The following is a 55,711-nucleotide window of genomic DNA, read 5'->3' as shown; positions in this document are numbered from 1 at the left end:
CAGGCCGCGCCGTTACCAGCGGTAGGCGCCGCCACGAATTCCTTATCCGGGCACAGCTGCTGCATCTTGTAGAAGATGCCGCGGTCGGTCGCGACGATAAAGGTCTTGTTCGGCATGCGCTGGGCGGCGGCGATCAGCTGGCTGGTCGAACCGACCGCATCAGCCAGATCGATCACCGCCGTCGGTGACTCGGGGTGCACCAACACCGCAGCCTCGGGGTACAGCGCCTTCATCTCTTCCAGCTGCCGCGCCTTGAACTCTTCGTGAACGATGCAGGCACCGTCCCAGAGCAGCATATCGGCGCCGGTCTTGTTCTGGATATATAGACCAAGGTGCTGATCCGGCGCCCAGATGATGCTCTCGCCGTTGTCCATCAGGTGCTCGACGATCTCCACAGCGCAACTGGATGTCACCACCCAGTCAGCACGCGCTTTCACGGCGGCCGAGGTATTGGCGTACACCACCACGGTGCGCTGCGGATGCTGATCACAGAACGTCGCGAACTCATCGACCGGGCAACCCAGATCCAGAGAGCAGGTCGCCTCCAGCGTCGGCATCAGCACACGCTTTTCCGGATTGAGGATCTTGGCGGTCTCGCCCATGAACTTGACGCCGGCGACCAGCACGGTCTGCGCCGAATGCTGATTGCCGAAGCGCGCCATCTCCAGAGAGTCGGACACGCAGCCGCCGGTTTCTTCGGCCAGCGCCTGCAGCACGGGGTCGCAGTAATAGTGGGCAACCAGAACGGCATTCTGGCGCTTCAGTTCTTTCGCAATCTCATCACGGTAGAACGCTTCCTGCTCAGCCGTCAGCGTCTCTGGCTGCTTGGCATCGAGGTGAGCCTGGACAAGAAGTCGTTCGGCAATCTGCGTCATGTCATCAGGCCCTATCGAGGTCTATCTGCACGGGACGAGGAGTATACCGCCAGACGCCCTGCGCCGGTCGGTCCTCGCACTGCCGCTGCGCGCCAAACGAAGGGCGGCGCGGGCTATGTGCGGGCGCGCATGGTAAGGGCATCAGCGAAGTTTTTTCAATCTCGCCCGCTTGCTGGCGCGACACCGGTTGATCGCAGCGATAATCCACCGCATCATCAGCGCCACGGATGCTGTCATCGGCCACCGATGAACAGCGCAGCCACCCTTTATTACCTGACATGCACAAGCGGCAATACGCCTGGGCATGAATGAAACGATCACCCTGAGAAATTAACGGACATACGCGCGCCCCGCAGTGGCCGTTCAGCGATTGAGGATGTCATGGCTTACGAAAACATCGAATGGGACAAGCTGGGTTTCGACTACATCAAGACCGACCAGCGTTACCTGTCGCACTGGCGCGACGGTGAGTGGGACCAGGGCAAGCTGACCGAAGACAACGTGCTGCACATCAGCGAAGGCTCGACTGCCCTGCACTACGGCCAGCAGTGCTTCGAAGGTCTCAAGGCCTACCGCTGCAAAGACGGCTCGATCAACCTGTTCCGCCCTGATCAGAACGCCCTGCGCATGCAGCGTAGCTGCGCACGCCTGCTGATGCCGGCGCCGTCGAACGAGCAGTTCATCGAAGCCTGCAAACAGGTGGTCAAGGCCAACGAACGCTTCATCCCGCCATATGGCTCGGGTGGCGCGCTGTATCTGCGCCCGTTCGTGATTGGCGTTGGTGACAACATCGGCGTGCGCACCGCACCCGAGTTCATCTTCTCGGTGTTCTGCATCCCGGTCGGCCCGTACTTCAAGGGCGGCATGAAGCCGAACAACTTCGTGATTTCCAGCTACGACCGCGCCGCACCTCAGGGCACCGGTGCAGCCAAGGTCGGTGGTAACTACGCAGCCAGCCTGATGCCTGGTTCGCAGGCCAAGAAGAACAACTTCGCCGACTGCATCTACCTCGATCCGCAGACCCACACCAAAATCGAGGAAGTGGGCTCGGCGAACTTCTTCGCCATTACCCATAACGACGAGTTCGTTACCCCTAAATCGCCATCGGTATTGCCGGGTATCACTCGCCTATCGCTGATCGAACTGGCCCAGCGCCGCCTCGGCCTGAAAGTCATCGAAGGCGATGTGCTCATCGATAACCTGAGCGACTTCAAGGAGGCCGGCGCCTGCGGCACCGCAGCAGTGATCACGCCGATCGGCGGCATCGAGTACAACGGCAAGCTGCATGTGTTCTACAGCGAGACCGAAGTAGGCCCGGTGGTCAGCCGCCTGTATGCCGAACTCACTGGCGTTCAGGCCGGTGACGTCGAGGCGCCGGAAGGCTGGATCGTCAAGGTGTAAATCAGCTTGCTGGCAGCTCTCAAGAGCTGCCAGCTCAGCCTTGCGACAACGGAAACTAAAAAGCCCGAACATCTCTAGAGATTCGGGCTTTTTAATGCGCCTTCGCCTGGAAGGCTTGATGTGGTGGGTCGTGTAGGATTCGAACCTACGACCAATTGGTTAAAAGCCAACTGCTCTACCAACTGAGCTAACGACCCGTGGTGCGAGCGGCATGATACTGATTTTATTCAGGAATTCAACACCCGCCAAAAAATTTTTTACTGATAGCGCGTTGGATCAGCCATACCAGCGGCGGCGAACCCGGCCGCCCGCAACCGGCAGCTGTCGCACTTGCCACAGGCTCGGCCATCAGCGTCCGCAAGGTAGCAGGACACGGTGAGCCCGTAATCCACACCCAGACGCGAACCTGCCTGCACGATCTCGGCCTTGCTCATCATCTGCAACGGAGCCTGGATGCGAAGGGACTGGCCTTCCACGCCCATCTTGGTGGCCAGGTTGGCCATGCGCTCAAAGGCCTCTACGAATTCTGGCCGGCAGTCCGGGTAACCCGAATAGTCGACAGCGTTGACGCCAATGAAGATGTCCTGCGCGCCCAGCACCTCGGCCCAACCCAGGGCCAGCGACAGAAACACGGTATTGCGAGCGGGCACGTAGGTAACCGGAATACCCGTGGTCGGAGCTTGCGGTACGTCGATGCTGTCGTCGGTCAACGCTGAGCCACCGATACCACCGAGGTTCATGCCAATGACCTTGTGCTCGACCACACCCAACTGACGCGCGACACGCTCGGCCGCCTGCAGCTCGGAGCGGTGCCGTTGCCCGTAGTCGAAACTCATGCTGTAGCAGCTGTAGCCCTGCTCTTTCGCCATCGCCACGACGGTGGCCGAATCGAGACCACCCGACAGCAGGATGACCGCTTTCTTTTCACTCATGTCAGTGCCCCGGCTCGTCGTTCCAAAGAATCTTGTGCAGCTGCAACTGCATGCGTACCGGCAGGTTGTCGGCAATCACCCACTCGGCCAACTGTCGGCCACTGACCTGCCCGTGACTGGGTGAGAACAATACCTCGTCCACACGCTCAGCCAGGCCGTACTGGATGACCTTGCTCACTGACCAGTCGTAATCTTCGCGCGAGCAGATCACGAACTTGACCTGATCATGCGGTTGCAGATGCTCGATATTCTCGTAGCGATTGCGCCCCATCTCGGCCGAGCCCGGTGTTTTCAGATCCACGACCTTGCTGACCCGCGGATCCACAGCCGAAACGTCAAGGGCACCACTGGTTTCCAGGGAAACCTCGTAGCCGGCGTCGCAAAGCTTTTCGAGCAAGGGGATGCAATTTGGCTGCGCCAGCGGCTCGCCGCCGGTGACGCAGATATACCGCGGCCGGTAGCTCGCTACTCGCTCGAGGATGGTCTCCAGGCTGAGCAACTCACCACCGCTGAATGCGTAGGCGGTATCGCAGTATTGACAGCGCAGGGGGCAGCCAGTCAGGCGTACGAATACCGTTGGCAAGCCAGCGGTACGCGCTTCCCCCTGCAGCGAGAAGAAAATCTCGGTAATGCGCAGGGTATCTTTCATATGGGCCACGGGCGTGACGGCGAAACAGGCCATCCGCCTCCGTTGCGAAAAAGGACGGCGATTCTAAACGAAAAGAATGCCGGGCAGGCATCTTTGGACTTAACGGCGACAGAACGCATAGCCCTCACAAATCGCAGACACAAAAAACCCGCGGCAAGCGCGGGTTTCTCTGACGAAGGCAAAACTAGCGGATACGTTGCAAATCGCGCTGCGCCAGCTGGGCTGCAGAGGTGCCTGGGTACTGCGCAATGACCTGCTGCAGAATACCTTTGGCCTTGTCGTTATTACCCATGCGAATTTCTACATCGGCCAGCTTGTACAGCGAATCCGGTACTTTGGAGTGCTGCGGGTAGGCCTGACTGACCTTGGCGAATGCCTGGCCAGCGCCTTGCAGATCGCCTTTGGCAAGGTTTACCTCACCCAACCAGTATTGAGCGTTACCCGCGTACTGGCTATTGGGATAACGACGCAGAAAGGCGGCAAAAGCCTGACTGGCTTTGTCGAAGTCCTTTGCTTTGATCAGATCGAAAGCTGCGTCGTAGAACAGCTTTTCCTTCGCAGGATCACCAGGCTCGCTGGAGGCTTGCGCCTGCCCTGCGTCACCTGAACCTGCGGATGCGCCACCGGCACCATTACTGGCACCCGCGGCTGAAGAATTCTGGGTGGCGGCTACGCCAGCGGCGGCCCCACTACTCAGACGTTTGTCGAGGTCCTGATAACGCTCCAGACCTTCCTGTTTCAAACGCTGAATATCGTTCTGCTGCTCTTCGAGCATGCCACGCAGTTGCGCAATTTCCTGCTGCATCTGCTGGAGCTGACTGAACAGCATGCCCTGCGCTGTAGATGGAGTTTGCACTCCACCTCCAGCGTAGGCGCCGGACGTGCCGCCACCGCCTGCCGGATAACCACTACCGTTGCCGGTACTGCCATCCTGAACGGGAACCTGAGCCCAAGCCGCAAGCGGCAGGCTCAGAGCCAAAACGGTTACTACACGTCGGCACGTTCGCATATCGAATTACTTACGCAGTTCGACGCGACGGTTCTGAGCCCAGGATTGCTCGTCGTTGCCAGTGGCAACAGGACGCTCTTCACCGTAGGAAACAACTTCCAGCTGAGCTGGGGAAACGCCCTGCAGAACCAGGTAGCGTTGAACGGCCTTGGCACGACGCTCGCCCAGAGCCATGTTGTATTCGCGGGTACCGCGCTCGTCAGCGTGGCCTTCCAGGACGACGCGAGCGCCATTGCCTTTCAGATCCTTGGCGTGAACGTCCAGAGCGCGCATGGCTTCCGGCTTCAGGTCAGAGCTGTCGTATTCGAAGTAGAAAGTGGTGATAGCGCGCAGAGCGGCTTCTTCACTCAGGCTACCGTCAACAGCGCCGGTGTTTGCACCGTAGCCAGCGTTCGGATCTACAGCGCCTTCGCCAGCGGTGTCACCGCCTTTGGAGGAACAGCCAACAGCCACGGCGAGAGCCAGGCTCAGTGCAGCAAACTTGCCAAATTTCAGCATTTCCATGTGTAACTCCTAATGAACCCCAGTGTGTTAAGCATCAAACAGGTAAAGCACCGCGCATCAGTTCAGGAAGGGGGACCAGGATGGCTCTCGAACTTCGCCTTGAGCGGTAGGTAGAGGGAGCCTAACGCGACCATTAGTGGACGCTAACATCAGGACTCCCCGCCCCTGCTGGCGGGTAGCGTAGATTACCATGGTGCCATTGGGCGCAACAGTAGGCGACTCATCCAAACTTGTGTCTGAAAGAATTCGCAGATTGCCCCGCTCAAGGTCCTGAGCCGCTACCTTGAACACGGTGTAACCATCCTGGCGATGAATCATTACCAGGGTTTTTTCGTCGGCGGACAATTTAGGGTTGGCATTGTAGTTACCGACGAAGGTCACTCGATCGACCGCACCAGAATTGATGTTGGTCTTATAAATCTGTGGTTTGCCGGAACGGTCGGAGGTGAAATAGATGGTTTGGCCATCCTTACCCCAGAACGGTTCGGTATCAATAGCCGAATGGTTGGTAATGCGGCGCAGGTTACGCGACCCCATATCCATTACATAGATTTCCGGGTTGCCATCACGCGACAGCGTGAAGGCGAGCTTGGTGCCATCCGGCGACCAGGCCGGAGCGCCGTTCAGGCCTTCGAAGTTGGTGACCTGTTCACGACGGCCAGTATCAATGTGCTGCACGAAGATACGTGGGCGCTTTTGCTCGAACGATACATAGGCGATGCGCTTGCCATCGGACGCGAAAGACGGCGACAGGATCGGCTCACGAGATTGCAGCAGGGTAACTGCGCGGGCGCCGTCATAGTCGGAGCGCTGCAGGGTGTAACGGGTGTTGTTTACACCGAAACGCTCTGCAGTGACGTACAACATACGAGTGGAGAACGCACCTTTGACGCCGGTGAGTTTCTCGAACGACTGGTCAGCGATGTGGTGAGCCATATCGCGCAACTGATCAGTACCGCCCCCCACAGTGCCGGTCAGCACTTGTTGTTCGGTTGCCACGTTGAACAGGGCGAACTGCACTTGCAGTCGCGCACCGTTGGGCACGATGTTACCGACCAGTACGTATTGTGCACCGAGCGCTTTCCAGTCGCGGTAGATCACTTCGCTGCCCTGAGTTGGCAGGCTGATCATGTTCTGGCGCGGGATCGGCTCGAATACGCCGGAGTTGCGCAGATCGTTACCGACTATGGTGGAAATGTCTTCCGGCAGCACATTGCCGCCCTGCCAGCCGAACGGCACCACGGCGATTGGAATCGCTCGATCAGCGCCGCTGCTAACCAGAATGTTCTTTTCCTGCGCGATCGCCACGGAGGCCACACAGAGGAGCATCAGTAGAGAGCTTCTAAGAATCTTGATCACAACGCTAAGTCCTCAGGGGTGAAGGTCATCTTGAATGAGCGATAAGGATTGAAGTCCGCAGCGCTCAGACCCTGCATTTCAACTAGACGACCAATATTCTTGACCGCCGCTACCGCCGAACTGTCAAATGGTCCGTTACCACTCGAGCTGGCAATGCTCACGTTGGTAATGGTGCCATCGGGCAACATATTTATCTGCAAAACGACCCGCATGCTGCTATTGGCACCTGGTGGTCGCGACCAACCCTCCGCAGCACGCATACGAATAAGGTCATCGAAGTTACCTGCCGTCTGATCACCCTGCGTTTCAGCCAGTGCCTGCTGACGCTCGGTATCGTCGGAAAGCAGCTCGGCCAATGCCGCCGCTTTCTTGTCCTCTACCGCTTTACGCTCTGCTGCCTGCGCTGCCTTTTTCTTGGCATCTTCGGCGGCTTTCTTTTTAGCGGCATCGGCTGCTGCTTTTTTCTTCGCCTCTTCGGCTGCCTTTTTCTTGGCGTCCTCAGCGGCTTTCTTCTTCGCCTCGGCTTCGGCGGCCTTCTTCTTGTCGGCCTCCAGCGCAGCTTTCGCCTTGGCTACATCAGCGAGCCTCTTCTGCTCGGCAGCCTTGGCTGCGGCATCTGCTTCGGCCTTCTTGGCTGCATCGGCTTTTTGAGCCTCTTCCGCTTTCTTTTGTTCCGCCGCTTTAGCAGCCTGCTGCTTCTGCGCTTCAGCCTTGGCCTGTGCTGCCGCCTCGGCCTTCTTCTGCTCGAGCTGCTCGGTCTCGTATTGCGGCGCAGCGGTCTTCTTGGCCTCGCCAGCAATCTTCTGATTGGTCTGGGTAGTGGCCTGACTCTGCGACTTCAGTTGGTACAGGGTAGCCTGCACAATCGGTTTTGCTGGCGGCAGGTCGGGCGCGAAGGCGAAGCTGACGAACAGCATGCCGAACATCAGCACGTGCAGCCCTACGGCCCAGACCACCGGCCAGAACAGGCTTTCCGAAGGTGAGCGTTCACGCTGCTGCATCAGGGCGCCTCGGTGATCAGGCCGACGTTACCAACGCCTGCCTGCTGCAGACCGCCCATGGCGGACATCACGGTGCCGTAGTCGACGGCCTTGTCGCCACGCACGAACACCTGTACCTGCTTACCCTGGCTACGTGTCTGGTTGATGATCGCAGTCACGGCGCGGGTCATCTCTTCCAGCGTCAGCGCGCGATCCTGAACGGTGTCGGTATCCACTTCGGTGCCCATGTTCCAGTAATAGGACTTATCGGACTTGATGGAGATCGTCAGCACCTTGGAGTCATTGTCCTGGGGCAGCACTTCACTGCTGACCTGCGGCAGGTCGACCTTGACCCCCTGGTTGAGCATCGGCGCCGTCACCATGAAGATGACCAGCAGCACCAACATCACGTCGATGTAGGGCACCACGTTCATCTCGGCGACGGGCTTGCGTCTGTTGCGAATTCTGGCTCTGGCCATGGTTTTAAAACCTGTATTGAGTGCGCCGGAAGCTTATTCTTCGCTGCTGTGTACTTTGCGGTGCAGGATCGCCTGGAATTCGTCGGCGAACATGTAGTAGCGCGAGATCAGCATTTCACCGCGGGCAGAGAAGCGGTTGTAGGCGATAACGGCAGGAATCGCCGCGAACAGGCCGATGGCTGTAGCGATCAGCGCCTCGGCAATGCCGGGAGCAACGGTCGCGAGCGTCGCCTGCTGCACCTGAGCCAGGCCGCGAAAGGAGTTCATGATCCCCCAAACGGTACCGAACAGGCCGATGTACGGACTGGTGGAGCCGACGGTGGCGAGGAACGGCAAGCTCTGCTCGAGCTTCTCTTCCTCACGGGAGATAGCAACTCGCATGGAGCGCGCCACGCCGTCCATCACGGCATCGGGATCCATACCCGGCTGCTGACGCAGACGAGAGAACTCCTTGAAACCGGCGCGAAAGATCTGCTCCAGGCCCGAATCAGGATCCGGGTTGCTGCCAGCCTGGCGATAGAGCTTGGACAGGTCGATACCCGACCAGAAACGCTCCTCGAAGTTATCCAGCGAGCGCTTGGCGCTGCGCAGGAAATTACTGCGCTGGAAAATCATCACCCACGACATGACCGATGCGGCCACCAGGGTGAGCATTACCAACTGCACCACCAGGCTGGCGTTGCTGATCAGACTCCACATCGACATGTGGTCAACGGCATTTGCGTTGGCTTCCACGCTTAATCTCCTGCAGTAGATGTACCGGCACCGCCCTGCTCGGCGAACGCTGTTCGCAGAGGCAAGGGCATGGCCCGGGGTTTGAAATTATCGGCGCGCACACAGGCCACCAGAAACTGCCCTTCACAGAGCAGCGCATTATCCGCAACCCGCCTCACCTGTTGACGAAAGCGTAGGCTGGCACGGTTCAACTCAAGCACTTCAGCACTGACAGACAACTCGTCATCCAATCGCGCCGGCGCGTGATAGCGCGCCTCGCTGGAATGGACAACGAACAACAGCCCCTCACCGGCCAGCGTCGACTGGGCAAAACCCAATTCGCGCAGCCTCTCGGTGCGAGCCCGCTCCATGAACTTGAGGTAGTTGACGTAATAAACGACTCCGCCAGCATCGGTATCTTCGTAATAGACACGACAGCGATGGGCGAACGGCTGAACTCCGTTTTGCGCGCGCATACTCTAGTGCCAGCCCCGTGTCTTGCCAATCAGGCAGGCAAGTATTTTTTTCATTGCCCTTCTCCATCGGTGAACAGGTCAAGCGTAGGTCGCTCGTCCATGCGTTTCGGTAGGTTGAGGCCGAAGTGCAAATAGGCATGCCGGGTAACCACACGGCCTCGCGGCGTGCGCATGATGTACCCCTGCTGAATAAGGTAGGGCTCGAGCACATCTTCGATGGTGTGGCGTTCTTCGCTAATGGCTGCAGCGAGGCTGTCAACGCCGACTGGGCCGCCATCGAATTTCTCGATCATGGTCAACAGCAGGCGGCGATCCTGATGATCGAAACCGCGCTCGTCGACATCCAGCAGGTTCAACGCCAAGTCGGCAATCTGCCGGGTGATATCGCCCTGCCCGCGTACTTCCGCGAAGTCGCGCACACGGCGCAGCAAGCGGTTGGCGATACGCGGCGTGCCGCGAGCCCGGCGAGCAATCTCGAACGCGCCCTCTGGCTCGATGGGTAAACCTAGGATGCCGGCCGCGCGCATGATAATGGTGGCCAGGTCTTCGGTGTTATAAAACTCAAGGCGCTGCACGATACCAAAGCGATCGCGCAGCGGATTGGTCAGCATGCCTGCTCGAGTGGTCGCGCCAACGAGGGTAAACGGCGGTAGGTCGAGCTTGATCGAGCGGGCGGCGGGCCCCTCGCCGATCATGATGTCGAGCTGAAAATCTTCCATCGCCGGATACAGCACTTCTTCCACTATGGGTGAAAGGCGGTGGATCTCGTCGATAAACAACACATCGCCAGGCTCAAGATTGGTTAGCAGCGCGGCCAGATCACCCGGCCGCTCGAGCACTGGACCCGAGGTACTCTTGATGGAAACGTTCATTTCCTGGGCGATGATATTGGCCAGGGTGGTTTTGCCCAGACCCGGCGGGCCGAAGATCAGCGTGTGATCGAGAGATTCCTTGCGGCCGCGGGCTGCCTGGATGAACAACTCCATCTGCTCGCGCACGACGGGCTGACCAATGTATTCGGCCAGTTTCAGCGGGCGAATGGCGCGGTCGACCTGCTCTTCGCGGTCGCGACCACTTGCCGTGACCAGCCTGTCTGCTTCGAGCATTTACAGCATTCCCTTCAGCGCGCGACGAATCATGTCTTCACTACTCAACCCATCTTCTTTGATCGCCGAAACGGCACGGCTGGCTTCCTGAGGTTTGTAACCCAGAGAGATAAGTGCGCTGACCGCATCATTCTCCGCGTTTGAGACTGCGCCCCCTGCGCGAGGTTCAACCACTAGTGGCGCCATGCCAGGTACCGCCTCCCAAGCTTTGAAACGATCCTTGAGCTCTACCAGCAGCCGCTCAGCGGTTTTCTTGCCAACACCTGGAATCTTCACCAACGCAGCCGTGTCCTGTACCTGCACGCAACGCACCAGTTCGTCCACTTCCAAGCCGGACATCAACGCCAGCGCCAACTTGGGCCCCACCCCATTGAGGCGAATCAACTCGCGAAATAGCTGACGCTCACGCTTCTCGAAAAAGCCATACAGCAGGTGAGCATCTTCACGCACCACCAGATGGGTATGCAGCGTCAGCGGCTCACCCACGGGGGGCAAACGGTACAACGTGGTCATGGGGACTTCCAGCTCATAGCCCAGACCATTCACATCCAGAATCAAATGTGGCGGCTGCTTTTCCGCCAGGGTGCCGCGTAAACGTCCGATCACCGGCGCATTCCTCAAGTAGAAGGTTCAATACTGTTCGGCGTCACGTGCGCAGCCATGCAAACAGCAGAGCGCATGACAGCTACTTATAAACGAAGCCGCCCACCACGCCGTTTGGCGCTGGCCAGCCCATGGGGAATCAGGCTCTGTCGATGATGGGCATGACACAGAGCGATACCCAGCGCATCCGAAGCGTCGATCTGCGGCTTCTGCACCAGCTTGAGCAGATGCATGACCATCATCTGCACCTGCTCTTTATCGGCACCGCCCGTGCCGACCACCGCCTGCTTGACCTGGGTTGCGGTGTACTCACTGATTTCCAGACCGGCTTCCATGGCAGCGACGATAGCGGCGCCGCGGGCCTGGCCGAGTTTCAGCGCCGAATCCGCGTTACGCGCCATAAAGACCTGCTCAATGCCCATGGTCACCGGCCCGAAGGTGCTGATCACCTCACTGACGCCGCGAAAGACGATCTGCAGGCGCTCCGGCAGCGGCCCGTTGCCCGTTCGAATACAGCCTGACGCCACATATTCACAGGTGCGCCCGGTATCGCGAATCACGCCGTAACCGGTAATGCGGGAGCCGGGGTCGATTCCCAGAATCAGCGTCATGCCTTTTATCCACCAGTGGCTTGCGTCGCCACACTGTCTATTTATCCAGGCGCGAGTATAGGGTCGTCAATGCCGCGCCGTCATCCTCGGGATTCCAGAGCAGGCTCACAGCGAGGCGTTTATGCGAACCCGTACGCTGGACATAAAAAAGCCGGAAGCGCCTCAAGCGACTTCCGGCTTCGGTACCTTTTATATGGATCAGCCGAGCTGTTCCATGATCTCGTCCGAGACTTCGGCGTTGTGGTAGACGTTCTGCACGTCGTCCAGGTCTTCGAGCATGTCGATGAGCTTGAAGACTTTTTGCGCGGTTTCCAGATCGGTAATCGGCGCAATGATCGAGGGGATCATGGCAATCTCCGCCTCCTCGGCCTTGAAACCGGCCGCAGCCAAGGCTTCGTTGACGGCGTGGAATTCGGTAAAGCTGGTCGACACTAAAGCGGCGCCCTCCTCGCCCATCTCCACATCATCGGCGCCTGCTTCCAGGGCCGCTTCCATCAGCGCATCCTCATCAACGGAGGCGAAGCTGATCTGCCCCTTGCGGTCGAACATATAGGCGACAGAGCCATCGGTGCCAAGGTTGCCACCGCACTTGGTGAACGCATGACGCACTTCGGCAGCGGTACGATTGCGGTTATCGGTCATCACCTCGACGATAATCGCCACGCCACTAGGCGCGTAACCTTCGTAACTGAACTCGACGACGTTATCGGCTTCGTTGTTGCCAGCACCACGGGCGATGGCGCGATCAATCACGTCGCGCGACATGTTGTTGGTCAGCGCTTTGTCGACAGCCAAACGCAGGCGCGGGTTGTCCGCCGGAATCGGCCCGCCGTGCTTGGCAGCGACGGTCAGCTCACGAATCAGCTTGGTGAAGATCTTGCCGCGCTTGGCGTCCTGGCGACCTTTGCGGTGCTTGATGTTGGCCCATTTGGAATGACCGGCCATATTCAACTCCAACTTTTTGCTTGGTTACGAAGGTGTGAGAGTTCGAGTCTCTCCGTCCAATAACGAAGAAGCCTGGATAACCAGGCTTCTTGTGTCGGCTTATTCGGCCTTGGGTTGCTCGCGCAGACGGATGTGCAATTCGCGCAGCGACTTGCCATCCACCACACCCGGCGCCTGAGTCATGACGCAGGCCGCGCTCTGGGTTTTCGGGAAGGCGATCACTTCACGAATCGAGCTGGCGCCGGTCATCAGCATTACCAGACGGTCAAGGCCGAAGGCCAGGCCACCATGGGGCGGCGCACCATACTTCAGCGCGTCGAGCAGGAAGCCGAACTTCTCCTGCTGCTCGTCTTCGCTAATGCCCAGCACACGGAATACGGTCTGCTGCATGGCCTTGTCGTGAATACGGATCGAACCACCACCCAGCTCAGTGCCGTTTAGCACCAGATCGTAGGCACGAGACAGGGCGTCGGCCGGGTTGGCTTCCAGCTCGGCCGGGCTGCACTTCGGCGAGGTGAACGGGTGGTGCATGGCGGTCAGGCTGCCATCGTCGTTCTCTTCGAACATCGGGAAGTCGACAACCCACAGCGGCGCCCACTCGGCAGTCAGCAGGTTCAGATCATGGCCGAGCTTGATGCGCAGCGCACCCAGGGCATCGTTAACGATCTTGGCCTTGTCGGCGCCGAAGAACACGATGTCACCGTCAACGGCGCCAACGCGGTCGAGGATGGTGTTGAGGTTCGGCTCGGCGATGTTCTTGACGATCGGCGACTGCAGACCTTCAACACCCTTGGCGCGCTCGTTGACCTTGATGTAGGCCAGGCCCTTGGCCCCGTAGTTGCCGACGAACTTGGTGTAGTCGTCGATCTGCTTGCGCGGCATGCTCGCCCCACCCGGAACGCGCAACGCAGCTACACGGCCTTTCGGGTCGTTGGCCGGGCCGGAGAAGACCTTGAAGTCGACATCCTTGAGCTGATCGGCCACGTCAACCAGCTCCATCGGAATACGCAGGTCCGGCTTGTCGGAGCCGAAACGACGCATGGCTTCGGCCAGGGTCATGTGCGGCAGCTCACCGAACTCGACGCCCAGCACTTCCTTGAACAGGTTGCGAATCATGGTCTCGGTGAGGTGCATGATTTCGGCTTCATCGAGGAAGCTGGTCTCGATGTCGATCTGGGTGAACTCCGGCTGACGGTCGGCGCGCAGATCTTCGTCGCGGAAGCACTTGGCAATCTGGTAGTAACGGTCGAAACCGGCAACCATCAGCAGTTGTTTGAACAGCTGCGGCGACTGCGGCAGCGCGAAGAAGCTACCCGCGTGGGTACGGCTCGGCACCAGATAGTCGCGCGCGCCTTCCGGCGTAGCGCGAGTGAGGATCGGCGTTTCCACGTCGAGGAAGCCGTTCTCGTCCAGATAGCGACGGATGCTCGAGGTGATGCGCGAACGCAGCTTGAGCTTCTCGGCCATTTCCGGACGGCGCAGGTCGATGAAGCGATAGCGCAGGCGAGTTTCTTCGCCGACGTCGGAGTATTCGTTGAGCGGGAACGGCGGGGTTTCCGCTTCGTTCAGCACTTCCAGCTCATAGCCCAGCACTTCGATGGCACCGCTGGCCATGTTGGCGTTGACCGCACCGGCCGGACGCAGGCGTACCTTGCCGGTGATCTTGACCACGTACTCGCTGCGCACACGGTCAGCCTTGGCGAAGGTATCGGCACGATCCGGGTCGAAGACCACCTGAGCCAGACCTTCACGGTCACGGATATCAAGGAAGATCACGCCACCGTGGTCACGGCGACGGTGAACCCATCCGCAAAGGGAGATTTCCTGGCCATCCAGGCTTTCGTTCAACTGGCCGCAATAGTGACTGCGCATCATGATCGGGTTCGCTTCTCTGATCGGTTCTGAATTCGTCGACATCGCCTGCCATTTAGGCAAAGCAGCTGAGCCGCACGCGTGAAAAGGGCGAAATTATATAGCCTTTATTGACAGGGTGCAGCACGTGATATGCGCCAGCGCCGCTGCAAAAGAGCGGAACAAGGCCGACAGTGATTGATTCCAAGCATGACCGTCATTGAGACGAACCCGGAGCATGTGACGAACGGCCATGATAGGATTTTCGTCATCGACTCTTAACCCATTGGCCAATCAGGAGAGTAACCATGGAAATCAATATCGGAATTGCCGAACAGGATCGCGCCTCCATCGCTGAAGGCCTGTCGCGCCTGCTCGCTGACACCTACACCCTGTATCTGAAGACCCATAACTTCCACTGGAACGTTACCGGGCCGATGTTCAACACCCTGCACCTGATGTTCGAAGGCCAATACACCGAACTTGCTCTGGCTGTCGATCAGATTGCCGAGCGCATTCGCGCCCTGGGCTTCCCGGCGCCAGGCACCTATGCGGCCTATGCTCGTCTTTCCTCAATCAAGGAAGAGGAAGGCATTCCAACTGCTGAAGAAATGATCAAGCTGCTGGTGCAAGGCCAGGAATCCGTGGTGCGTACCGCGCGTGGCATCTTCCCGTTGCTGGACAAAGTCAGCGACGAGCCGACTGCGGATCTGCTGACTCAGCGCATGCAGGTTCACGAAAAAACCGCGTGGATGCTGCGCAGCCTTCTGGCTGCCTGATCGCGCTGAAAAATGGCCGCCTGCAGGGCGGCCATTGTTTTTCTACACTACCAGCGTCATGCAAAAAACCTCCGCCACGCTGTTGATTTGAGATACCCCCTCCTTTGCTGTTAAATACGCCCCGTGCTGTCACCCAATTTCTTGGGCAGGCGCATAGGCTGGCCCTCCCGAACTTTCATCGCCCTTACGTCACGGCAAATCGCGTGGAGCCAGCTCTTCCTGGTGATCCTTTATCTAGTGAGTGCGTTGAATATGTTGAAAATCGTCCACCTGCTGGTGGGGCTCTCAGCCCTGCTGTTATCAGTAGCCCCCGGCCTGAGCGACGGCCTCCAGCCGTTCCTGCAATACCCTGATGCTCTAAGCTTGGCACTCTTTGGCTTTCTTAACCTGCTGCTGGCCACACAGTTCCCCCTGTGGCACAACAACGTGCGGCAGCACTTTCAGAACCTCGCGTGCGCACTGCTGATCCTCGGCACCTTGCTGCAAGCACTGATCCTGCTTGCTCCGCTGCCGTTGATCGCCGAGCAACCTGCCTTGCTGTTCAGCTTATCGATCATTGCCCTTGCAGTTGCCTTGCACCTGGCCACCAACCTGCGCTTCGACAGAAAGAAGGCGGCTGTCCAGCAGGACCTGGGTGATCGCGAGACCGGTACGGTCAAGTGGTTCAACACCTCCAAGGGCTTCGGCTTTATTTCCCGCGATGCTGGCGAAGATATTTTCGTGCACTTTCGCGCGATCCGCGGCGAAGGCCACCGCGTACTGGTCGAAGGCCAGCGCGTGGAGTTCTCCGTGATGCAGCGCGACAAGGGCCTGCAGGCTGAAGACGTGATCGCAGCATTGCCTACCCGACGCTGACAAATGTGCCAACAAAAAGCCCCGGTCAGTGCCGGGGCTTTTTTCTGCGCGCAATATCAGTAGTGAGGCGGCGGCGCCTCATCCTGACTAGAGCCGAATGGACTGACTTCTTCCTGACGTTTGGCCAGCGCCTGCATCTGTAATTGCAGGCGCTCGATCAGCTTCTGCTGCTGCACCAAGGCATCATTGAGCGCCTGAATGGTGTCATCCTGAAAAGCCTGACGACTTTCCAGCTCGACGATGCGCTCTTCAAGCTCCTTCATCTATATGTCTCCAACCCGAAACTGGCTCGGCATCACCGCGCCCAAGCGCTCACGAAGCGCAACTATCTGCGCTGGCTCATAGGGCTCCGCCGGATGACGCCCCCACACAGGGGCAGGCCAGGCATCATCTTCGCGATAACGCACGATCACATGCATATGCAGCTGACTAACGACGTTACCCAGTGTGGCGACGTTGATCTTGTCGGCCTTGAAGGCATCTTTGAGCACCTCAGCCAGCAGAGCCGTTTCCGCCCACAACGCCTGCTGATCCTCGGCATTGAGCTGGAACAACTCAATCACATCTTCACGCTTAGGCACCAGGATGAACCAAGGGTAGCGGGCGTCATTACTCAGTAGCACACGACTCAGGGGCAAATCGCCCATCACGGACGTGTCCTGCTGCAGACGCGAATCCAGAACGAACATTCAAAGCACCACCTGATAGCAATGAGTCATCCCGACTGGGATGGCTAGACTGAGCTGCAAGGATACCGGGCAAGCTTATGAAAATTAACCCCAAACGAGGAGCACCAAAAAGGTGCGAAGCACGTTTCGGATGCTCGGAATACGCACCATATTGTTTCCCGAAGTAAACATCACAAGTAGCGGGAAACAAGCAATTAGCATTCATTATCAACCGCACGAGCACATAGATAGCTAACTACTAAAAAGCCAACTAAGCAGCGCGCAGAAAAATAAATTATTAGGTCGACAATCTGTATTTTCTTTGCCCTCTCTTACCAAATCAGCCAGTTATTCTGCGCTGACGTGATTTTGAGCACGCCTTTTGCTTTAAAGCCGACAACGCTCCTTTACAGGGCTCCTGCGGTAACGCTTTGAGCCCCGATATAGAGCTGGAAATCGTTGGATGGCACTTTGCGAATGGGCTTTACCTGATAGCGACGCGCCTTTAGCGCTCAGCGACAGGTACGTCAGAAGAAACGAAATGGATAGATCGAAACTATCGCCATTACAAAGCGCCGTGCTATAAGTTCCATCCGACACAAAAAGAAATAGAGCTGCTCGCCATAACAACCTTATTGAGCAGCGGTAGTACTCTTCTAAACCAAAGGAGCAAATCACGATGCGAGTGATGAAGTGGAGCGTAATCGCCCTGGCAGTAGCCGCGGGCACCTCTCAAATGGCAGTGGCTTCGGAGCAGTCCGAATCCAAGGGTTTCGTTGAAGACAGCACCCTGTCGCTCCTGGCGCGCAGCATGTACTACAACCGTGATGCTCGTAACGGTGCCTCTCGTGGAGCCAAAGATAACGGGTATTCGGAAGAGTGGGGTGCCAGCGCACGCGCCATTTACGAATCTGGCTTTACTCAAGGCACTGTAGGTTTCGGCGTCAACGCTTATGCTGGAGCCCTTTGGCAGCTGGACACTGGCGGTGGCCGTCGCGGCCTTGGCATGTTCCCTGAGAACGAAGGCAAGGATCTGAGTATCGCCAATGCCGCAGTGAAAGCACGCTTCTCCAGCACCACTCTGACCTATGGCTCGCAAATGCCAGCCCTGCCGGTCCTCGCTTACGATGATGGCCGCCTGCTGCCAGAAACCTTCGAAGGCACCATGATCACCAGCAAAGAGATCGAAGGTCTCGAGCTGAACGCCGGTCGCTTCACTGCACAAAACGCGATGAACCAGTCCGGTCGTGACAGCTACAGCGATGGCGTTCTGAAATCCATCAATGTGGCAGGTGGTTCTTACGCCTTTACCAAGGACTTCAGCGCGGCTCTGTACTACAGCGACCTGGAAGACCATTACAAACGTAAATACGCAAACCTGAACTACAACCTGCCGCTCACTGAAGAACAAGCTCTGGGCTTCGACTTCAACATCTACAAAAGCGATTACGACAACAAGTTCAACGGCGGTGGTGACAACACCATTTGGAGCCTGCAGGCCAAGTACAGCGTTGGCGCACACGCCTTTATCCTGGCTCACCAGCGCAACACTGGTGACCGCGGCTTCGATTACGGCGTAGGTGATGGCGGCGGCGCGATCTTCGTGGCCAACAGCTTCCTGTCCGACTTCAACCAGGAAGATGAGCGCAGCTGGCAAGCCAGCTACGAGCTGGACTTCGCCACCTATGGCGTACCAGGCCTGAGCTTCAAAACCGCTTACATCTGGGCTGACAACATCAAAACAGGCGAAAGCAACGACGGTAAAGAACACGAGTTCTTTAACCAGGTTAAATATACCGTTCAAAACGGCCCGGCCAAGGATCTTTCCTTCCGCCTCCGCGGCTCGGTTCTGCGCGCCAACTCGGACGTCAACGACCAAAACGTCGCCGACACCAACGAAGTTCGCTTCTACGTGAACTACCCGCTCAGCGTTCTGTAATCGCGCGCAAGCCTGATAGCAGTTCAGAAAACCCGGCTTCGGCCGGGTTTTTTTATTGCGTACTGAAAAACCAGCCTGTGCCGCATTCACGCCGATAGATCACCGTGAAGTAGCCAATTAGAAAGACCTCCCCAACAGTATTCGCTCAACAATCGCAGCTCTCATCAGCTACAAGCATCTCGCATCCTGTACGCCACCAGCCACGCGCCGTACAATGCCAAGCCATAAAATCCCCTTTGCAACCGACAGAACGGCCCATCATGCGTACCAGTCAGTTCCTGCTTTCGACCCTCAAAGAAACGCCCTCCGACGCCGTCGTCATCAGCCATCAGCTGATGCTGCGCGCAGGCATGATCCGCAAGCTTGCCTCTGGCCTGTACACCTGGCTGCCGATGGGCCTACTCACCTTGCGCAAGGTCGAGAAAATCGTGCGCGAGGAGATGGATGCTGCCGGTGCTCTGGAAGTGCTGATGCCCGCCATTCAGCCCGCCGAGCTGTGGCAGGAGTCGGGGCGCTGGGTGCAATATGGCCCCGAGTTGCTGCGCGTGAAAGACCGCCACGACCGTGAATTCTGCGTAGGCCCGACCCACGAAGAAGTCATCACCGATCTGGCCCGCAACGAGCTGAACAGCTACAAGCAGCTGCCGTTGAACATGTACCAGATCCAGACCAAATTCCGCGATGAAATCCGCCCGCGCTTCGGCTTGATGCGTGGCCGTGAGTTCATCATGAAGGACGCCTACTCCTTCCATGCCGACCAGGCTTCCCTGCAGCAGACCTACGACCGCATGCACCAGGCCTACTGCAATATCTTCACCCGCCTGGGCCTGAACTTCCGGCCGGTAGTGGCTGACAACGGCTCCATCGGTGGCGCCGGCTCACACGAGTTCCACGTGCTGGCCGAATCCGGCGAAGACGACATCGTGTTCAGCAACGCCTCTGACTACGCCGCCAATATCGAGAAGGCAGAAGCCATTCCTCGTGAGTCCGCCCGCCAGGCGGCGACAGAAGAACTGCGCCTGGTCGATACCCCGAACGCAAAAACCATCCAGCAGCTGGTGGATGGTTACAACCTGCCCATCGAGCGCACCATCAAGACGCTGATCGTGCATGCCGAAGAAGAAGGCAAACTGATCGCACTGATCGTTCGTGGCGATCACGAGCTGAACGAGATCAAGGCTGCCAACCAGCCAGGCGTTGCCAGCCCGCTGGTCATGGCTTCGGATGCCGAGCTGCGCGATGCCATCGGTGCCGGCGCAGGCTCGCTGGGCCCGCTGAATCTTCCGCTGCCAATCATCATCGACCGCTCTGTAGAGCTGATGAGTGATTTCGCTATCGGCGCCAATATCGATGACAAGCACTACTTCGGCGTCAACTGGGAACGCGACCTACCAGTACCGACCGTTGCCGACCTGCGCAACGTCGTGGCAGGCGACCCAAGCCCGGACGGCAAGGGCACTCTGGAGATCAAACGCGGCATCGAAGTTGGCCACATCTTCCAGCTCGGCACCAAGTACAGCGAAGCGATGAACTGCCAGGTACTGGGCGAAAACGGCAAACCTGTCGTGCTGAGCATGGGCTGCTACGGCATCGGCGTATCCCGCGTGGTTGCCGCCGCCATCGAGCAGAACAGCGACGAGCGCGGCATCATCTGGAACGACGCCCTGGCGCCTTTCCAGATCGCCCTGATTCCGTTGCGCTACGAAACCGACGCAGTACGCGAGGCGACCGACAAGCTCTACGCCGAACTGACCGCAGCGGGCTTCGAAGTTTTGCTCGATGACCGTGACAAAAAGACCAGTCCGGGCATCAAATTCGCAGACATGGAATTGATCGGTATCCCGCATCGCATCGTGGTCAGCGACCGCGGCCTGGCCGAAGGCAATCTGGAGTACAAGAGCCGCCTGGAAACAGAGGCCCAGCCAGTTGCCGTCAACGATATCCTGCCGTTCATCCAGAACCGTATCAGCCGCTGACCCGCCAAAGAGCCGTCATGTTCAAGCGAAGCACCTTACGCCTTCTCGGCGCCACCACTTGTGGCGCATTCTTTCTTGCTGGCTGCGCCAATCACTTGCCGCAGCGCAGCGAGCATGAAGAACGCATCGAACGCAAACTGTTGAGTCACAGCCTGCAGATCGATGTGGGGCAACCTGAAGTACTGGAGTTGCCACAGCGGCGGGTGCGCGTGCATGAGCAAAAGGTTTTCGAAGTAACGCCGTTCGAAGTCACCCGGCATTACGACCGCTACACGCCGTACCAGCCGTGGCGCGAAATCTACGAAGTACCACTGGGAGCCGTTGCCATCGTTGGTGGTATCGGCGCCAACGTGCTCAACGTAGTGGCGCTCGGACGCATCCCGGATACGGCAACCAAGGACTGGATCAGTTACGGCGTGGCCGGAATCAACCCGTTCATGAACGTCGAATCCAATGGCCGCTCTCAGCAGAACTTGGCCAGCATCGACGAAAAGCGCCAGGACACCCGGACAGACTATTCCAGCCTGCCTTGGGCCGAACGCCCGGTGATGATCAAAGCGGGCAATCAAAGCCACGAGCTACTCACCGACCGCAACGGCGTGCTGCGCCTCAACCTGCTCGACGGCCCATTCGCCGACCAGGACATCGCCCGCGTCGGCACCTTGCTGCTGACCGTGACCGACGAGCAGGACGCAACCAGCGCCGAGGCGACCTTGATGGTCAGCCGCACGCTGCGCGGCAAGCTACGTGAAGCCCATGACCTGATTTACGACGACCTTGAAGGTGCGGATGTCGAGCAATGGGTACATCGCGTAAAACGGCTGTCCGAACTAGGTCTCGAAGAAGAGGCCAGCGAGCTCGAACAGAGCTTGATCGAACTGACCCGTAACGACCCGGAACTGCAGGCGGAATTTCTCCGTTCACTGACTCAGAATGCTGGCAGACTCGCCGCAGACCCAGGCGAGGACTGAGCGTCTAGCGCTGTACCACGAAGCCCTGGGCGCCCTGAAGAGGGCGCTCCTGTAGGCTCAACGACACCACACGAGCGCCAGGTGGGCCCAGCTCCAGCCACTTTGCCAGCGAACTCACAGCGCCTTCCTCACCTTCGAAAAAAACCTCAACGCGACCGTCGGGCAGATTGCGCACCCAGCCTGACAGCTGCAAACGCCTCGCTTCCATAGCAGTGCTCTGACGAAAGCCGACGCCCTGCACACGCCCTTCAACGTAGGCGTGCTGACAGACAACAGTCATCGAATCAGCCCTCTTGCCGCAGCGCCGCCAGGCGCGCCTTGAGGCCTTCGGCATTCTGCTCGCCGAGCAGCCGCTCACGTACCTTGCCGTGATCGTCGACGATATAGGTCACCGGCAGCGCATCGCTAGGCGGCAGCCCGTAGCGCTCGGCCGGATCCTTCGCCAGTACCGTGAACTCAATGCCCAGCGCCTTGGCCGACTTGCTGAGCTCCTCGCCCTGCAAACCATCGAAATTAACGCCGAATACGCCGACCGACTGTTTTTCCAGCTCGGGCGCCAAAGCGTTCAACTCGGGAATCTCGGAGCGACAGGGGCCGCACCACTCGGCCCAATAATTGATAACCAGCCACTGGCCTTCAAGGCGCTCAACCGCTACCTTCTGCCCATGCTGATCGACGCCTACGTCATCCCCGCAACCCGCCAGTAGCGCGCCGGCGATGAGCACCATCATGATCCGAATGCCTGACTGGAATCGCTTTACCATGGAAACGGTCCTCATACCGATAAGGTTGCTATGACACTGGATGCCTTGCAGCTCGACGTACCCGAAGCACTTCAGACCGATTCGATCAACCTGACAGAGCTTGGTGAATGCCTCAGAGCAGCTCGGCATGAGCAGCCCGAAACAGGCCTGCAAACGGTGCTCGACCTGCTTGTGCGCGTCAACCGCAGCGCGATGACCTTACTCGAAAGGCAGCGGGCGCTGCAAAATTTCAGCGATGAATACCGTCACTACGCTGCGCCGAGTGGAAACCCTGCAGCAACAGCGCAAACGCTGCAGCTATGTAACGAGCTGGCCATCGGTTACAAACGCCTCCTGCTGCAAATCCTGCAAGGTCATAAACCGTCTCGCCCACACCTGACTTGGTGCCTTTACATGGCCCAGCACTTCGTTGCGCAGACGCTGCTACGCCACCATCAGCAGAACCTTGAGCCTGAGCCAAGCCTGTGGCGCGACAGCCACCTGCTCTACTGGCTGGGCGAGCAGCACGACTGCCTTGATGAGCCGGTGGCAGCCGCGTTCTCACCAACACCTGCAGACACCTTGCGCGGGCTCTATAAACAATCACTGTTGCTGGCGCTGAGCAATCCGCCACACCTGCACCCGGGTGAGAGCCAACGACTGTTCGCCGCCCTGGCACCTTTGGCCGCCCTCGCACGCTTGCTGCCCTGGGATGCAGAGGACAAATCCGATGGCCCACTAATCGACCTGCAACAGGCGCAGCCCTGCCTGACCTACCAGCAACGCCCCCAAGAGGGCCACGACACCCTGCGTCGACTGGAACTCGGTGCGTTGCTGGTAGCTCTCGATGAGCCGGCGCCGCTGCGCAGCAAGGACGAGCGCGAGCTGCTCGAACGCGTGCACCACCACTGGCTCGGTAACGACCAGCGCCGCCACCCGCGCGCACCCCAACAGACAGAGTGCCGCCTGGCCATCGGCATTACCGCCATCCACGCCCAGCTTCTCGAGCAACGCCCGCAATGTACGCAAGGGCAGATTCTCGACATCGGCCCGGGTGGCGCTCGCCTGCTATGCCCCTCGCACGCCGCACATAGCCTGCCGATCGGGCAGCTGGTGCTGCTGATTGCCGATAGTGACATCCTGGGATTGGTCTGCTGGCGCCACCTGAACAGCGAGGGGCTTCATCTCGGGCTTCGCTATCTCAAGGGGCTCGCACAGCCAACCTGGCTCAGACGCGCGCCGAGCAGCCAGCCACACTTGGGCATTCTGCAAAGCACGCCAAAACCGCGCGAGGGTTGGCATCATGGTCTGTGGGTGCCGCACAACCAGTTCGCCGATGGCGAAAACCTCTGGCTGCAGCTACCCAACGCGGTCAGCCAGAACAGCCTGCAGCTGCCACCGTGCAACCTGGCCAGCGCAACGGTAAGCCGTCACCCGCTGGAACTGCCCTAGATGAGAAACAGGTCACGCGTGGTGGTGGCCTGGCGCACAGTTTGATCGCCGCCGGCCTCTTTATAATTCCCTGCTAATGTCCTTTGCCAGCCAGGGAACCCTCATGCCCAACGCCCATGACACGCTGATCGGCCAAGTACCGGAGCACCTCGTAAAGAGCGCACACCTGCAACTGACTGAATACGATGGGCGGGTAGCCGAATTCAACGTCGCAGCCTGGCTGCATTTGCCAGGCCACGCCAATAGCCTGGTATCCCTGCAGGTTCGTTACCGCGACGGTCAGCACGTGCGCTCGGTCAACCTGGACCATGCCAAGGTTGGTGCTCAAGGCAAGATCCTGCTATCCGGGATTGCGCGCCTGCCGGTCACTCAGCGCATAGAGGACATGCAGATACGCCTGCGCTGCGCATTGCCGAGCATAGAAGTAAAGGTCGAAGAACTATTCGTGCAGGCCGTCGAGCCAGCCATCGCGCAGGCGCAGTTCAGTCAGGCGAACACCTGACTGGCTTCGACTCGCGCCTCGACCTCGGCTAGCTGAACCTTATCGGCTACCCGAGGCTCATCGCATGTCGCCACCAGAGACTCCGGCCAGCGGCTGAAGCGCAGACCAGTGAGCCGATTCAAATTCTCCAAAGCGCGACTGCTGTCACGTGCATGAAGCATGACGACTTTTGCTGACAGCTTGGCCATTGCAGGTACTCTCACGGGCGCGATATCGACTGAACATGATGATAGCCAGAATCGTGCCATCATACTGGCGCCAATGATCAGGCGAAACAGGGCATTTCAGAATATGGCAGCGCAAATGGGAACGCCCACGGTCACCATCAACTGCCAGAAGCTGTCACTTTTTGTCAGTGCCCTGCCCCTCAAACCAATTCGCCAGGCTGTCACCAAACAGCAAGGTCTGCTCATCGTGCAGGCGCTGCAGCGCCACACGTAACGCCGGGTACCAGGGTTCATCCAGCTCGTCGGGCAATTGGCTGAGATGCGGCAACGGCCAGGGGCTGCGCTCGATCAGTTGCTGAAGTGAGTAATGGGACAGGTCCCGGCTGAGCATCCAGCTGTCGCCGCCCGTACAGGCGACTAGGCGCTGATCTTCGAGAAAGCTCAGCACCTCCTCCCATTCATGCTCTGGCAGCAGCCAGCCCTGACGCTGAACATCACGGTGCCGCACCATCAGCCCTGAACGCTGGCGCGCATGGAACACCCGCAAGATGCCCAATAACACCAGCGCCCTGGGCATTCCGCGCTTGCGCCATTGCAGGGAGACGCCGAGGTTGCACACCAACTCGGCACCGAGCAGCACGATAAGCCACGACAGAAACACCCACAGCAGAAACAGCGGCACCGTCGCGAAAGCGCCGTAGATCAGCTGGTAGCCGGGAAAGAAGCGCACGTACAGGCCGAAAATCGCCTTGGCCAGCTCCAGCAGCACCGCGGTAAACACACCACCCCAGAAGGCGTGCCGGAACGGTACGCGCGCATTGGGAACGGCGGCATAAAGCAGGGTGAAGGCCGCCACGCTGAATAGCAGCGGCGTGAAGCGCAGCAGCGTCTTGGCACCAACCACTGCGTCCGGCCCGCTGAGTAGTGACAACGACGCTACGTAAGTGCTGATGGCAAAACCTGCCCCCAGCAGCATCGGCCCAAGACTGAGAATGGCCCAGTACAACAGAAACGTGGCGATACCGCGGCGTGGCTGACGAACTCGCCAGATGGTGTTGAACGTACGCTCGACGGTTACCAGCATCCAGAAAGCAGTAACCGCCAGCACACCGACGCCGATCCAGGTCAGCTGACGCGCCTGGGTGGTGAAGTCACGCAGGTACTCCTGCAGCGCCTCGCCAGCCGACGGCACGAAGTTGTGGAAGATGAACGCCTGAATCTGCTCGCCAGTGCCCTGGAAAGCCGGCACTGCGGACAGCATGGCGAAGGTGACCGTCATCATCGGCACCACAGCGAACAGCGTGGTGTAAGTCAGCGCAGCCGCATTGTCGGCACCGCGATTGTCGAAGAACCGTTGCCAAAGGAATCGCCAGAATTCAAGCCAATCGTGCAGACGCTGCTGCATACCCACCTCTCAAGGGCAGTTCGAAACAGGCGCATCATCGTCAGACCAACGCCAGAGGCTGCGCCGGTAATGCAGACGAGCGGGAAAAGGTGTAGCGACGCATAACAGACGCCCGGCCGGCACTTAGGTTCGCCTCCGTTGCCGCACCCCGTTCAGCACTGAGCGCTGACGCGGTTAGAATAGCCGCCATCTGCCGCCAGAAGCGACGCCTGTCATGACTGATCTGACCCTTTATCACAATCCGCGCTGCTCCAAATCACGTGCCGCCCTGCAGCTGCTCGAAGAGAGGGGCTTGCAAGCGACCGTGATGCACTACCTCGATACCCCGCCCACTGCTGCCCAGCTGCGCGACCTGCTGAGTAAACTCGGCATAGCTGCGCGGCAGCTGCTGCGCAGCGGTGAAGACGAGTACCGTGAACTGAACCTGGCCAACGCCGCGCTTGGCGACGCAGAGCTGATCGAGGCCATGGCCGCTCACCCGCGCCTGATCGAGCGGCCGATTCTAGTCGCCGGCGACCGCGCCGTGATCGGTCGCCCACCGGAAAACATCCTGGAGCTGCTGCCATGACCACGCCCTACATTCTGGTGCTCTACTACAGCCGCCATGGCGCGACAGCCGAAATGGCTCGCCATATCGCCCGCGGCGTCGAGATGCAGGGTTTGGAAGCGAGGCTGCGCAGCGTGCCGTCCGTTTCAGCCGAGTGCGAAGCAGTGGCCGACAGCATTCCGGCAGAAGGCGCGCCCTACGCAACGATCGACGACCTGAAGAACTGCGCGGGCCTGGCGCTGGGCAGTCCTACCCGTTTTGGCAATATGGCAGCGCCGATGAAGTACTTCCTCGACGGCACCAGCAACCTGTGGCTCACCGGCAGCCTGGTGGGCAAACCAGCTGGCGTATTCACCTCGACCGCCAGCCTGCACGGAGGTCAGGAAAGCACGCTGCTGTCGATGCTACTGCCGCTGCTGCACCACGGCATGCTGGTCGCCGGCCTGCCCTACAGCGAGTCCGCACTGGTCGAAACCCGCGGCGGCGGCACGCCATACGGCGCCAGCCATCATGCTGGCCCAGACGGCAAGCGAGCCCTCGATGAACACGAAATCACACTATGCCGCGCCCTGGGCCAACGCTTGGCGAGCCTCGCTCAGAAACTGGGAAGTGACCGTGGCTAAAGCCGCCAGCCCCTTACCGAGCGTGGACTGGCTGCTGCCCCGCCTGCGCTTCTGCCGCTACTTGAGCCTGGCAAGCTTTGTGGCCCTGGCGGCGTTGCTGCTGATCTGGAACCTGGGCTATGCGGCAGTGCCCAGTTCGCTGCTCTGGGCCGTGCTCGCTTTTCAGCTGCTGCCACTGCTACTTCTGGCGCCCGGCATCATCGGCGGTCATCCGCGCACGCATTCGTGGGCCTGTTTCGTGGTCAACCTGTATTTCATTCAGGGCGTGCTGGCCGCGTTCGACCCATCCAAGCAGATGTTCGGCTGGCTGGAGATCGCGCTCAGCCTGACGCTGTTCACCAGCGCACTGCTCTACACACGCTGGTGCGCGCAGTACCAACGTATTGGCAGCGCTAACGAGAACACCGGAGACTGATTACCAGTCCAGCGTTTCTTTCAGGAAGGGAATGGTCAACTTGCGCTTTTCCTGCAGCGAGGCCTGGTCCAGGCGCTCGAGCAGTTCGAACAAGGCGCTCATGCTGCGCTCGCCACGGGTGAGGATGAAACGGCCTACTTCGTCGCTCATGTGCAGGCCGCGACGTGAAGCACGCAGTTGCAGGGCGCGCAGCTTGTCTTCATCGGACAGTGACTGCAGCTGAAACACCAGCGCCAGGGTCAAGCGCGACTTGAGGTCAGGCAGCTTGATCGGCAGCTCGCGAGGCGATGCATCCGCGGCCAGCAACAGGCGGCGGCCACTGTCACGCAGACGATTGAACAGGTGGAACAGCGCCTCTTCCCAGGCGCGCTGCCCGGCGGCGGCGTCCAGGTCATCCAGGCACACCAACTCGAACTGCTCGAGGTTATCCAGAATCGCCGGGCCGTACTGCACCACTTCGCCCAGCGGCAGGTAGACGGCACGCTCGCCGAGTTGCTCGAAGCGCAGGCAGGCAGCCTGCAGCAAATGGCTGCGCCCAACGCCCTCGCCACCCCACAGATAGATCAGGCTTTCCGTCCAGCCAGCGTCGGCTTCGCACAGACGCTCCACATACCCAAGGGCGGCGGCATTGGCGCCCGGGTAGTAATTGGCGAAGGTGGCGTCATCTCGCAGACGCACACCCAGGGGCAATTGAATCGGCTTCATGCTGGAGAGAAGGCTCGTCGGAGCCTGATCGGTGCTCTGGATAAGAGAAGGTGGCGAAGTTTATACCCTTGGCCGCCTCCTGTCATTGCCGCACTTTTCAAGGTAATACAAGGGTTTAGCCATTAGCCGCAGGCCCGCTCTATGAGCGTGCCTTACGGCTGTTCTTGGCCGGAACCGGGCTCTGCCCGGCATACGCCTCGGACTGTTTGTACAACCCGTGCACGTGGCGCAGCAGCACCATGATCACCGCCGCCACCGGTAGCGCCACGAGGATGCCGGTAAAGCCGAACAGCTGCCCGCCCGCCATGATGGCGAAGATCACCGCCACCGGATGCAGACCGATGCGGTCACCGACCAGCAACGGCGTCAGCAGCATGCCCTCGAGCAGCTGGCCGACCACGAACACCCCAGCAATTGCCAGCAGTGGATAGGGATCGCCGCCGAACTGGAATACTCCAGCCAAGAGCGCACTACCGATGCCGACCACCACGCCCAGATAAGGCACGATACTCGCCAGCCCAGCGAGCACACCGATCAACAACCCAAGCTCGAGGCCGATGGCCATCAGGCCGACCGCATACATAGCGCCCAGCGCCAGCATCACCAACAGTTGCCCACGTAGGAAGGCGCCCAGCACCTCGTGGCATTCGCCAACCAGCTTCACCACAACGCCTTCATTGTCACGCGGCACCAGGCCGCGCAGCTTGCCCACCAGTAGATCCCAGTCGCGCATCAGGTAGAAGCTGACCACCGGAATCAGCAGCAGGTTGGCCACCCAGGCCATCAACGCCAAGCTCGAAGCCGTAACCTGAGAGAGGATCAGCCCGGCGATGTCAGTCGTCTGGCCCAGATGCCCGGACAAGGCCTTTTTCAGTTGATCGAAGCGCCAGAAGCCTTCGTTCAAACCGAGCTTTACCTGGATCCACGGCAGTGCCTGGTTCTGCACCCAGTCGAGCATCTGCGGCAGTAATTCATAGAGGCGCACCAGTTGCTTGCCGAGCATCGGCACCAACACCAGCAAGGCCAATGCCATCAGCAACGTGAACAAGCTGAACACTACGATCACGCCCCATGTGCGCGACAGCTTCAGGCGCTCCAGCCTATCGACGAGAGGATCACCGATATAGGCAATCAGAATCCCGATCAGAAACGGCGAAAGAATCGGATGCAGCACATACAGGAAACCGCCCAGCACCAGCACGGCAGCAATCCACAGCCAGCGAGACGAAACGGGCATGCTCGATCCTCGGAAGGAAATAACGGTTCAGGGCGCAATCGAAAACGACCTCAAGCCAAAGGCTTGAGGTCGTCGAAAGCGAAGCGGCTCAGCTGGCGGGCAGTCTACCAGCGAAAATACAGGACATCGCCACGCACTTTGCTCTCGGCAGCAGGCGGCGCTGCCTGAGGCTCGACAGGTGCCTGATTGGCATCCACAGGCGCCGTCGGCTCTGCGGGTGTCGGTGCAGGTGTTTCTGCAGCGAGTTCGGCTGCCGACACTTCATGCAGCTGCAACAGCGCAAGCTGGGTACGCAGTTGCTCGGCGCTGGCGCTGACTTTGTAGATCAATCGATCAGCCTCCACCGACTGCAGCTGTGCGCCGAAAGGCTCCAGTACGCGTTGCAGCTCCGCATAGCGCGACAGGTCCGCGCCGATGATCTCTACCGTCTGCGCCGAACTAGCGCCCGGCGCCACCACGAATCGCGGCGCCAGGCGCTCGCTCACCGCCAGCAGCACGGCATCGGCCAACGCGGCCTGATCAGCCCCTTCGGCCTTGCCCTGTTCGCGATCTTCCCCCAGCCACAGCTGCCAGGTGGCCTGCCATTTACCATCCGCTTCGCTGGCACGTACGGCCAGTAATGCGTCCGCGCCGTAACGCTCGGATGCCGAGCGCAGCTCGCCTGGATCCTTGGCGCCTAAGGCCTCCTTGGTCGCAACCAACTGCTCGCTGAGATCGGCCAGCGGTAGGCGCAATGGCAAACCGCGATGCTGGGCCGCCTCGCGCAAAGGCTCAGCAGCAGCCTGGCCGTCACCGACGATGTTGCCGCCGTCGAGCGTTTCATTCAGCCACCAGGCCAGAATGGCCGGACGGTTGACGCCCCACAGCGGCAAGCCGGCTTGGCGCAGGGAGCGGTCGGTAGACACGGCATCGAAGTCGACCACCAGGTGATCACCTTCATACCCGTACTGGCTGATGATCTGCTGAGGGTCCTTGCGCAACTCGGCCAGCGCGCTGCCTTTGACGGCTTCGGGCTTGCCGGTCAGGCGCAGCACCAGCGTATCGACGGCGCGCTGTAATGCAGCATCGCGCTCCTCGGGTTGCTGGCTGGCGACCGTCTCGCGCACCTGATAAAGGTCGCTGACCGTCGCTGCCAGGGTCGGCAGGCTCAGCAGTGACAGACACAGAAGCAGGGGGCGGAAGGTCGGGCGCATGAAGGACTCTCGGCTGGGAAAAGACGGCGCACGGCAATCGAACCGTGGCGCTATACCTTAGGGGCTGTTGCCATGGCATCGCAAGCCGCCCTGCTATCACAGACGGGTGTGCGCCTTTGTGTGACTCGCTCAGCCCGGCCAGGTTTCCTGGGGAGTGAGTACCGGCGCCACGCCTGGCTGCAAACGCGAGTCGGCGCAGTGGCTGGCCGCTGCCGGGCAAGCCTGATAAAATCGCGCGCCTTCGCAGAACGGCCCTGACGGGCCGACGCTATTCCGACTTTCCCCTTCCAAAGGCCTGGATCTATGAGCAAGCAACCCTCCATCAGCTACAAGGACGCAGGTGTGGATATCGACGCGGGCGAAGCCCTGGTCGAGCGCATCAAGGGCGTAGCCAAGCGCACTGCCCGTCCTGAAGTCATGGGTGGCCTGGGTGGCTTCGGCGCCCTGTGCGAGATCCCGGCCGGCTACAAGCAACCGGTTCTGGTCAGCGGCACCGACGGCGTCGGCACCAAGCTGCGTCTGGCGCTGAACCTCAACAAGCACGACAGCATCGGCCAGGACCTGGTCGCCATGTGCGTCAACGACTTGGTGGTCTGTGGCGCCGAGCCGCTGTTCTTCCTCGACTACTACGCCACCGGCAAGCTCAACGTTGACGTTGCGGCCACCGTGGTCACTGGCATCGGCGCGGGTTGCGAACTGGCGGGTTGCTCGCTGGTTGGCGGTGAAACCGCTGAAATGCCCGGCATGTATGAAGGCGAAGATTACGATCTGGCCGGCTTCTGCGTTGGCGTGGTCGAGAAGGCCGAGATCATCGACGGCTCCAAGGTCGCCACTGGCGATGCACTGATCGCACTGCCCTCCTCCGGCCCGCACTCCAACGGTTACTCGCTGATCCGCAAGATTCTCGAAGTCTCCGGTACCGATATCGAAAAGACCGAGCTCGATGGTAAGCCGCTGGCCGACCTGCTGATGGCGCCGACGCGCATCTACGTCAAACCGCTGCTCAAACTGATCAAGGACACCGGCGCGGTCAAGGCCATGGCTCACATCACCGGCGGCGGCCTGCTCGACAACATCCCACGCGTACTGCCGGACAACGCTCAGGCAGTTGTTGACGTAGCCAGCTGGCAGCGCCCGGTGGTATTCGACTTCCTGCAGGAAAAAGGCAACGTCGACGAGCATGAAATGCACCGCGTGCTGAACTGCGGCGTTGGCATGGTCATCTGCGTCGCTCAGGATCAGGTCGACGTCGCCCTGCAAACCCTGCGTGCCGCTGGCGAGCAGCCTTGGGTGATCGGCCAGATCGCCGAAGCCGCAGCAGGCGCCGAACGCGTGGTACTGAACAACCTGAAAAGCCACTGATGCCGCAACCCTGCAATGTGGTGGTGCTGCTGTCGGGTACCGGCAGCAATCTTCAGGCGCTGATCGATAGCCTTGACGATGGCACTGACAATGGTAAAAGTCCGGCACGTATCGCCGCGGTGATCGCCAACCGCAGCGATGCCTTCGGGCTGCAGCGTGCGCGGGACGCGGGCATCGCGACCCGCGTGCTCGAACACGGCGACTACGATGGCCGCGACGCCTTTGATGAGGCGTTGATGCAGGCCATCGATGCCTTCGCGCCACAGCTGGTGGTGCTCGCCGGCTTCATGCGCATCCTCACGCCAGGGTTCGTTCGCCACTACCATGGCCGCCTGCTGAACATTCACCCGTCGCTGCTTCCTCGCCATAAAGGTCTGCATACCCATCAACGCGCTCTGGACGCCGGAGACGCCGAGCATGGCTGCAGCGTGCACTTCGTGACCGAGGAACTCGATGGTGGCCCTCTGGTCGTACAGGCTGTAATCCCGGTACATTCGCAGGACACGGCCGGCAGCCTGGCGCAACGGGTTCACGTGCAGGAGCATCAGATTTATCCGCTCGCCGTACGCTGGTTCGCCAAAGGTCGTTTGCGCCTCGGTGAGTCAGGCCCGCTGCTCGACGGTAATCCATTGCCGGCCACCGGCTATCTCATCAACAGCAAGGAGACTCCATGCGCCGCGCCCTAATGTTAGCCCTGGCGTTGTTCAGCCTGCCTGTCCTCGCCGTAGAACCAAAGCCCTTCTCCGCCAGCTACACCGCCGACTGGAAACAGGTGCCGGTCAGTGGCTCGGCCGAACGCAGCCTGCAAAAGCTCGATGACGGTCGCTGGCAATTGGTCTTCAAGGCCTCCATGCTGGTTGCCGGGCTGACCGAGCAGAGCACCTTCACTGTCGACGGCGATACCTTCCTGCCACAGAGCTACAAGTTCGAGCGCAACGGCCTGGGCAAGAGCAAGGACGTCGAGTTCGATTTCGACTGGTCGCAGAAGCAGGTAATCGGCAGCGATCGTGGCAATCCGGTGCGCTTCCCTCTGAACCGTGGCATGCAGGACAAATCCACCTATCAGATCGCCCTGCAACACGACGTGGCTGCCGGCGAAAAAAGCATGAGCTACCAGGTGGTCGATGGCGACGAGGTCGAAACCTACGACTTCCGCGTGCTCGGCGAAGAAGTGGTACGCACCGCCGCTGGCCTGATCGACGCCATCAAGGTCGAGCGCGTACGCGACCCAACACAAAGCAGCCGCAAGACCATCCTCTGGTTCGCCAAGGACTGGGACTACCTGCTGGTGCGTTTGCACCAGGTCGAGAAAGACGGCAAGGAATACCAGATCATGCTCAAGTCGGGTACGGTCGACGGCAAGAACGTCGAAGGACGTCGCGACTGATCAGCCTGCTACACACCAGAAAAACCGGGGCCTGCCCCGGTTTTTTTATGCCTGCGATTCAGCCCTGCGCTAAAGAAAGTTATGCATAAGCGAAGCGCCTCGGAACTTGTAACCAATTAATACAGTCACAAAATATGTCGTTGCTTAGCAGCCTAAGCACGAGCGCAACCGCCTTGCGCAGCATTTGTCCGGCAATACTGGAGAAATAAAATGAGCGTACTAGTAGTGACCGAGCGTGACGAACACCATATGTCCCACGAAGCCCAGGCTGAAGGTCTGCGTGTATGGGATGTGTACCAGAACGATCAGTTGGTCGGCATCTTCCCGTCCGAAGAGGAAGCGGTCGCGTATCAGGCGGAGCTGGAAGCCCATGACCATGAGGCTGCCCACTCGGAATAAAACCGGAATCCAATGAAAAAGCCCGCTTGATGCGGGCTTTTTCATTGCTGACTGTTTACCACATCAGGTCGTCTGGCACCTGATAGGCCGCGTACGGATCGTCTTCATCCGGCGCCTCGGTCGGCGTGTTGAGCAGCAGCACGCGCTGCGGGTCACGCTCCTGAATCCGCAAGGCTGCCTCACGCGGGATCACTTCGTAACCACCGCCATGGCGCACGATGGCCAGCGAGCCGCGGCTGAGCTTGTCGCGCATCAGCGCATTAACCGGCAGGCGCTTGACCTTTTTGTCGTCGACGAAGTTGTAGTAATCCTCGGTGGTCAGCTTGGGTAGGCGCGACGCCTCGATCAATTGCTTGATCTGCGCCGAACGGGCCTTTTGCTCAGCCTTTTCCTGCTGCTGGCGATTGAGTTCCTGATCCCGCGCAGCCTTCTCGGCCTTGGCTTGCTGGGCCGCCAACTGGCTGCTGTTGTCTTCTTCGGCTTGGCCTTTCTTCACCATCCGCTGCTGCTTGTGCTGTTGCTTGCTGGCCTGTTTGACCTGCTTCTCGTTGACCAGCCCAGCCTTGAGCAACTGGTCACGTAGTGAAATCGCCATAACCTACCTATCCGCAGACAATTAATGAGATGGGCATGCCCATCGGATTTCGTCGAGGCAGCTGCGCCATCCGGCTCAGCTGCCGCGCTGCTTCTCGATTTTCTTGGCCTCGCCCCACAGGGCATCAAGCTCGTCCAGGGTGCAATTCTCGATGGGCCGGCCCGCTTCGCGCAATGCCTGCTCGATAAACCGGAAGCGCCGCTCGAATTTAGCGTTGGCGGCGCGCAGCGCGGCCTCGGGATCGACCTTGAGGTGGCGCGCCAGATTGGTAGCGCTAAATAGCAGATCACCGATTTCCTCGGTGACTGCCTCATGGTCGTTTTCGCTGATCGCTTCGAGCACCTCATCCAGCTCTTCGCGCACCTTGTCGAGCACCGGCAGTGCATCCGGCCAATCGAAGCCGACCCTGGCAGCACGACCTTGCAGCTTTTTGGCCCGACTCAGGGCGGGCAGCACGTTAGGCACATCGTCGAGCAGCGAAAGCTGCTGCGGCGCTGCCGCGCGTTCGGCACGCTCTTCAGCCTTGATGGCTTCCCAGCGTTCCTTGACCGCCGCCTCGCTCAGCCGTGGCTGATCGACAGGGCCATACAGATCGCCATCAGGAAATACATGGGGGTGACGACGCACCAACTTGCGGGTGATGCCATCGACCACGGCAGCGAAATCGAAGCGCCCCTCTTCCTTGGCCATCTGGCTGTAATAGACGACTTGAAAAAGCAGATCGCCAAGCTCGCCTGGCAGCTCGTCGAAGGCCTCACGCTCGATGGCGTCGGCGACCTCGTAAGCCTCTTCAAGGGTGTGCGGCACGATGCTGGCGTAGGACTGCTGCAAATCCCAGGGGCAGCCATGTTGCGGGTCACGCAAGCGGGCCATGAGGTTGAGCAAATCGGTGAGTTGATACATGACGGTGTCCAGTCGATACAGGGCGTGAGGCGCAATTGCGCCTCACGCCCTGCTAGCAGCTCAAGGCGCCCGGTGGCGACGCGCTTCGATGATGTTAGGCAACTGCGAGATACGGCCCAGCAGGCGGCCCAACGCGTCCAGCCCCGGAATTTCCACGGTCAGCGACATTGAGGCCGTGTTGTCTTCCTTGTTGGAGCGGGTATTGACCGCCAGCACGTTGAGCTTCTCGTTGAGCAGCATCTGCGTCACATCGCGCAACAGGCCGGAACGGTCGTAGGCGCGGATGATGATATCCACCGGATAGGTCTGCACCGGCACCGGGCCCCAGCTGACCTGGATGATTCGCTCGGGCTCGCGCCCGCCGAGCTGCAGCACCGCCGCACAGTCCTGGCGATGAATGCTGACGCCACGGCCGAGAGTGATGTAGCCGACGATAGGGTCGCCCGGCAGTGGCTGGCAGCAGCCGGCCATCTGCGTCATCAGGTTGCCCACGCCCTGAATCTGAATATCGCCACGCTTGCCCGGCTTGAAGCCTTGGGCCTTGCGCGGGATCAGCTCAAGCTGCTCGTTGCCACGCTCCGGCTCGACCAGTTGCTGGGCCAGGTTGACCAACTGCGCCAGGCGCAGATCCCCCGCGCCCAGCGAGGCGAACATGTCTTCGGCGGTCTTGAGATTGGCCTTCTCGGCAAGCTTCTCGAAGTCCACCGCCGGCAGCGCAACCCGCGCCAGCTCGCGCTCGAGCATGACCTTGCCGGCGGCGACATTCTGGTCGCGATCCTGCAGCTTGAACCAGTGCACGATCTTCGCCCGCGCCCGCGAGGTGGTCACGTAACCCAGGTTGGAGTTCAGCCAGTCACGGCTCGGCGTGCCCTGCTTGCTGGTGATGATCTCGACCTGCTCGCCGGTCTGCAGGCTGTAGGTGAGCGGCACGATCCGCCCATTGATCTTGGCGCCACGGCAGTTATGGCCGATTTCGGTGTGCACGCGGTAGGCAAAGTCCAGCGGTGTAGCGCCCTTTGGCAGGTCGATGGCGTGGCCGTCAGGGGTGAATACATAAACCCGATCCGGCTCGATATCGACGCGCAGCTGTTCGGCTAGCCCGCCAATGTCGCCCAGCTCCTCATGCCACTCCAGTACCTGACGCAGCCAGGAGATCTTTTCTTCGTAATGGCTGCTAGCGCCCGATTTGACGTCTGTGCCCTTATAGCGCCAGTGGGCGCAGACGCCGAGCTCGGCTTCTTCGTGCATGTTCGAGGTTCGAATCTGCACCTCCAGCACCTTGCCCTCGGGGCCAAGCACCGCAGTGTGCAGCGAGCGGTAGCCGTTTTCCTTGGGGTTGGCGATGTAGTCGTCGAACTCTTTGGGAATGTGTCGCCACAGCGTGTGCACGATACCCAGCGCGGTGTAGCAGTCGCGCACGGCCGGCACCAGCACGCGTACCGCGCGCACGTCGTAGATCTGGCTGAACTGCAGACCTTTGCGCTGCATTTTGCGCCAGATCGAATAAATGTGTTTCGCCCGGCCGCTGATGTCGGCCTTGATCCCGGTAGCCTCGAGCTCGTCGCGCAGCTGCTCCATCACTTCATTGATGTAGTGCTCACGATCCAGGCGGCGCTCGTGCAACAGGTTGGCAATCTGCTTGTACTGCTCGGGCTCCAAGTAGCGGAAGGACAAATCCTCCAGCTCCCATTTGATATGGCCGATGCCCAGGCGATGCGCCAGCGGCGCGTAGATATCGAAGACTTCGCGGGCGACGCGCTGGCGGCGCTCTTCGTCGGTGTCTTTCACCGCACGGATCGCGCAGGTTCGTTCAGCCAGTTTGATCAGCGCGACACGTACGTCGTCGACCATCGCCACCAGCATTTTGCGCAGGTTATCGACCTGGGCTTGGGAGCCCAGCACCAGGGATTCACCACGCGGGTTGAGACTGGCGCTGATGGCCGCCATGCGCAGCACACCTTCGATCAGCTTGGCCACCACCGGCCCGAAGCGCTGGCGCACATCAGCCAGGGGAATCTTGCCTTCGCGCACGCCGCGATAGATGACCGCAGCGACCAGCGAATCCTGATCGAGCTTGAGATCAGCGAGGATCTCGGCGATTTCCAATCCGGCACCGAAGCTGGAGTAGCCTTCGGTCCACAGATTCTGCGCCGCATTGGCCTGCTGCTCGGCCGCTCGGGCGAACTCGCAGGCAGCGCGCAGGGCATCACGATCGAGTGCGGGGTCGACACTCGTAACGTGCTCCAGCCAGGCCTCGAGATTGATACTGCCATCATCGTTGATGGGCTGGTGCGCTCTAACCTGAACCATCTATTACCTTCCCTTTCACGGGGCACGCCCCGCTAAATGTCGCCGGGCTTCTGCGAGCCGGTCGGTATGACCACATCAGCGCAATTCCTGTGCGCCACTGAACTTGATTCTGGTATCTCAACGCTCGAACAGCGCCATCGCTTCCACGTGGGCCGTCTGCGGAAACATGTCCAGAATACCGGCTTTTTTCAACCGGTAGCCTTGCTGCAACAATTCGCCACTGTCACGCGCCAGGGTCGTCGGGTTGCACGATACATAGACCAGGCGACTGGCGCCAAGACTGGCCATTTGCTGCACCACCTGCAGCGCGCCGTCGCGCGGCGGGTCGAGCACGATGGCATCGAAACCGCCTGCAGCCCAGCCGGCATCGGCCAGCGAGTTGGACAGGTCAGCCTGATGAAAGTGCGCATTGCTCAGGCCGTTGCTTCGCGCGTTATCCGCGGCGCGCGCGACCATCGCTTGCACGCCTTCCACGGCAATCACTTCACGCGCCTGCTGGGCCAGCGGCAAGGCGAAGTTGCCCAGCCCGCAGAACAGGTCCAGCACCCGCTCATCTTTACCAGGCGCTAACCATTGCAACGCCTGGGCGACCATCGCTTCGTTGACGGCAGCGTTGACCTGCACGAAATCGCCTGGGCGATAGGCCAGCTGCAGATTCCAACTGTCGAGAGGATAGCCGAGCTGCTGCGTAGCGTCCGCCGGCTGCGGCTCACCCTCGCCTTGCAGCCACAGCTGCGCGTGATGCACCGAGCAGAATGCCTCCAAGCTGGCCAGATCCACATCGTTCAGTGCTTCGGTGTGGCGCACCAGCACCGCGCTGGCGGTACCCTGGAACAGCTCGACATGGCCAATCGAGCGAGGCGACTGCAGGCCACTCAGGGCAGCGGGCAGCGCTCGCAGAATCGGCTGCAAGGGGTCGACCAGCACTGGGCATTCGCCAATGGCGATGATGTCTTGGCTGGCTGCCGCGCGGAAACCGACTTCCAGACGCTTTTGCCGCATGTCCCAACGCACGGCGATACGTGCCCGGCGCCGATACGCGAATTCGGGGCTGGCCAGCGGCTCGGCCCAGGTTTCCGGCTGCACGCCACCGAGGCGCTGCAGCTGCTCGGCGACCATGCGCTGCTTGAGCGCCAGCTGCTCGGCATGGGGGATGTGCTGCACGCTACAGCCGCCGCAGATGCGCGCATGCACGCAGGGTTCCTGACGGCGTTCGGGGCTGGCCTGGAACACCCGTTCGGCACGAGCGTCGATCACCTTGCTGCGCGCATCGAGCACGCGGGCCTCAACCTCTTCGCCCGGCAGCCCGCCGCTGACGAACCAGGTGCGCCCGTCGAGAAAAGCGATGCCACGGCCATCATTGGCCAGGCGCTCGATCTTCAGGCGCTGCTTCTTGCCCACCGGCACCACGGGCGCACGCGTGCCGCCGCTCGGCTGAAAGCGCAGGCCGCCATTCTTGCGAGCCATCAGTTCTCCGGGGCGTCGTATACACCGGTGGAAAGGTAGCGGTCGCCGCGATCACAGATGATGGCAACCAGTACCGCATTCTCCAGTTCCTGAGACAGGCGCAGCATGGCCGCCACCGAACCACCGGACGACACGCCGCAGAAGATGCCCTCTTCACGGGCCATGCGGCGCATCACGTCCTCGGCTTCGGCCTGGGCCATGTCGACGATGCGGTCGACGCGCTCGGAGTCGAAGATCTTCGGCAGGTACTCTTGCGGCCAACGGCGGATGCCCGGAATCGCCGCACCTTCCATCGGCTGCAGGCCGACGATCTGCACCTCCGGATTCTGCTCCTTGAGGTAATGCGACACGCCCATGATGGTGCCGGTAGTGCCCATGGAGCTAATGAAATGGGTAATCTGCCCGCCGGTCTGGCGCCAGATTTCCGGGCCGGTGCCCGTGTAATGGGCGACCGGGTTGTCGCCGTTGGCGAATTGGTCGAGCACCTTGCCACGGCCATCGGCCTGCATGGCCAACGCGAGGTCGCGGGCGCCTTCCATGCCTTCCTCCTTGCTGACCAGAATCAGCTCGGCGCCGTAGGCGGTCATCGCCGCCTTGCGCTCGGCACTGGAGTTGTCCGGCATGATCAGGATCATCTTGTAACCCTTGATCGCTGCGGCCATGGCCAGGGCGATGCCGGTGTTGCCGGAGGTCGCCTCGATCAGCGTGTCGCCGGGCTGGATATCACCACGCAGTTCGGCGCGGGTGATCATCGACAGCGCCGGGCGATCTTTCACCGAGCCGGCCGGATTGTTGCCTTCGAGCTTCACCAGCAGGGTGTTGCTGGTATTGCCCGGCAGGCGTTGCAGGCGAACCAGGGGCGTGTTGCCGACGCATTCGGCGATCGTAGGGTATTGCGGGGTCATGGCGTCGATCGGGTCCAGACGGCTGCAGGGGGCGGTCATGATACCGGCAAATGGGCGCAACCCCTACTCCCCGCTGCGCGCGACAACCGGGCGTCACATCGCGACCCGCTCGCGCCAGAGCCCGCATTCATCGGCCTTTGCGGTCAGCACACAGGAGCCGGCTAACCAGGCGATCTAAGCTGATAACCGATTCATCTAACGCCGCATGATGCCGGCAATGATCGGCGTGCCGCTGAGCGGATCACTCATCAGCGTGCAGCGCACGTCGTAGAGCTGCTCGACCACATCAGGCGTGACGATGACGCTCGGCGCACCCTCGGCGACGATCTGCCCGGCTTTCATTGCCACCAGATGGTCAGCGTAACGGCAGGCACTGGACAGGTCGTGCACCACCATGACCACGGTCTTGCCTGCCGCGGCGAGGTCGCGAATCAGCTCGAAGACTTCGATCTGATGGCCGAGATCCAGCGCCGAGGTCGGCTCGTCGAGCAGCAACAGTGGCGTCTGCTGGGCCACCGCCATGGCGATCCAGGCGCGCTGGCGCTGGCCGCCGGACATCGACTCCAGCGGGCGCTCGGCCAGAGCCTGCAGGTCAGCCACGCGCAGCGCTTCGTCGACGATCGCCTGATCCTCCGCCGACCATTGACGCAGCAGGCTCTGGTGCGGCTGGCGGCCGAAGCGAATCAGCTCGGAGACGGTCAGCCCGTCCGGCGCGCTGGCGTCCTGGGGCAGCAGCGCCAGTTGCCGGGCGACCTGTTTGGACGGCAGGCTGCCGATCGCCTTGCCGTTGAGCATCACCGCGCCGGCCGTGGGTTTGTGCAGACGCGACAGCCCCGCCAGCAGCGTAGACTTGCCACAGCCATTGGGGCCAACGATGGCGGTGACCTGCCCCGGCGGGATGCGCAGGGACAAGTCGTCGATGATCGCCGCCTGCGGGTAACCCAGGCTCAGACGCTCGGCCTGCAGGGTGACCACGGCCTCGGGCCTGGTGGCGAACAGATAGGAGGTGGTCATGGGTTCAGCTCCACAGCAGCCGCGCGTGGGCGGCCTTTCAGGTCAGTTTGCGCGACGGCTGGCGCAACAGGATCCACAGCAGGTAAGGCCCGCCGACCACCGCGGTGATCACCCCGACGGGAATCTCGATGGGCGCCAGCCACGTGCGCCCGACCCAGTCGGCGACGGTCATCAGCAGCGCACCGGCAAGCGCCGAACACAGCACCGGCACCCCGCGATGGCCGCTCAGGTAACGGGCCATCTCTGGTGCCGCGAGGGCCACCAGCCCGACTGGGCCAGCGACCGCCACGGCCAGCGCAGTGAGCAGCACCGTAATGATCAACGTCCAGAGGCGCATGGCCTTGAGGCGTACGCCAAGGCCCACTGCCACGCTGTCGGAAAAGCGCATCAGCTCCAGGCGCTGGGCTAGGTACTTGACCAGCGGCAGGCTCAACAGCAGGCCGCCCCCCAGCAGCCACACCGCTTGGGCGGGGCGCGCGTTGAGGCTGCCAACCGTCCAGGGATAGGCGACGTTGGCGGCGTCGATATCGGCTCGCGCCAGCATCAGGTTGGTCAGCGCGCCGAACACCGCGCCCACGGCGATGCCGACCACGATGAAGCGATAACCCCGGGCACCCGCGCCGGCACTCAAGCCAAACGCCAATACAGCGGCGGTGGTCGCGCCGGTAAGCGCCAGCGCAGAAGGTGCCAGGGTCGTGGGTACAGCGACGATCGAGGCAACGGCAAAGGCCGTGGCGCCGTCGTCGATACCGATCACACCCGGCGTGGCCAGACGATTGCGTGCCAGGGTTTGCAGCAGGCAACCACCGATGCCGAATGCCGCCCCCGTCAACAGGCCGGCGACCAGGCGCTGCAGGCGCAACTCCTGAACCAGAAATACGTGCATGGGCTCACCCTGGCCAAACGCAGCGGCCAACGCCGTCCACGGCGACAGACCGGCGGCACCGGATGCCAGGCTGATAGCGGTGATGATCACGATGGCCAGCGTAAGGCCCAGCGCGGCGAGCACGCCTCGGCGATTGAGCAGCACGCGCAGCGAGCCGAGCGCCAGCAACCAGTAGCCATGGGGCGCGCTGAGTGAGGGTGATGCTTTCATAGGGTCGGCAACCTGTGGCTGCGCACCACCGTGATCAGCACTGGCGCACCGATCAGCGCGGTCACCACACCAATCGGCAGTTCGTAGGGGCTGACCAGCAGGCGCGATAGGATATCGGCGAACAGCACGATGATCGGTCCCAGTAATAGTGACAAACCGATGGTTCGGCGGATGTCCGGCCCCACCAGGCGGCGCGCCACGAAGGGCACCACCAGGCCGACGAAGGCCATGGGCCCGGCCGCCGCCGTGGCGGTACCGACCAGCACGGCGACGCCGAGCAAGGCGCCCAGGCGGGTCAGACCAGGATGATGACCGAGCCCGGTGGCCATCTTCTCGCCGAGGGCCAGGGCCGCCAGTGGACGAATCAGCGGCGCCAGCAGCAACAGGCCGGGGGCGCTCCAGGCCAGCACGTCCTGGGGGCGACCGGTCAGAGCACCGATGATCCAGAAGCGGATCTCGTCGGCGCTGCGCTGGTCGTGCAGCAGAATCAGCGTACTGATCGCAGTGAGAATGCCCGAGAACGCGGCACCGGCCAGCACCAGGCGCACCGGGTCGTCACCAACGCCGCGCACCTGGGTGACCAGCAATACCAGCAAGCAACCGGCCATGGCGCCTGCGATGGCCACACCAAGGTTCAGGGTCGCCGCGCTGGCGCCCAGGCTGATCGCCACCACCACGGCGAAGGACGCTCCGGCGCTAACGCCGAGCAGACCGGGCTCAGCCAGCGGGTTGCGGGTGGCCGCTTGCAGCACCACGCCCGCAGCGCCCAAGGCGACTCCGACCAGCACGCCCAGCAGCGTGCGCGGCAGGCGCAGTTCGAACAGCACAAAGCGAGCTTCATCATCCACAGCGCCAGCGAGCGCCGACAGGCTGCGCAGGATGCCCACCTCCCCCGCCCCGATCAGCAGGCTGGCGAGGCACAACAACGCCAGCGCCGCGCTCACCCATGCCAACGCGCCGGCCAGCGTCAGGCGAGCAGGTTTCGCAACACGGCTCATTGCGCGGCGATGGCCTTTTCCACGTCATCGAGAACCACATTAGCGGCCAACGGCCCACTGCCGCTGCTCCAGATCTGCCCGTCGACGCTCTGCACATGACCGCTGCTGACCGCCTTGAGGCGCGCGAACGCCGGCTGCTGGCGCGCTTGCTCCAAGGCCTTGTCGCCGTCGGCGTTGAGGGTGGCGAGAAACAACCAGTCGGCGTCGATTCGCGACAGATTTTCCAGGCTCAGGGCATCGCTGTGCGGCTTCTTAGTCAGCTCCGCCGCCATCGCCGTGCCCTTGAAACCGAGCTGACTGAGCAGTTGACCGACGAACAGGTGCTGGGACATCACGCCCGGCCCCTGTGGGCTCCAGCGCACTACGGAAGCAACTTGCCCCGGTTCGATCTTGCCCTTGACTGCATCGATACGCGCGTCGACCGCCGCGATAGCAGCCTTGGCTTCACTACTTTTGCCCAGCGCCTCGCCATAGAACTCGACGTTGTTGCGCCAGTCTTCAAACGAGTTGCCCTTGGGCACCACGGTCGGCGCGATCAGGCTAAGTTTCTGGTACTGATCCCTGCTGAGTTCCGGCGAAGCCAGAATCAGATCCGGTTGCAGGGCGAACACCGATTCCAGATTGGTTTCCCGCGCGGTACCGACGATCTTGATGTCGCCCGCCTTGCTCTTCAGGTATGCAGATACATCGCTGCCGCCGCGCGTGGCAACGCTCCCCAACGGCGTCACACCAACGGAAAGCGCCACATCCAGCGCATTCTCACCGAGGGTGACTACACGCTGTGGCGTGCTCGCCAGCTTGATCTCACCGTAGGCGGTATCAAGGGTGCGCGACTCGGCCAGTGCACTGCCCAGTGGCAACAGAGCAAACAGGCCAGATAGCGCCAGCAGGCGTGAGCATCGGGATAGGCTAGCGATCATCGGAATATCCTTTGTTTAATGTGAAACCAACAGCCGTGGTACAGCAAAAGGCGGCACTCTCTATTTGCGCATGACTGCCGTTCCGCACTCAGGCACCAGGCTCAGCGCTACTGCCTTGGCCGCCAGCCATTCATCGAGCCTGCCAGCTGCCTGTGCGTCGGTTTTCTCGGCTCGCATCGGGAGTGCGTATCCGGCCCACATCAGCATCTGCAACGCCTGCAGCAAGACACCAGGCTCATTGGAGAAAGCGGGCAAACAGCGCAACTCGGAAAATGACGTAGGGCCCGCCAGCAATTGGCGGAGCAATGGGGTAAAGATCGCCTCCGGCCCAGGAACAACGCCGATTGGCGTGGCAAATGACAGCCCTCCCGCCGCGGGCATCGAATCCAGTGCCATAAAGCAAACGCGATCCAATTCCAGAAGATGCTGCTCGGCATTCAGGGCGCTGGGCTGGCGCTGAAACATATCCAGACGTTGATGCTGGTTACGCGCCAAGTCCTTGACCGTTTCACGCAAAGCGGTCGACGACAAGCCAGTGAGAACAGGCTGAATGTTGCCAGGTATGGACAGGCTATCCATGTTCTCGAGGCAGTCAGCACTACCGATGTAAGTCAGCTCGGCCTGAGCAACGACTCGATGCACATCGGCGCAATGTTGTGGCCGCCAGAAATCTGTCAGGAAGTCGTGTGCCAGGTAGGTCACGTGCTCCTTTTCCAGTGCAGCCAACTCATCTTTGAGACCTGGATTGTCCTCAAAGGCACCGGCGCCGTTATTCGCCAGGCAACGCAGAAGCTCGACGCCCTGGCGAACAGCATTGGTCGAGTCACCGGGCGTGGCCAACGACACTTCATGCAGGACTTTCTGAATAGCGGTCAGCCGCGTGGCACCGGGGTGACACATATAGTGCAGATAGAACAGCCCACCGGGCTTCAGAAAGCGGTAAAGCGATTTCAGAATGCTGGCCTGGGCCTGGGGCGGTAACCAGGACCAGGTGCCATGGCACGCGATGAAATCGAATGGTTGCTGCTCCTGACCAGCAAAATCGCTAAAGCTGGCTTCGACGAACTGCACATTCGTCAGCCCAACGCGCTGTGCAGCCTGCCGAGCAAGTGCGATATGCCCGCTGTTGAAATCCACGCCAATGAACTCGCCAAGCGGGTTACTCGCAGCTGCAACCAGCAAATTGATACCCGCGCCACAGCCTAGCTCGCAGTATCGATAGGGTTGCGTGATATCCGGGGCGCTACACGCCAGACTGGTTGCGATGTAGCTCATCCACACCGGTTGCATTTCCTTGTGAAAATGCAACGGATAGGGAACATCGATCACATAGCCCTCACGGCGGCTCATTGCAGACTCCAGATTCAAGAAAAACGCACCTCAACCTAACGTCGAAGCCCAGCCGCTCCCGTGTAATGACGGCGGGCTGGGCCAGATCATGTCGAGCGATCAGAAACGGCTAGTGAACCCTACATAGAAGGTGCGCGGGTCACCGTCGCCATAGTCGTCATCGGTTTTCACCGCGTCATTGAAAACGTTCTTTATCCCGGCTCGCAGCGTCAGGCTCTTGTTGACGGCGTAGTTGCCCCCCAGGTCCACGGTGGTATTGGCCTCGGCAAAGCTGTCCGCCCCGCTCGCGGACGGCCGGTACAACTGCTTGCCCAGGTACTGCGCGGAGAGGTAGGTGGAAAGCTGATTGTCGACCTGCCATTCGAGCAGCGCGTTGGCAGTCCACTTCGGAGTCATCAGCAGCGCTTCGCCCGTCGTGGTGTTTTCCGACTCGATCATGTAGGTCGCGTTACCGCTGAACGACACCGCAGTGGCAACCGGCATACCGAATGACAATTCCACGCCACTGGTTTTGGCTTCCTCGATGTTGTACTGCTGGGTGTACCAGATGCCATTGACCTCCCCTAGGAAGCCGTTTTGCATCATGTCCTTGATTTTACTGGTGAAGTAAGTGGCTTCGAAGCGGTAATCGTTCTCGTCGAAGGCAACACCCAATTCATAGTTGGTGCTGATCTCGGGCTCGAGATCCGGGTTGCCGACCATGAAGCACTGCCCGCCCATGTAGCCGAGCGGAGCAAGCGACGTGCAACCCATGCCCATCGATGAAGTGCCCGAACTCAGGGAACGCTCCTTCAAGTTCGGCGCGCGGAAGCCCTTGGAAACGCCACCCTTGATGGTCCAGGCGTCAGCCGGGTGATAGACCAGATAGGCACGAGGGCTGGTGTGGGCGCTGAAGCCGTCGGTGCGATCGGTGCGCAGGCCCAGGGTCAGAGTCAGGTTGTCACGCAGGAACACCTGATTCTCGGCGAAGAGCGCCCACGCCCAGCCTTCAGGATTTTTTTCCGCGGTCAGTGCCTCTGTCTGGCCAGGCGGAATGAAGGCCGCGATATTGCCGATGTTGCCTGGGTTCTCGACCTCCTCTTCTTTATATTGCAGGCCGGCGGTCAGCCATTGGCTGACGCCCAGTTCGAACGGCACGTCGAACTTGAAATCCGCCACTGCTTCCTTGGATTTCGCCCCCGCGTTGTCGCTCTGCGCCGGGTCGGCCTTGTTCTCGAACGTATTGACGTACAGGTCGAGCTTGGTGCCCACCTCACCGAAACGCCCTTCATGGCCAATGCCAAAACCTCGGCTGACCATTTTCGAGGAGCCGAATGTCTCGTTGGTGTCACCAGCGGCCTCGCGGGCCTCGACATCATCGAAAGACCGCGCACGCTCCTCGCCTGCCGAGGCATCGATACTGAAGCTGTGGTCTTGCGAAGCTTGCCAGTTGAGTTTGGCGTTGACGTTCTTCGATAGCGCGCCGGTCGAGCCCGTGGCGCCGGAGTCCGACTCACGGTCAGTGAAGCTGCCCCCCAGCCGCAAACCTAGGCTTTCGGTCAGAGGACCGCTGACGTTGACGCCGATTTGCGAGGTATCACCTGAGTCGCTGGGTTGCGGACGGCTGTAGTTGGAGGTGATCGAACCACCCCATTCGGGCGAGACCTTGCGGGTGATGATATTGATCACCCCGCCCATGGCTTCCGAGCCGTACAGCGATGACATGGCGCCGCGTACCACCTCAATGCGCTCGATGGATTCAGGCGACAGCCAGTCGAGATCCTGCGGGATGGTATCGGGGCGATGGCCGAGGAGCTGCGAACTGCCGACGCGCTTGCCGTCGACCAGAATCAGGGTGTATCGGTCCGGCATGCCACGGAAGGAAATTTTCGAACCCGCCCCGGTGGCCGAATAACCGCCGGTAACACCGGGCAGCGTGCCCAGCACCTCGGCGATACTGGCCATCGGCTTACGCTCGATATCCTCACGCGTAACGACGCTGATGCTGGCCGGCGCATCACGCAAATCCACTTCGGTACCGGCTGCAGTGACCACGGTGGAGCTGAGCTCCATCGGCAAGCTCTGGCTCGCATCCAGATGCAGAGCAGACGCCTCGTCCGCAGGCTCATTATCGGCCGTTTGTGCATAGGTAGCCGGCGCGCTGAACGCCAGCATGATGGCTGTGGCCAGCAGACTCGGTTTGTACTTCGGATTCATCGACGTCCCCATACCGCATATGTCAGGCCCTAACGGGCAAAAACGGCGGTAATGGATCCCTGAAGGCTCGCGCTAGAGGCCTCCCGCCGTGATAACGGCGCAAATGATATTTAATGCCATATGAGAGTAAACATCATTTACAGTCTATACACTTTGCTCCTGCACCTCGGCAGCTGGCAGCAGCAGATGCATCTGCAACCCGCTACCAGGCGGGCTTTGCGCCCACAGGCGGCCGCCCTGCAGGGCAATGGCACTGCGCGCGATGCTCAGGCCAAGACCGAAACCGCCATCACCGGGACGGGCGCTGTCGAGCCGCGCAAAGGGTTCGAAGATGGTTTCTAGGTAGCGCTCCTCGATACCGGGGCCGTCATCGCCCAGGCACAGGTGCCAGCAATCGTCTTCGCGCGCGCCGGTCAGGCGCACCAGCCCAGCGGGCGGTGAGTGGCGAATGGCGTTACGCAGCAGGTTTTCCAGAGCCTGAGCCAGACTGGTCAGGTTGGCGTACACGGTGCAGTCCTCATCGACCTCGAAGAGCAGGCGCTCGCCGGACCAGCCAGCCTCGAAGCAGGCATCCTCGACCAGCATGTCCCAGAGTTGCAGCACACGGATCGGCTCGCGGGCGAACTGCGGGCGTTCGGAATCCAGCCAGGCCAGCTCCAGAGAGTTTTCCACCAGGTTCTGCATGATGGTGATTTCACGATCGAGCCGCTGGCGCAGCACCTGCGGGTCGCTTTCGCCATCACTGGCCACACGCAGGCGGCTCAGCGGCGTGCGCAACTCGTGGGACAGGTCACGCAGCAAGCGCCGCTGATACACCACGGTGCCCTGCAGCCGCTCAGCCATGTGGTCGAAGGCGCGTCCCAGCTCACCCAACTCGTCTTGACGGGAAGCCACCGGTGCACCGACCCGCGCGCTCAAGTCGCCGGCGCTCAGGCTGTTGGCCTGGCGCCGCAAGATCACCAGCGGTGCGATAAGCCAGCGATACAGCAGGGTGCCCAGCAGAATGGCCAGGCAGGCGGGCAGCACACTACGCAGGAAGAAATCCCATAGCGAGCTGTCGTTACGAGGGTCCAGCCGCGGCGGTAGCTCCATCACCAGGCGTCCGTTGCCATCGCTGAAGGGCACGTAAAAGACCGGCTGGCCACCAGGCCGGCCGACCTTTTGATCGAGCCGGCGCACAAAGCTAAGGCGCAGCGCCTCCTCCTCGTTTAGTGGGGTCGACGACAACGATCGATGCTTTGCGTCCACCGCCACGACCCAGACCTGCTCACGCTGATAGAGGTCTTGCAGAAACTCGTCCATACCGGTTCGGCCTCGCTCACGCCAGGCCGTTTCCGCCTCGCGGGCGAACCCGCTGAGCTCCTGCCGGCTGTTGGCGGAGAGCGTGGACATCGACTCGTACACCCGTTGTTCCAGGTCCAGGTGCATGCTGACGGTCAGCAGGCAGAACAGCGCCAAGCCGACTATCAGTTTCCAGAACAGCGAATGCCAACCCGGCACCTCAGGATTCCCGGGCCGTCAGCACATAACCCTTGCCCCACACCGATTCCAGGCGCTTGCCGTTGTAGCCAAGACCCTTGAGCTTGCGGCGCACGTTACTCACATGCATGTCCAGGCTACGGTCATGCTGGGAATAACCGCGGTGCAGCACATGCTGGTAAAGAAAGGCCTTGCTGAGCACCTCCTCGGCATGCCGGGAAAATGTTTCCAGCAGACGATATTCGGTCGAGGTGAGCATCGCCCATTGCCCGCCCAGGCAAACGTCGCAGCGATCTTCATCGAAGGCCAGCGCATCGGCCTGCAGCGGCGGCTGCCCGCGGCGCTCGTAGGCGACCCGACGCAGAATGGCCTCGATGCGCACGCTGAGCTCGCCCAGGCTGAACGGCTTGGGCAGGTAATCGTCGGCGCCGCGGCTGAAGCCAGCGATGCGATCCTGTTCGGCGCCCAGCGCAGACATCAGAATGACCGGTACATGGCGCTGCTGGCGCAAGCGCTGCAGCACGTCTAGACCGTTGCTGCCGGGCAGCAGGATATCCATGAGAATCAGGTCGAAATGCTGCTCCTGAGCCAGGCGCAGACCGTTGCTGCCGTCATGGCTGACAGTCACATCGAAGCCGCAGCCCTGCAGGTGCGCCTGCAGATGGGAGGCCAAGGCGGGGTCGTCTTCGACCGCGAGAATACGAGTAGCGGTGGTGGCTGGAAGCGTCATGGCAATGTGGCTCTAAAAAGCGAATGCGAGTGATTCTACCTATTGCCTGAGCGCCCGTAACCCGCCTTACGACGGGCAAGCGTCGCCCCGTCGGAATCGCTACACTGCCTGGCATCGTCGAAAAGGGGCATTGCGTGTTCAAGGATATCGGCATCAAGGGCCGGGTACTGATGCTTACCCTGCTGCCCACCAGCCTGCTGGCGGTGGTACTGGGCGGCTACTTCATCTGGATGCAACTCTCCGGGCTGCAGGCGCAACTGCTGCAACGCGGGCACATGATCGCCGAGCAACTGGCACCGCTGGCCGCCCCCGCCCTACTGCATAGCGACAGGGCGCTGTTGCAGCGCATCGCCACAGAGGCACTTGAACAACCAGACGTGCGCGCCGTGACCTTTCTGAGCACGCAGAGCGACCGCCTGGCCCACGCTGGCCCGAGCATGCTCAACGAGCGCCCGGTCATTGACAGCAATACCGTGGACATCGCCGAACATAGCAGCCAGGACGCCACCCGTTTCCTGTTGCCGGTCATGGCCCAACACCTGACGCTCAGTGGCCAGGAGCGTAGCGCCTCAGAAAGCGAGTCGATCGGCTGGGTGGAGCTGGAACTGTCGCACCACAACACCCTCATCAGCGGTTACCGCAGCCTGCTCACCAGCCTGCTGCTGGTGGTCACCGGGCTGATCATCACGGGCCTCTTGGCGCTACGCATGAGCCGCAGCATCAACGACCCGCTGCTGCGCATCAAGCAAGGTGTCGCCCTGCTCAAGGACGGCCATCTGGAAACCCGCCTGCCACCGCTGGGCAGCCACGAACTGGACGAACTGGCATCGGGCATCAACCGCATGGCCGAATCGCTGCAGGCTGCCCAGGAGGAAATGCAGCACAGCATCGACCAGGTCACCGAGGACCTGCGCCAGAACATGGAAAACGTCGAGGTGCAGAACATCGAGCTGGACTTCGCCCGTAAGGAAGCACTGGAGGCGAGCCGCATCAAGTCAGAATTCCTGGCCAACATGAGCCACGAGATCCGCACTCCACTCAATGGCATTCTCGGCTTTACCAATCTGCTGCAGAAGAGCGAGCTCAGCCCGCGCCAGCAGGATTATCTGAGCACCATCGAACAATCCGCCGACAGCCTGCTGAGCATCATCAATGAGGTGCTCGACTTCTCGAAAATCGAGGCTGGCAAGCTGGTGCTGGAGAACATCCCCTTCAATCTGCGCGACCTGCTGCAGGACACCCTGACCATCCTCGCGCCGACCGCACACGAGAAGAAGCTCGAGCTGCTCTCGCTGGTATACCGCGACACACCGGTGTGGCTGTCGGGTGATCCGCTGCGCCTCAAGCAGGTGCTGACCAATCTGGTCAGCAACGCGATCAAGTTCACCCGCGAAGGCAGCATCGTTATCCGCGCCATGCTCGAGGAAGAAACAGCAGACCGCGCGCAGCTGCGCATCAGCGTGCGTGACACCGGCATCGGGCTGGCCGAGGAAGATTTGCGCGCCCTGTTCCAGGCATTCAGCCAAGCCGACAACTCGATGACCCGCCAGGCCGGCGGCACAGGCCTGGGCCTAGTTATTTCCAAGCGCCTGATCGAGCAGATGGGTGGCGAGATCGGTGTGGACAGCACGCCCGGCGAAGGCTCGGAATTCTGGATCAGCCTCAACCTGCCCAAGGCGCGCAGCGAAGCTGACGAGCAACCTCGCGCGCTGGCTGGCCGCCGTGTGGCGATGCTCGAAAGCAGCGAGCTGGCCCGTCAGGCTTTACAACACCAGCTGGAAGATTGCGGTTTGCAGGTCAGCGTATTCAGCGACCTCAATAGTCTGTGCGACGCCGTCGAGTCGGCTGCCGGCTCTGCCCAGGCATTCAGTTGCGCGGTTCTCGGCGTGACCAGCGATGACCTCGCGCCTGCGGAACTGGACAAGCGCGTCTGGGACCTCGACAACCTGGGCTGCAAGAGTGTGGTGTTCTGCCCAACCACCGAACAGACGCTCTATCAGAACAGCGTGCCCGACTAGCACAGCCAGCTGCAGGCCAAACCGGCCTGCACTCGCCGGCTGCAGCGCACCCTCGTCGAACTGATCGCGCCGCGCCAGGCACGCCAGCAGGTACGCCACAACCTGACCCGCTCGCCGGCCATCCTGTGCGTCGACGACAACGCCGCCAACCTGCTGCTAGTGCAAACCCTGCTCGATGACATGGGCGCCAAAGTCACCGTCGCCAGCAGCGGTTTCGACGCCCTGGCAATCACTCAGGAGCAGGATTTCGACCTGGTGTTCATGGACGTGCAGATGCCCGGCATGGACGGCCGCCAGACCACCGAGGCGATCCGTCAGTGGGAGCATGACCACGGCCGCTCGCCGATGCCCATCGTCGCCCTGACCGCTCATGCCTTGGCCAACGAGAAACGCACGCTGCTGCAAAGCGGCATGGATGATTACCTCACCAAGCCCATCAGTGAGCGGCAGCTGGCCCAGGTGGTACTCAAATGGACCGGCCTGGCGCTGTACAGCAACAACCAGGAGCCACAGCCGGAAACCACTGCACCGGCCACCGCCGTGCTGGATAAAGAAGAAGGTTTGCGCCTGGCTGCCGGCAAGGCCGATCTGGCCGCCGACATGCTCAGCATGTTGCTAGCCGGGCTGCCGGGCGACCTGCAGGCCATCCGTCAGGCACGTGCCGATGGCGACCGCAACGCCTTGATCGAACGCATTCACCGCCTGCACGGCGCCACCCGCTACTGCGGCGTACCGCAGCTGCGCGCCGCCTGCCAGTACAGCGAAACCCAGCTCAAGCAGGATCAGCCGATTCGTGGCAGCGGCCTGGATGAACTCGAGCAGGCGATAGAACGCTTAAGCCAAGAGGCGCAGCCGTGACGCCGCAGCCTATCTGCACTGCGCAACTGCCGTTGAGCAAACGCCTCAAAGCCGGCACCAGCCGTGCTCATGACAGCGTCGATGCGCTGGTCATGAGTGTTCGGCCCTTTGCGAGTCTGGAGTGCTACGGTTACTTCCTACGCCTGCAGCACGACTTTCATGGCGCTCTCAATGCGCTGTACGACGATATCGAGCTCAATCGCCTGCTACCGGGCTTGAGCGAGCTGCCACGCTTCGACGCGGTGTGCGCCGATCTTGCCGATCTGCAGCTGCAGATCCCGCCAGCCCCCCAAGCCGTAGCGCCGAGAAGTACCTATGCCGCCTTGGGCTGGCTGTACTGCAGCGAAGGCTCCAACCTGGGCGCCGCGTTTCTGTTCAAGGATACCCAGCAGATCGGCCTCACGGCTGAAAACGGTGCCCGTCACCTAGCTCCTCACCCAGATGGCCGCGCTCTGCACTGGCGCCAGTTCGTTGCCCTGCTCGATGGCCTGGAGCTGAGCGAGGCGCAGCGCGAAGAAGCAGTCAGTGGCGCAGTTGCCGCGTTCGACTTCTACCGAGCAGCCTTACGCGACATCTTCCCCGCCACCTGATGCTCCAGCACGACGCCTGGCTAACCACTGGCGTCGTCGCCCCGCCCGCTGCTGCCGCGGCCTGTTAGAATGCGCTCCTCATCCGGAGGATCCATGGCCGAACACGATTTTCGCTACAACCTGCTCAACCCCGAACACACCCTGATCGAGTGCCGCGCCCTGGCTCCCGGCCGCTATCAAGTCACTGGCAACGGCGGCTCGATCAAAGGTAACGACACTTTGGTCGTCAGCCTCAAAGGCAGCCGCGACCTGAGCATGCGCCTGCAAGTCGACAAAGTTCGCCACCTGATCAACCCGCCTGGCCAATGGGTCGCGGTCGCTCATGGACCGGCCTTCACCGAGCTGTCGATCTTCAACTGGGAAGTGACCTGCGACAGCTGCGGCAAGCAACTGGACTTCGAATTCGCGGTCGACACTGCGCTGGGTAAAAAAGCCCAGACGCCGGCCGCAGATGCGCGCCTTGCAGAGCTCGGCTGGCGCAAACAGCAGGACAAGCACCTGTGCCCTGCGTGTATTAAAAAGGAGGCTTGATGAAACCGCTTCTCGCCCTTGGCTTGCTCACCGCAGCCCTGGCTGGTTGCGCGGAAAAACCCGTGCAGCTGGAAAACGAGCGCACCTACCGCGTGGAATGGATCGGCGAACGCCCGCTGATCGACAATAGTCACCTGACCATCATCCTCGGCGAAGATGGCCGCGCCTACGGCAACGCTGGCTGCAACCACTGGTTCGCCAGCTACACGCGCGATGGTGAAAAACTGAGTTTCAGCGAAGCCGGCAGCACCCGCAAAATGTGCGCACCGGCTCTGATGGAACAGGAAAATCGCTTTCTGCAGAGCCTCACCAAGGTCGAACGCTGGGACATCTCGCCACTGGATCAGCTGCGCCTGTGGCCAGCCAGCGGCAAACCGATCCGGCTGTGGCCTGACGAGTAAGGCCATCGCGAAACGCTGTTGGCGCCCGGCTTCGCTTATCCAGCAGCGCGGGCGCGCAACAAGCTGCGTTACGCCAGCGCTTTCGCCTAGAGCTCACGCGGCAGGAACAGATCCAGCTGTTCATGCTTGCCGCGCAAATCCTGCAAACGCACGCCCACACCAAGCAGCCGCACCGATCGATTACCCCGCGCATGGGCACTGGTCATCAATACGCGGTAACTCTCCAGGTCGCGGCCAGCGCCGGTCTGCTCCATCGTGGTCTGGGTGAAGTCGTGGAACTTGACCTTGACGAATGGCTTACCCGCCCGATAGCTGCTGTCCAGGCGCGTCATGCGACGCTCCAACTCTTCCAGCAACGCCGGCAACTGCGCCAGGCAAGCGTCAAGGTCCGGTAGATCCTGATCGTAGGTGTTCTCCACGCTCATCGATTGTCGGCGGCTGTCGGTCTGCACCACACGCTCATCGATGCCATGCGCCAAGTTCCAAAGCCGCTCACCGAAACTGCCGAACTCGCGCATCAGGCGCAGCTTGTTCCACTCGCGCAGATCACTACAGGTACGCACGCCCAGCCGCGTGAGCTTGTCCGCAGTAACCTTGCCCACGCCGTGCAGCTTGTTGACGGGCAGCTCCGCTACGAAGTCCTCGACCTGATCCGGGGTGATCACGAAGATGCCATTGGGTTTGCGCCAGTCGCTGGCGATCTTGGCCAGAAACTTGTTCGGCGCCACACCCGCAGACACGGTGATATGCAGGTCACTGGAAACGCGCCGGCGAATGTCCTGGGCGATACGCGTGGCACTGCCGCCAAAGTGCTCGCAATTGGAGACGTCCAGAAAGGCTTCATCCAGCGACAGCGGCTCAATCTGATCGGTGTAGTCGCGAAAGATCGCATGAATGTCCCGCGATACGGCGCGGTACACCTCAAAACGCGGTTTGACGATCAGCAAGTCCGGGCACAGCTTCAATGCGTGCCCCGAGGCCATGGCCGAGCGCACACCATAGGCGCGCGCCTCATAATTGCAGGTCGCAATCACCCCGCGCCGATCGGCCGAGCCGCCCACTGCCATCGGTTTGTCAGCCAACGCGGGGTTGTCGCGCATTTCGACCGAGGCATAGAACGCGTCGCAATCGACGTGAATGATCTTTCGCTGCGCCATAAGCCTGACAATGAATGCTGGCCGACTGCGGCTGCAATCGGTGATGGGGGAGAAGACGGGCACTTTACTGTACATAACAACAGCCTTCCAGCCCGATCTCGCCCGCTCATCGCCTACCTGCTGCGGTAATAAAAGCGCCACAAAATGGCTTGAAAGGCCCGCATGGCAGGGCCTGAAGCGCTTTCAAAAGTTCTGCCTGCGGTGCTAACCGATTGAACGGAAAACAGTTTTTTCTGCGATAGGCGTTGACAGCGGGCCTCAGATGAATAGAATGGCGACCGCGGGATGGAGCAGTCTGGTAGCTCGTCGGGCTCATAACCCGAAGGTCGTCGGTTCAAATCCGGCTCCCGCAACCAGATACTCAAAAAGGCCAC

General features: G+C 60.9%; 55 protein-coding genes, 2 tRNA genes and 1 pseudogene (1 of these 58 cut by a window edge). 20 read left to right on the top strand and 38 right to left on the bottom strand.

Annotation, left to right across the window (positions count from 1 at the left end; translation table 11 throughout):
- Positions 1-875, bottom strand: the 5' portion of a protein-coding gene (gene nadA / locus BUC40_RS11475; RefSeq protein ID WP_073265721.1) for a quinolinate synthase NadA. The gene continues 184 nt to the left of window position 1, outside the view; the window shows 875 of its 1,059 coding nt (coding positions 1-875); it begins with the start codon at positions 873-875; the stop codon falls past the left edge of the window.
- Positions 876-1,256: 381 nt separating this feature from the next.
- Between nadA and BUC40_RS11470 the strand changes: the two genes are divergently transcribed.
- Entirely contained in the window at positions 1,257-2,276 is a 1,020-nt protein-coding gene (locus BUC40_RS11470; protein WP_073265719.1) for a branched-chain amino acid aminotransferase, read from the top strand.
- 121 nt (positions 2,277-2,397) lie between these two features.
- On the opposite strand, the gene BUC40_RS11465 is transcribed toward BUC40_RS11470, so the two are convergent.
- The 15 genes from BUC40_RS11465 to aspS all read right to left on the bottom strand — a co-directional run bounded on the left by BUC40_RS11465 (position 2,398) and on the right by aspS (position 14,518).
- A tRNA-Lys gene (locus BUC40_RS11465) sits at positions 2,398-2,473 on the bottom strand.
- A gap of 60 nt (positions 2,474-2,533) precedes the next feature.
- The gene (gene queC / locus BUC40_RS11460; protein WP_073265717.1) at positions 2,534-3,208 is read right to left on the bottom strand and encodes a 7-cyano-7-deazaguanine synthase QueC; all 675 of its coding nucleotides are present in this window, start codon (positions 3,206-3,208) and stop codon (positions 2,534-2,536) included.
- 1 nt (position 3,209) lies between these two features.
- Positions 3,210-3,857: a 7-carboxy-7-deazaguanine synthase QueE gene (gene queE / locus BUC40_RS11455; RefSeq protein ID WP_073266225.1), complete on the bottom strand. Its 648-nt coding sequence runs from the start codon at positions 3,855-3,857 to the stop codon at positions 3,210-3,212.
- Between the two features lie 184 nt (positions 3,858-4,041).
- A complete protein-coding gene (ybgF, locus tag BUC40_RS11450; RefSeq protein WP_073265715.1) occupies positions 4,042-4,866 on the bottom strand; it encodes a tol-pal system protein YbgF in 825 nt (274 codons plus the stop codon).
- 6 nt (positions 4,867-4,872) lie between these two features.
- The gene (gene pal / locus BUC40_RS11445) at positions 4,873-5,370 is read right to left on the bottom strand and encodes a peptidoglycan-associated lipoprotein Pal (protein ID WP_070885435.1); all 498 of its coding nucleotides are present in this window, start codon (positions 5,368-5,370) and stop codon (positions 4,873-4,875) included.
- A 57-nt stretch (positions 5,371-5,427) separates the two neighbouring features.
- A complete protein-coding gene (tolB, locus tag BUC40_RS11440; RefSeq protein WP_425272933.1) occupies positions 5,428-6,699 on the bottom strand; it encodes a Tol-Pal system beta propeller repeat protein TolB in 1,272 nt (423 codons plus the stop codon).
- Positions 6,700-6,725: 26 nt separating this feature from the next.
- Entirely contained in the window at positions 6,726-7,730 is a 1,005-nt protein-coding gene (gene tolA / locus BUC40_RS11435; protein ID WP_073265711.1) for a cell envelope integrity protein TolA, read from the bottom strand.
- The gene (gene tolR, locus BUC40_RS11430; protein WP_073265709.1) at positions 7,730-8,188 is read right to left on the bottom strand and encodes a protein TolR; all 459 of its coding nucleotides are present in this window, start codon (positions 8,186-8,188) and stop codon (positions 7,730-7,732) included. The genes tolA and tolR overlap by 1 nt, the downstream gene beginning before the upstream one ends.
- A 33-nt stretch (positions 8,189-8,221) precedes the next feature.
- Positions 8,222-8,893, bottom strand: a complete 672-nt coding sequence (gene tolQ, locus BUC40_RS11425; RefSeq protein WP_073266223.1) for a protein TolQ — start codon at positions 8,891-8,893, stop codon at positions 8,222-8,224.
- Positions 8,894-8,925: 32 nt separating this feature from the next.
- Positions 8,926-9,378, bottom strand: coding sequence for a tol-pal system-associated acyl-CoA thioesterase (gene ybgC / locus BUC40_RS11420; protein WP_073265707.1), 453 nt, complete (start codon positions 9,376-9,378; stop codon positions 8,926-8,928).
- Between the two features lie 50 nt (positions 9,379-9,428).
- Positions 9,429-10,484 carry a Holliday junction branch migration DNA helicase RuvB gene (gene ruvB / locus BUC40_RS11415; protein ID WP_073265705.1) on the bottom strand — a complete coding sequence of 352 codons (1,056 nt, stop codon included), beginning with the start codon at positions 10,482-10,484 and terminating at the stop codon, positions 9,429-9,431.
- Positions 10,485-11,090, bottom strand: coding sequence for a Holliday junction branch migration protein RuvA (gene ruvA, locus BUC40_RS11410; RefSeq protein ID WP_073265703.1), 606 nt, complete (start codon positions 11,088-11,090; stop codon positions 10,485-10,487).
- Between the two features lie 83 nt (positions 11,091-11,173).
- Positions 11,174-11,698, bottom strand: coding sequence for a crossover junction endodeoxyribonuclease RuvC (gene ruvC / locus BUC40_RS11405; RefSeq protein ID WP_073265701.1), 525 nt, complete (start codon positions 11,696-11,698; stop codon positions 11,174-11,176).
- A 198-nt stretch (positions 11,699-11,896) separates the two neighbouring features.
- Entirely contained in the window at positions 11,897-12,643 is a 747-nt protein-coding gene (locus tag BUC40_RS11400; protein WP_073265699.1) for a YebC/PmpR family DNA-binding transcriptional regulator, read from the bottom strand.
- 99 nt (positions 12,644-12,742) lie between these two features.
- Positions 12,743-14,518, bottom strand: a complete 1,776-nt coding sequence (aspS, locus tag BUC40_RS11395; protein ID WP_073265697.1) for an aspartate--tRNA ligase — start codon at positions 14,516-14,518, stop codon at positions 12,743-12,745.
- Positions 14,519-14,802: 284 nt separating this feature from the next.
- Here aspS and BUC40_RS11390 point away from each other — a divergent pair, with 284 nt between their 5' ends.
- Both BUC40_RS11390 and BUC40_RS23305 read left to right on the top strand, forming a co-directional pair.
- Entirely contained in the window at positions 14,803-15,273 is a 471-nt protein-coding gene (locus BUC40_RS11390) for a Dps family protein (protein WP_073265695.1), read from the top strand.
- A 252-nt stretch (positions 15,274-15,525) separates the two neighbouring features.
- On the top strand, positions 15,526-16,128 hold the full coding sequence (locus BUC40_RS23305) for a cold-shock protein (RefSeq protein WP_073265693.1): 603 nt from the start codon (positions 15,526-15,528) through the stop codon (positions 16,126-16,128).
- Between the two features lie 56 nt (positions 16,129-16,184).
- Here the strand turns inward: BUC40_RS23305 and BUC40_RS11380 are convergent, their stop codons facing one another.
- Both BUC40_RS11380 and BUC40_RS11375 read right to left on the bottom strand, forming a co-directional pair.
- On the bottom strand, positions 16,185-16,391 hold the full coding sequence (locus tag BUC40_RS11380; protein WP_073265691.1) for a SlyX family protein: 207 nt from the start codon (positions 16,389-16,391) through the stop codon (positions 16,185-16,187).
- Positions 16,392-16,817 carry an HIT domain-containing protein gene (locus BUC40_RS11375; RefSeq protein WP_073265689.1) on the bottom strand — a complete coding sequence of 142 codons (426 nt, stop codon included), beginning with the start codon at positions 16,815-16,817 and terminating at the stop codon, positions 16,392-16,394. It abuts the gene before it with no gap.
- Positions 16,818-17,475: 658 nt separating this feature from the next.
- Here BUC40_RS11375 and BUC40_RS11370 point away from each other — a divergent pair.
- The 3 genes from BUC40_RS11370 (at position 17,476) to BUC40_RS11360 (ending at position 21,682) form a co-directional block, all read left to right on the top strand.
- Entirely contained in the window at positions 17,476-18,735 is a 1,260-nt protein-coding gene (locus BUC40_RS11370) for an OprD family porin (protein WP_073265688.1), read from the top strand.
- Between the two features lie 260 nt (positions 18,736-18,995).
- Positions 18,996-20,711 carry a proline--tRNA ligase gene (locus tag BUC40_RS11365; RefSeq protein ID WP_073265686.1) on the top strand — a complete coding sequence of 572 codons (1,716 nt, stop codon included), beginning with the start codon at positions 18,996-18,998 and terminating at the stop codon, positions 20,709-20,711.
- Between the two features lie 17 nt (positions 20,712-20,728).
- Complete coding sequence (locus tag BUC40_RS11360; protein ID WP_073265684.1) at positions 20,729-21,682, top strand: hypothetical protein; 954 nt, start codon at positions 20,729-20,731, stop codon at positions 21,680-21,682.
- Between the two features lie 4 nt (positions 21,683-21,686).
- Here the strand turns inward: BUC40_RS11360 and BUC40_RS11355 are convergent, their stop codons facing one another.
- Together BUC40_RS11355 and BUC40_RS11350 are read right to left on the bottom strand one after the other, a co-directional pair.
- Positions 21,687-21,962, bottom strand: coding sequence for an acylphosphatase (locus tag BUC40_RS11355; protein WP_073265682.1), 276 nt, complete (start codon positions 21,960-21,962; stop codon positions 21,687-21,689).
- A gap of 4 nt (positions 21,963-21,966) precedes the next feature.
- Complete coding sequence (locus BUC40_RS11350; protein WP_073265680.1) at positions 21,967-22,446, bottom strand: TlpA disulfide reductase family protein; 480 nt, start codon at positions 22,444-22,446, stop codon at positions 21,967-21,969.
- A 30-nt stretch (positions 22,447-22,476) separates the two neighbouring features.
- Here BUC40_RS11350 and BUC40_RS11345 point away from each other — a divergent pair, with 30 nt between their 5' ends.
- Both BUC40_RS11345 and BUC40_RS11340 read left to right on the top strand, forming a co-directional pair.
- Positions 22,477-23,877: a PilZ domain-containing protein gene (locus tag BUC40_RS11345; RefSeq protein WP_073265678.1), complete on the top strand. Its 1,401-nt coding sequence runs from the start codon at positions 22,477-22,479 to the stop codon at positions 23,875-23,877.
- A 103-nt stretch (positions 23,878-23,980) separates the two neighbouring features.
- Positions 23,981-24,379, top strand: coding sequence for a hypothetical protein (locus tag BUC40_RS11340; protein ID WP_073265676.1), 399 nt, complete (start codon positions 23,981-23,983; stop codon positions 24,377-24,379).
- A gap of 342 nt (positions 24,380-24,721) precedes the next feature.
- Here BUC40_RS11340 and BUC40_RS11330 read toward each other — a convergent pair whose 3' ends face one another.
- Positions 24,722-25,951, bottom strand: coding sequence for a YihY family inner membrane protein (locus BUC40_RS11330; protein ID WP_073265672.1), 1,230 nt, complete (start codon positions 25,949-25,951; stop codon positions 24,722-24,724).
- Between the two features lie 214 nt (positions 25,952-26,165).
- Between BUC40_RS11330 and arsC the strand changes: the two genes are divergently transcribed.
- From arsC to BUC40_RS11315, 3 genes are read left to right on the top strand one after another with little or no spacing between them, the layout of a single operon-like run.
- Entirely contained in the window at positions 26,166-26,519 is a 354-nt protein-coding gene (gene arsC / locus BUC40_RS11325) for an arsenate reductase (glutaredoxin) (RefSeq protein WP_073265670.1), read from the top strand.
- The gene (gene wrbA, locus BUC40_RS11320; protein WP_073265668.1) at positions 26,516-27,121 is read left to right on the top strand and encodes an NAD(P)H:quinone oxidoreductase; all 606 of its coding nucleotides are present in this window, start codon (positions 26,516-26,518) and stop codon (positions 27,119-27,121) included. The genes arsC and wrbA overlap by 4 nt, the downstream gene beginning before the upstream one ends.
- On the top strand, positions 27,114-27,536 hold the full coding sequence (locus BUC40_RS11315) for a DUF2069 domain-containing protein (RefSeq protein WP_073266221.1): 423 nt from the start codon (positions 27,114-27,116) through the stop codon (positions 27,534-27,536). Before wrbA ends, BUC40_RS11315 begins: the two co-directional genes overlap by 8 nt.
- Here BUC40_RS11315 and hda read toward each other — a convergent pair whose 3' ends face one another.
- The 3 genes from hda to BUC40_RS11300 all read right to left on the bottom strand — a co-directional run bounded on the left by hda (position 27,537) and on the right by BUC40_RS11300 (position 30,671).
- Positions 27,537-28,241, bottom strand: coding sequence for a DnaA regulatory inactivator Hda (gene hda / locus BUC40_RS11310; protein ID WP_073265667.1), 705 nt, complete (start codon positions 28,239-28,241; stop codon positions 27,537-27,539).
- 139 nt (positions 28,242-28,380) lie between these two features.
- The gene (locus tag BUC40_RS11305) at positions 28,381-29,478 is read right to left on the bottom strand and encodes an AI-2E family transporter (protein ID WP_073265665.1); all 1,098 of its coding nucleotides are present in this window, start codon (positions 29,476-29,478) and stop codon (positions 28,381-28,383) included.
- Positions 29,479-29,582: 104 nt separating this feature from the next.
- Positions 29,583-30,671 carry a DUF2066 domain-containing protein gene (locus tag BUC40_RS11300; RefSeq protein ID WP_073265663.1) on the bottom strand — a complete coding sequence of 363 codons (1,089 nt, stop codon included), beginning with the start codon at positions 30,669-30,671 and terminating at the stop codon, positions 29,583-29,585.
- Positions 30,672-30,974: 303 nt separating this feature from the next.
- Between BUC40_RS11300 and purM the strand changes: the two genes are divergently transcribed.
- From purM to BUC40_RS11280, 4 genes are all read left to right on the top strand, one after another.
- On the top strand, positions 30,975-32,033 hold the full coding sequence (gene purM, locus BUC40_RS11295) for a phosphoribosylformylglycinamidine cyclo-ligase (RefSeq protein ID WP_073265662.1): 1,059 nt from the start codon (positions 30,975-30,977) through the stop codon (positions 32,031-32,033).
- Positions 32,033-32,719 carry a phosphoribosylglycinamide formyltransferase gene (gene purN / locus BUC40_RS11290; protein ID WP_073265660.1) on the top strand — a complete coding sequence of 229 codons (687 nt, stop codon included), beginning with the start codon at positions 32,033-32,035 and terminating at the stop codon, positions 32,717-32,719. The genes purM and purN overlap by 1 nt, the downstream gene beginning before the upstream one ends.
- A complete protein-coding gene (locus tag BUC40_RS11285; protein ID WP_073265658.1) occupies positions 32,704-33,420 on the top strand; it encodes a DUF3108 domain-containing protein in 717 nt (238 codons plus the stop codon). The genes purN and BUC40_RS11285 overlap by 16 nt, the downstream gene beginning before the upstream one ends.
- 210 nt (positions 33,421-33,630) lie before the next feature.
- Positions 33,631-33,819: a hypothetical protein gene (locus BUC40_RS11280; RefSeq protein ID WP_073265657.1), complete on the top strand. Its 189-nt coding sequence runs from the start codon at positions 33,631-33,633 to the stop codon at positions 33,817-33,819.
- A gap of 55 nt (positions 33,820-33,874) precedes the next feature.
- On the opposite strand, the gene BUC40_RS11275 is transcribed toward BUC40_RS11280, so the two are convergent.
- The 13 genes from BUC40_RS11275 to BUC40_RS11215 all read right to left on the bottom strand — a co-directional run bounded on the left by BUC40_RS11275 (position 33,875) and on the right by BUC40_RS11215 (position 49,782).
- Positions 33,875-34,414: a DUF2058 domain-containing protein gene (locus BUC40_RS11275; RefSeq protein ID WP_073265655.1), complete on the bottom strand. Its 540-nt coding sequence runs from the start codon at positions 34,412-34,414 to the stop codon at positions 33,875-33,877.
- Positions 34,415-34,489: 75 nt separating this feature from the next.
- Positions 34,490-35,317, bottom strand: coding sequence for a nucleoside triphosphate pyrophosphohydrolase (gene mazG / locus BUC40_RS11270; RefSeq protein ID WP_073265654.1), 828 nt, complete (start codon positions 35,315-35,317; stop codon positions 34,490-34,492).
- A 60-nt stretch (positions 35,318-35,377) separates the two neighbouring features.
- Positions 35,378-37,627 carry a GTP diphosphokinase gene (gene relA, locus BUC40_RS11265; protein ID WP_073265652.1) on the bottom strand — a complete coding sequence of 750 codons (2,250 nt, stop codon included), beginning with the start codon at positions 37,625-37,627 and terminating at the stop codon, positions 35,378-35,380.
- A 117-nt stretch (positions 37,628-37,744) separates the two neighbouring features.
- Positions 37,745-39,094, bottom strand: coding sequence for a 23S rRNA (uracil(1939)-C(5))-methyltransferase RlmD (gene rlmD, locus BUC40_RS11260; protein ID WP_073265650.1), 1,350 nt, complete (start codon positions 39,092-39,094; stop codon positions 37,745-37,747).
- Entirely contained in the window at positions 39,094-39,999 is a 906-nt protein-coding gene (gene cysM / locus BUC40_RS11255) for a cysteine synthase CysM (protein ID WP_073266219.1), read from the bottom strand. Before cysM ends, rlmD begins: the two co-directional genes overlap by 1 nt.
- A 195-nt stretch (positions 40,000-40,194) precedes the next feature.
- Positions 40,195-41,013: an ABC transporter ATP-binding protein gene (locus BUC40_RS11250; protein WP_073265648.1), complete on the bottom strand. Its 819-nt coding sequence runs from the start codon at positions 41,011-41,013 to the stop codon at positions 40,195-40,197.
- Between the two features lie 37 nt (positions 41,014-41,050).
- Entirely contained in the window at positions 41,051-42,109 is a 1,059-nt protein-coding gene (locus tag BUC40_RS11245) for a FecCD family ABC transporter permease (RefSeq protein WP_073265646.1), read from the bottom strand.
- Positions 42,106-43,107 (bottom strand): FecCD family ABC transporter permease, encoded by a 1,002-nt coding sequence (locus tag BUC40_RS11240; protein WP_073265644.1) that lies wholly within the window; start codon positions 43,105-43,107, stop codon positions 42,106-42,108. The genes BUC40_RS11245 and BUC40_RS11240 overlap by 4 nt, the downstream gene beginning before the upstream one ends.
- On the bottom strand, positions 43,104-44,027 hold the full coding sequence (locus BUC40_RS11235; protein WP_083593463.1) for an ABC transporter substrate-binding protein: 924 nt from the start codon (positions 44,025-44,027) through the stop codon (positions 43,104-43,106). The genes BUC40_RS11240 and BUC40_RS11235 overlap by 4 nt, the downstream gene beginning before the upstream one ends.
- Before the next feature lie 60 nt (positions 44,028-44,087).
- Positions 44,088-45,377, bottom strand: coding sequence for a class I SAM-dependent methyltransferase (locus BUC40_RS11230; RefSeq protein WP_073265640.1), 1,290 nt, complete (start codon positions 45,375-45,377; stop codon positions 44,088-44,090).
- 99 nt (positions 45,378-45,476) lie between these two features.
- A complete protein-coding gene (locus tag BUC40_RS11225; protein WP_083593461.1) occupies positions 45,477-47,573 on the bottom strand; it encodes a TonB-dependent receptor domain-containing protein in 2,097 nt (698 codons plus the stop codon).
- A 144-nt stretch (positions 47,574-47,717) separates the two neighbouring features.
- A complete protein-coding gene (locus tag BUC40_RS11220; RefSeq protein WP_073265638.1) occupies positions 47,718-49,073 on the bottom strand; it encodes a sensor histidine kinase in 1,356 nt (451 codons plus the stop codon).
- A 1-nt stretch (position 49,074) separates the two neighbouring features.
- Positions 49,075-49,782 (bottom strand): response regulator transcription factor, encoded by a 708-nt coding sequence (locus BUC40_RS11215; RefSeq protein ID WP_073265636.1) that lies wholly within the window; start codon positions 49,780-49,782, stop codon positions 49,075-49,077.
- 134 nt (positions 49,783-49,916) lie between these two features.
- Between BUC40_RS11215 and BUC40_RS11210 the strand changes: the two are divergent.
- The 4 genes and pseudogenes from BUC40_RS11210 to BUC40_RS11195 all read left to right on the top strand — a co-directional run bounded on the left by BUC40_RS11210 (position 49,917) and on the right by BUC40_RS11195 (position 54,180).
- Positions 49,917-52,658 (top strand): annotated as a pseudogene (locus BUC40_RS11210) (ATP-binding protein).
- Positions 52,655-53,248, top strand: a complete 594-nt coding sequence (locus BUC40_RS11205; protein ID WP_073265634.1) for a biliverdin-producing heme oxygenase — start codon at positions 52,655-52,657, stop codon at positions 53,246-53,248. The pseudogene BUC40_RS11210 and the gene BUC40_RS11205 overlap by 4 nt, the downstream one beginning before the upstream one ends.
- Before the next feature lie 93 nt (positions 53,249-53,341).
- Positions 53,342-53,779, top strand: coding sequence for a hypothetical protein (locus BUC40_RS11200; protein WP_073265632.1), 438 nt, complete (start codon positions 53,342-53,344; stop codon positions 53,777-53,779).
- Positions 53,779-54,180 carry an META domain-containing protein gene (locus BUC40_RS11195; protein ID WP_073265630.1) on the top strand — a complete coding sequence of 134 codons (402 nt, stop codon included), beginning with the start codon at positions 53,779-53,781 and terminating at the stop codon, positions 54,178-54,180. Before BUC40_RS11200 ends, BUC40_RS11195 begins: the two co-directional genes overlap by 1 nt.
- Positions 54,181-54,266: 86 nt before the next feature.
- Here the strand turns inward: BUC40_RS11195 and dinB are convergent, their stop codons facing one another.
- Positions 54,267-55,337, bottom strand: a complete 1,071-nt coding sequence (dinB, locus tag BUC40_RS11190) for a DNA polymerase IV (protein ID WP_073265628.1) — start codon at positions 55,335-55,337, stop codon at positions 54,267-54,269.
- A gap of 279 nt (positions 55,338-55,616) precedes the next feature.
- Here dinB and BUC40_RS11185 point away from each other — a divergent pair.
- Positions 55,617-55,693, top strand: a tRNA-Met gene (locus BUC40_RS11185).
- The last annotated feature ends 18 nt before the right edge of the window (positions 55,694-55,711 follow it).

This window comes from Phytopseudomonas punonensis (assembly GCF_900142655.1).
GTDB classification, from domain to species: domain Bacteria; phylum Pseudomonadota; class Gammaproteobacteria; order Pseudomonadales; family Pseudomonadaceae; genus Aquipseudomonas; species Aquipseudomonas punonensis.
The sequence above is the reverse complement of the archived record's forward strand: the minus strand, read 5'-3'. Positions and strand labels throughout refer to the sequence as shown.

Excerpts from the sequence above, each read along its gene's own strand:
- BUC40_RS11470 (WP_073265719.1), top strand. The coding sequence starts at position 1,257 with ATGGCTTACGAAAACATCGAATGGGACAAGCTGGGTTTCGACTACATC.
- queC (WP_073265717.1), bottom strand. The coding sequence starts at position 3,208 with ATGAGTGAAAAGAAAGCGGTCATCCTGCTGTCGGGTGGTCTCGATTCG.
- queE (WP_073266225.1), bottom strand. The coding sequence starts at position 3,857 with ATGAAAGATACCCTGCGCATTACCGAGATTTTCTTCTCGCTGCAGGGG.
- ybgF (WP_073265715.1), bottom strand. The coding sequence starts at position 4,866 with ATGCGAACGTGCCGACGTGTAGTAACCGTTTTGGCTCTGAGCCTGCCG.
- pal (WP_070885435.1), bottom strand. The coding sequence starts at position 5,370 with ATGGAAATGCTGAAATTTGGCAAGTTTGCTGCACTGAGCCTGGCTCTC.
- tolB (WP_425272933.1), bottom strand. The coding sequence starts at position 6,699 with ATGCTCCTCTGTGTGGCCTCCGTGGCGATCGCGCAGGAAAAGAACATT.
- tolA (WP_073265711.1), bottom strand. The coding sequence starts at position 7,730 with ATGCAGCAGCGTGAACGCTCACCTTCGGAAAGCCTGTTCTGGCCGGTG.
- tolR (WP_073265709.1), bottom strand. The coding sequence starts at position 8,188 with ATGGCCAGAGCCAGAATTCGCAACAGACGCAAGCCCGTCGCCGAGATG.
- tolQ (WP_073266223.1), bottom strand. The coding sequence starts at position 8,893 with ATGTCGATGTGGAGTCTGATCAGCAACGCCAGCCTGGTGGTGCAGTTG.
- ybgC (WP_073265707.1), bottom strand. The coding sequence starts at position 9,378 with ATGCGCGCGCAAAACGGAGTTCAGCCGTTCGCCCATCGCTGTCGTGTC.
- ruvB (WP_073265705.1), bottom strand. The coding sequence starts at position 10,484 with ATGCTCGAAGCAGACAGGCTGGTCACGGCAAGTGGTCGCGACCGCGAA.
- ruvC (WP_073265701.1), bottom strand. The coding sequence starts at position 11,698 with ATGACGCTGATTCTGGGAATCGACCCCGGCTCCCGCATTACCGGTTAC.
- BUC40_RS11400 (WP_073265699.1), bottom strand. The coding sequence starts at position 12,643 with ATGGCCGGTCATTCCAAATGGGCCAACATCAAGCACCGCAAAGGTCGC.
- aspS (WP_073265697.1), bottom strand. The coding sequence starts at position 14,518 with ATGATGCGCAGTCACTATTGCGGCCAGTTGAACGAAAGCCTGGATGGC.
- BUC40_RS11390 (WP_073265695.1), top strand. The coding sequence starts at position 14,803 with ATGGAAATCAATATCGGAATTGCCGAACAGGATCGCGCCTCCATCGCT.
- BUC40_RS23305 (WP_073265693.1), top strand. The coding sequence starts at position 15,526 with ATGTTGAAAATCGTCCACCTGCTGGTGGGGCTCTCAGCCCTGCTGTTA.
- BUC40_RS11380 (WP_073265691.1), bottom strand. The coding sequence starts at position 16,391 with ATGAAGGAGCTTGAAGAGCGCATCGTCGAGCTGGAAAGTCGTCAGGCT.
- BUC40_RS11375 (WP_073265689.1), bottom strand. The coding sequence starts at position 16,817 with ATGTTCGTTCTGGATTCGCGTCTGCAGCAGGACACGTCCGTGATGGGC.
- BUC40_RS11370 (WP_073265688.1), top strand. The coding sequence starts at position 17,476 with ATGCGAGTGATGAAGTGGAGCGTAATCGCCCTGGCAGTAGCCGCGGGC.
- BUC40_RS11365 (WP_073265686.1), top strand. The coding sequence starts at position 18,996 with ATGCGTACCAGTCAGTTCCTGCTTTCGACCCTCAAAGAAACGCCCTCC.
- BUC40_RS11360 (WP_073265684.1), top strand. The coding sequence starts at position 20,729 with ATGTTCAAGCGAAGCACCTTACGCCTTCTCGGCGCCACCACTTGTGGC.
- BUC40_RS11355 (WP_073265682.1), bottom strand. The coding sequence starts at position 21,962 with ATGACTGTTGTCTGTCAGCACGCCTACGTTGAAGGGCGTGTGCAGGGC.
- BUC40_RS11350 (WP_073265680.1), bottom strand. The coding sequence starts at position 22,446 with ATGGTAAAGCGATTCCAGTCAGGCATTCGGATCATGATGGTGCTCATC.
- BUC40_RS11345 (WP_073265678.1), top strand. The coding sequence starts at position 22,477 with ATGACACTGGATGCCTTGCAGCTCGACGTACCCGAAGCACTTCAGACC.
- BUC40_RS11340 (WP_073265676.1), top strand. The coding sequence starts at position 23,981 with ATGCCCAACGCCCATGACACGCTGATCGGCCAAGTACCGGAGCACCTC.
- BUC40_RS11330 (WP_073265672.1), bottom strand. The coding sequence starts at position 25,951 with ATGCAGCAGCGTCTGCACGATTGGCTTGAATTCTGGCGATTCCTTTGG.
- arsC (WP_073265670.1), top strand. The coding sequence starts at position 26,166 with ATGACTGATCTGACCCTTTATCACAATCCGCGCTGCTCCAAATCACGT.
- wrbA (WP_073265668.1), top strand. The coding sequence starts at position 26,516 with ATGACCACGCCCTACATTCTGGTGCTCTACTACAGCCGCCATGGCGCG.
- hda (WP_073265667.1), bottom strand. The coding sequence starts at position 28,241 with ATGAAGCCGATTCAATTGCCCCTGGGTGTGCGTCTGCGAGATGACGCC.
- BUC40_RS11305 (WP_073265665.1), bottom strand. The coding sequence starts at position 29,478 with ATGCCCGTTTCGTCTCGCTGGCTGTGGATTGCTGCCGTGCTGGTGCTG.
- BUC40_RS11300 (WP_073265663.1), bottom strand. The coding sequence starts at position 30,671 with ATGCGCCCGACCTTCCGCCCCCTGCTTCTGTGTCTGTCACTGCTGAGC.
- purM (WP_073265662.1), top strand. The coding sequence starts at position 30,975 with ATGAGCAAGCAACCCTCCATCAGCTACAAGGACGCAGGTGTGGATATC.
- purN (WP_073265660.1), top strand. The coding sequence starts at position 32,033 with ATGCCGCAACCCTGCAATGTGGTGGTGCTGCTGTCGGGTACCGGCAGC.
- BUC40_RS11285 (WP_073265658.1), top strand. The coding sequence starts at position 32,704 with ATGCGCCGCGCCCTAATGTTAGCCCTGGCGTTGTTCAGCCTGCCTGTC.
- BUC40_RS11280 (WP_073265657.1), top strand. The coding sequence starts at position 33,631 with ATGAGCGTACTAGTAGTGACCGAGCGTGACGAACACCATATGTCCCAC.
- BUC40_RS11275 (WP_073265655.1), bottom strand. The coding sequence starts at position 34,414 with ATGGCGATTTCACTACGTGACCAGTTGCTCAAGGCTGGGCTGGTCAAC.
- mazG (WP_073265654.1), bottom strand. The coding sequence starts at position 35,317 with ATGTATCAACTCACCGATTTGCTCAACCTCATGGCCCGCTTGCGTGAC.
- relA (WP_073265652.1), bottom strand. The coding sequence starts at position 37,627 with ATGGTTCAGGTTAGAGCGCACCAGCCCATCAACGATGATGGCAGTATC.
- rlmD (WP_073265650.1), bottom strand. The coding sequence starts at position 39,094 with ATGGCTCGCAAGAATGGCGGCCTGCGCTTTCAGCCGAGCGGCGGCACG.
- cysM (WP_073266219.1), bottom strand. The coding sequence starts at position 39,999 with ATGACCCCGCAATACCCTACGATCGCCGAATGCGTCGGCAACACGCCC.
- BUC40_RS11250 (WP_073265648.1), bottom strand. The coding sequence starts at position 41,013 with ATGACCACCTCCTATCTGTTCGCCACCAGGCCCGAGGCCGTGGTCACC.
- BUC40_RS11245 (WP_073265646.1), bottom strand. The coding sequence starts at position 42,109 with ATGAAAGCATCACCCTCACTCAGCGCGCCCCATGGCTACTGGTTGCTG.
- BUC40_RS11240 (WP_073265644.1), bottom strand. The coding sequence starts at position 43,107 with ATGAGCCGTGTTGCGAAACCTGCTCGCCTGACGCTGGCCGGCGCGTTG.
- BUC40_RS11235 (WP_083593463.1), bottom strand. The coding sequence starts at position 44,027 with ATGATCGCTAGCCTATCCCGATGCTCACGCCTGCTGGCGCTATCTGGC.
- BUC40_RS11230 (WP_073265640.1), bottom strand. The coding sequence starts at position 45,377 with ATGAGCCGCCGTGAGGGCTATGTGATCGATGTTCCCTATCCGTTGCAT.
- BUC40_RS11225 (WP_083593461.1), bottom strand. The coding sequence starts at position 47,573 with ATGAATCCGAAGTACAAACCGAGTCTGCTGGCCACAGCCATCATGCTG.
- BUC40_RS11215 (WP_073265636.1), bottom strand. The coding sequence starts at position 49,782 with ATGACGCTTCCAGCCACCACCGCTACTCGTATTCTCGCGGTCGAAGAC.
- BUC40_RS11200 (WP_073265632.1), top strand. The coding sequence starts at position 53,342 with ATGGCCGAACACGATTTTCGCTACAACCTGCTCAACCCCGAACACACC.
- BUC40_RS11195 (WP_073265630.1), top strand. The coding sequence starts at position 53,779 with ATGAAACCGCTTCTCGCCCTTGGCTTGCTCACCGCAGCCCTGGCTGGT.
- dinB (WP_073265628.1), bottom strand. The coding sequence starts at position 55,337 with ATGGCGCAGCGAAAGATCATTCACGTCGATTGCGACGCGTTCTATGCC.